Source organism: Paenibacillus sp. 23TSA30-6 (assembly GCF_014858585.1).
Lineage (GTDB): Bacteria > Bacillota > Bacilli > Paenibacillales > Paenibacillaceae > Paenibacillus.
Genome location: NZ_SLTL01000015.1, coordinates 1 through 57,671 on the forward strand (window position 1 = coordinate 1; position 57,671 = coordinate 57,671).

A 57,671-nucleotide genomic window follows, 5' to 3' on the forward strand; every position below is an offset into this window, starting at 1 on the left:
GACTGCATTCCAGACCCAGCATACAGGAGGCGCTTTTTTGTTTCAAACCTCAAATTAATTCATTACAGGAATGGCTCCTTTAGTGAATTTGTATTGGATGAACAGGTACATACTCTGTTGAGTGCTGCGAATACTTTGGTTTCATGCACAGGTTTGATTGTAAGCCCCCGGTATCCGATTGAAAAGTACGCACTATTTCGTAACGTAGTTACCCTGACGATACTATGACTTCTTTTTGACCTCCTTTGGAGGGCCTGATTCACATCTTTGTTATGGATTATTTCTATAGCATGATTCATTTATTCATCGGCTATAAACCATACACGACAATGTTAGGTTGCAAAAGAAACTGCATATCTATGATTGAATTGACTTCAAGTTAGCTTTTGTCTATATTTGTAATATACTGGTATGCTAGAGGAATGACAACGCGGATGCTCCTGATGAGAATACATGGGTAAACGTCATTTTCAGGATAGGGAGGCGGGTTTTAGTGGAAGAGGTCCTGAATCAAAGGGAAGCTATTTATTTGTTGTCGGACAGCCACGAACTCGACAAGGCTTGTGAGTTGTTTAGAATCAGCTACACACATAACGATTGGGATGAAGCGAACAAGGTTGCAGACTATCTGCATGCTTTGGCTGAAAGCCTGTATCACATCCAACTGAGAAATGCTGTGGACGGCAAGCACGAGACATTGAATACCAAACATCCGTTGGTATTTTATTATGCATACAGCTATCTGGCGAAATCTATTTATTATCAGAATAAAGGCAAGTATGATGAAGCCAGAGATTATATTATGAAGTATAGCGAGATGGGCTGGTTTATGGGGCTGGATGAGAGCGGTCTTGAAGAAGTAGAAAGATTTCGCTTTCTCGCCAAAGCCAACCTGTTTACGATAGAATTGCTTTCGGGAAAACGGGAGCTTCTGCCCGAATATATTCAATTTCTTCACGCCAATGATGAGGAACTGCTTCCGGGATTGGTCGGTATTGCCGAAGCTGCTAATTTGAATAATTGGAACATTGACGATCTGTTAAATGATTTTGCCCGCGATATTGAGATATTTGCAGGTTATGAAGATAGAGGAAACCGCGTATATTATTTAAAGCTGGTTAACCAATTAGCCATTTATTATTTCAAACAGGAGCAGTACACCGTTGCGTTAAATTATGTCCTTGTTTCTCTTCAATCCTCTGTTAGTGTAGAAACAGATGCCGATTTCAGGACACTGGTCGCTCTGTTTGAGGCTTATCGAGATTTGGCAACACCGTCACAGCAAGAGCAATATCAAACCATTTTATTAAGGGGGCTTCATAATGAAAAAGGCTTTAATCTCGGTAACTATGGTCTTGGTGTTTCTTAGTATTGTGATTCCGGCGGGAACTGTACTGGGTGAGCTAGACCCCGTGAATCCTGCCAATCATGGGGTGTTTTCTGTTACTGTTTAAACTTGATTGGATTGATAAGTCCCGGCAGGGATTTTGTAAATAAAGGGAGCGTACTTTAACGCATGTGAAATGATGCGATAAGTGGCTCCCTTTTTCATGTCAGGATTATGCAAACTCCTCATGTGTAAACTATGTTATTTTACGATATAGGAAGTCAAGTTCTTCGCCAGATACTGCATCGTTTCACTCGCTTGTTGCATACGCTCCATCACTTCGGTAAAAGAGCTTACGAGAGTCGCTTGCTCCTGAGAGGAGGAAACGATTTGCACAATTTCCTCTTCCATCTGACGAATGGAGTTTTGTACATCCTTGAGAGCTCCTTCGATATCGACCGTCGCCTTTTTGGATTCTACGGATAGCTTACGCACCTCTTGAGCCACGATGCCAAAGCCTGCTCCCGCTTCCCCCACACGTGCGGCTTCAATAGCGGCATTCAGTCCGAGCAGGTTGGTTTGCTCGGAAATTTCCTTGATAAATACAGCAACTTGATTGATTTTGCCTGAGTTTTGTACGGCAATTTGGGTGTTCTTCAAAATCTGCTCACTGGTAGCCTGTAGCTCCTCGGAATGCGCTGCTACATGCTGCACCATGTCAATGAGATGCTCGGTGATGGAAAGGTTCTCAGTGACGATTTGATCCAACTGATTCTTGTTAGTCAAATTATAGGAAGCAGCAAATGCTGCAACGACCTCGCCATTTTCGTCAAACACAGGAATACTGACCATATCGAGAGGATACCCCAGCAGTTCAGCAGGAACGTGGGTCAGGCTGGGCTCGCGCCCATTTTTAAGCATGGAAAAATTTTGGTAGCCCTCGAGCAGCTCTGAGCCAGTTTCAAAGCCGAGCTCCATCCCCTCCGACTCGCTATAAGCCAGAACATGAGTACGGTCTAAGAGGCAAAGGGTTACCTTCTCACGCATAATCCGTTGTATGTAGGGAATGGCTGCAATTAATGCATCTACTGTATTCAAATAGATTACCTACCTTTCTTTACTAGGTATATTTTTTATAGTCACATATATATTTGTCGGTCTACGGAGGGAGAAAAGTTATAAATGTAATGAAAAATTCAACGGGTATGAGAGTTTCAGAAAAAAGGCACACCGCTTCAAGTCAGGAAACGATATGCCTTTTCGTTTATAATGATGCAAAAGCTTCTTGTATTCGGGTCACTCGCCGCGCTGTTCGAATAATTGTACGATTTCGACAATGACCTTGGTTGCAAGCACCATGTTATCTACAGACACATACTCGAACTTGCCGTGATAGTTCTCCCCACCTGTAAAAATATTCGGTGTAGGCAGTCCCATATAGGACAACTGTGAACCATCTGTACCACCACGAATCGGCTTCATAATCGGATCAATGCCCAGCTTTGTCATCGCTTCATGGGCAACATCCACGATGTGCTTGACGGGCTCAATTTTTTCCTTCATGTTGTAATACTGATCTCTCAGCTCCAGAACGATACGGTTTTCCCCATATGCGGCTTGCAGCTCTTTCACCACGTTCGTTAAGTAAGCCTTCCGGTTTTCAAAGCTTTCACGATCAAAATCACGGATGATATAGTAGAGTTTGGCTTGTTCTACCGTACCCTCAAATTCCAGCAAATGATAAAAGCCATCGTATCCGTCCGTGTATTCCGGAGCTTCATTCGCCGGCAATCGTCCGTTTAGTTCCATGGCAATTTTGACGGCGTTAATCATTTTGTTTTTGGCTGTACCTGGATGGACATTAACGCCATGAATAGTAATATGGGCGGCTGCGGCGTTGAAGCTTTCATATTCCAGTTCTCCGAGCGGTCCGCCATCCACTGTATAGGCATATTGGGCACCAAAAGCAACTACATCAAACCGTTCCGGTCCTCTTCCAATCTCCTCGTCCGGTGTAAATGCGACGCGAATCTTGCCGTGCGGGATCTCCGGGTGATCCAGCAGATAATGTATGGCTGTCATAATTTCTGCGATCCCGGCTTTGTTATCTGCACCAAGCAATGTAGTACCGTCCGTCGTGATCAGGGTATGACCTTTATATTGGGACAGTTCGGGGAACTCGCGCGGAGAAAGGTTCACACCCAGCGATGCATTCAGCGTAATATCGCCCCCATCATAATTTTCCGTCAGTTGGGGTTTTACCCCTGCGCCGGTCATTTCGGTAGCGGTATCGAGATGGGCCAAAAAGCCGATAACCGGAACTTCTTTATCCGTATTGGAAGGAAGGGTTGCCATGACATAACCGTTGTCGTCCATCGTTACATCTGTCATACCAATGGCTTTCAGTTCGTTGACCAGCAGTTTGCCCAGTGTGAGCTGTCCGGGTGTGGTCGGGCAAGTGTTGCTGCTTTCATCGGATTGGGTATCCACCTGAACATAAGTGGTCAGGCGTTCAATCAGTTCCTGTTTCATGCGTATATCCTCCTTGTGGTCATTTCTGATATGCTACATATTTTATCATGATTGGACTTGTTATATGAAAAATTTGGCTGTACCTTCTAAAACGACAGCTTGTGTTGCACAGAGACGACGAGTAAGATAACAGTAAAAGAACGTAAAAATGGAGTAAAACCATCAAAGGAGTCTGCAATGCCTACGTTAAAAGATATTGCTCAGGAGGCGGAAGTTTCCATATCGACAGTTTCCCGAGTGTTAAATTATGATGAAACACTGTCCGTTTCGGAGGAAACACGGCGTAAAATTTTCGAGGTTGCCGAGCGTATGAAATATACGACAGCCAAACGTAAAAATGGCGGTATCGGGCGTCAGCCTCGTAAAAAGGCCGAGGGGCCGATTCGGCTCGGTATGGTCCATTGGTTTAGCGCGTATGAAGAACTGGAGGACCCGTATTATTTGTCCATCCGGTTCGGCGTGGAAAAGGAATGCCGCCAAAGCGGAGCGCAATTGGAGCGCATTTTCCGGCGGGAAGACCTGGCCGCACTGAAGACGCTGTTCGAAGGGCTGCATGGGCTGATTGTGCTCGGACACTTTAGCAGCGAGGAAGTGGAGCACATGCTGGAGCTTCCGATCCCTTGTGTTTTTCTGGATCACCCCGTGGAGCGAACGGGTGCGGACTATGTCGTCATTGACCTCGCTCGTGCTGCTGCGGACGCGCTGGATTATTTGATGGACGCGGGCCATCGTCATATCGGTTATGTGGGTATGGGTAAGGATGAGCAGGCCCATGATTTCAACCAGACGGAGCTGGATGCGCGTTATGAGATCTTTTTACAGTATAAAGGGCAGCATGCGCTATGCACATCGAACGACGTTCATGTGTGCGGCGGGACGGCGGCAGACGGCTTTCGTGCGATGGAAGCGGCCATTCTGGCGGGGCCAGAGAACCTGCCTACAGCCTTCTTTGTGGCGAGCGATTCGGTGGCGATTGGTGTATTAAAGGCGCTGGAGCAGCATCAAATCGCTGTCCCTGAACGTATTTCAATCGTCGGCTTCAATGATATTCCGACAGCGGAGTATTTGACACCGTCGCTGACGACGGTCAAGACGCATACTGAATTGATGGGAGAAACGGGCGTTCAGCTTTTGCTGCATACGGTGCGCAACGGTCCGAACGAGGTGGGCCGAAAGGTCACCATTCCGACCGAGCTGATGATTCGTAACAGCAGTGCGTCGCCGTTTACGGCTTCGATATAGAAATGTGCTCCATTGTGTGTTTAATGACCTTTACAGCTCCGGATGCCGGGGCTGTTTTTTTTGTATGGTCAAAAGAAAAAAAACGGAATTGACAAATGTTTTGTAAATGCTTACATTAAAAATATATTTATTTTACTAAGTTTTACTCGTTATTTTTACTTAAATATTTTACTATGGTAAAAGAGTGAAAAATAAAAGGTTGAGGTGACTGTCCATGCGTACCATTTTGCCGATGAATGACCAGTGGTTTTACCGTCCTGAATATGTTGAGAGCGAAATAAGCGCAGGAATTGATGCGAGTCGGTATGAGCCCATTCTGCTGCCACACACCAATGTAGAGCTGCCGTATAACTATTTTGACGACAAGGCGTTCCAGTTTGTTTCCACGTATAAAAGGGAGCTGAACATTCCGGCAGATACCAAGGGGAAACGGGTGTATGTCGATTTTGAAGGGGTCATGACTTACGCGCAGGTGTATCTGAACGGGGTAAAAGCGGGGGAGCATAAGGGAGGCTACACACCGTTCAGTATTGAATTGACCGGACTTGCCGAATACGGAGGCTCCAATGTACTGACGGTCATCGTCGATTCCACGGAGCGGGACGACATTCCTCCTTTTGGGGCAGTCATTGACTATCTGACCTATGGCGGTATTTACCGTGAGGTGCAACTGCGAGTTGTCGAGCCTGTGCATCTCGGCACGGTATTCGTCCAGACACCGGAGCCACTTGCGGCAAGCAAGGCGGTACGCGTGGTCGCGGAGCTGGAGGGCGTTGGCGATCAGGAGGACGACTTAACGGTCGCCTTGCGATTGCTGGACGGAGCGAACGTGAAGGCCGAAATCCGGCCGACAGAAGTGAAGTCAGCGGAAGTCACACTGGAACTGAAAGAACTGAACGGCCTACAGCTTTGGGATATAGATGATCCCAAGCTGTATGAAGCAGAGCTGACATTGCTGCGGAATGGTGAAGAGCTGGATCGGTTGAATGTGCGCTTCGGCTTCCGCGAAGCCGAATTTCAGCCGGACGGGTTTTACCTGAACGGGCGGAAGCTCAAACTGCTGGGCTTGAATCGTCATCAGTCCTACCCGTACGTCGGATATGCGATGCCCAAAAGAGCGCAGCGCCGTGATGCGGATGTACTCAAAGAGGAATTGGGCCTGAATATGGTCCGGACATCACATTACCCGCAGTCCCGCCATTTTCTGGACCGTTGCGATGAGATCGGATTGCTCGTTTTTGAGGAAATTCCGGGCTGGCAGCATATTGGCGGCGAAGCGTGGAAGGAGCAGGTGGTCAGGGATGTGGAGGACATGATTATCCGTGATCGTAATCATCCGTCTATTGTGATCTGGGGCGTGCGGATTAATGAATCGCAGGATGATCATGAGCTGTACGCACGTACCAATGAGCTTGCACGCAAGCTTGATCCGACTCGTGCGACTGGTGGGGTGCGCTATATTGTAGGCAGCGAACTGCTGGAAGATGTGTATACGATGAATGATTTCGTTCATGACGGTGGGCATCAAAAATATTTGGTGAAGGAAATCCGCAATTTCGATACGTATGACGATACAGAAGGTGTAGATGGCGAAACGACAGGTCTGCGCGAGCCGTCCATCGTCACCAAGCTGGATCATCCGGTCCCTTATCTGGTGACGGAATATAACGGGCATATGTACCCGACCAAGCGCTTTGATCAGGAGGAACGGGTGATGGAGCATGCACTGCGCCATACGCGGGTGCAGAATGCTTCTTATGCCGACGAAGGCATTGCTGGTGCGATTGGCTGGTGCGCTTTTGATTATAATACACACGCGGATTTTGGCTCTGGCGATAAAATCTGCTACCACGGTGTCATGGATATGTTCCGCTTGCCCAAATTCGCAGCGAACGTGTATCGCAGTCAGAAGCGGGTCGAGCAGGAAATCATTTTGGAGCCAGTCACTTACTGGTCACGTGGCGAACGGAACATCGGGGGCGTTGTGCCGCTAGTTGTGTTCACCAATTGTGATGAGGTGGAATTCATTTATGGTGAAGAGCGTAAGGGCGTCTATCGTCCGAACCAGAAAAAGTATCCGGCGCTCCCGCATCCTCCCGTCGTTATCGACGAATTGACAGGTCACTGGGGCATGAAGTGGGAAGATGCCGTGTTCATCGGGTACGTGGACGGTCAAGAGGTCATTCGCAGACGCTATTCCCGTAATCCTGTACCCACGGAGCTGCGTGTAGCTGCCGATGATACAGCGCTGGAGGCAGGCGATTGGGACGTGACGAGAGTTGTGGTGGATGCTCTGGACGAATACGGGAATGTCCTGCCTTTCTATGCTGATCCGGTTTCGGTGGAGGTCGAGGGAGCGGGTGATTTGATCGGTCCTTCAACCTTATCCCTGATTGGTGGACGCATTGCGTTCTGGGTTCGTACAAAGGGAGAGGCGGGTAATATCCGTGTGAAGGTTTCCGCGCCATCCCGTTTTGACCCGCGGGAAGTAAGTATTCTCGTGCAGTAGAATTAAAATAGAACATTTAACGTTATATGATGTAGGTTATTTCTTCGTTTATTTAAGAAGGGGATGTCCGATCAGATTCTACAAAGGATCTGAGAAGGCAACCCTTTTTTGGCTTGTGATAGGGACTTTAATCTATGAATCTGTAAACTTTGTGTCTTATGGCTGAGTCAATTGACGTTGCGTTCATAGATTGGAAGCATAGAATACACCATCAAGCGCAAGGGAGGTGAATCCTATGGCGATTCTATTACCTCAGCAATTCTATTCTCTCGCTGCCAATATTGGTAAATCATACTTTGAAAACTTGAACGGTGGCGCGAATGCTACAATTACCGTTAATAATAACGGTCCGGCTCCGATCAATCTTGTCGTCACTCGTGTCAACGCACCTGTGATCACTTATGTTATCCCTCCAACTAACAGTCTCACGTTGGCTGTTGCTTTACTGCTGGTAGCCGCTCTGCAGACTACCGCAGCTGGAGCAGCTACGGGTACGATCCAGATTGCGACAGCTGATTTTTAAGCTGTAACGACCTGATCCTCTAACTCTAGTTTGCCGCAAGGTGAGCTAGAGTTTTTTTGCTTTGAAAATTTTCTGAAACTTTTTTCAGGTTGTGCCGATATATACATATACAGCACAAAGAATCGACAGGCCAAACTTAGAGATTAACACATTTGAAAAGGAGCACCCTGAATGAGCTTAAGCAATCCGGTTTTACGTGATGACATTTTTTTGCGAGAAGATGAAAGAGAAGTTAGCGAACAACGCATGACCATTGGAGGAACGGTAAATAAAACGTTGCTTCTACTTGTTTTGCTTATCGTTTCTGGCAGTATAACCTGGTATATGAATGACCAGGGGATCATAGAGGTCCTATCCTTGATGACTGCAGGTTTGTTCGGTATGGCTGGTATGGCCCTTGCGATATTCTTTTTTCCAAAAACAGCTCCACTTCTTTCGCCAATCTATGCGATTTTCAGTGGCTTTGCTTTGGGCGGTATTTCAGCTTATATGGAGTATGAATACCCCGGCATTGTGGCCAATGCCATTTTGCTGACCGTAGGTATCTTGTTACTGATGCTCTTTATGTACACACAGCGAATCATCAAGGTGACACGGGGCTTTATCTCATTCGTTGTTTTGTGTACGCTGGCTATTGCTCTGGTCACACTGGTGGACTTTATCTTGAATTTTTTCGGTATGAATGTTCCGTATATCCATGAGACAGGCTGGCTTGGCATCGGCATCAGTTTATTTGTTGTGATCATTGCGGCTTTGAATCTGCTGGTGGATTTTAATTTTATTGAGGAGCAGACCGAGCAAGGGGCACCCAAATACATGGAATGGTACGGCGCTTTTGGATTGCTCTTGACCCTGGTATGGCTGTATGTGCGGATTTTGGAGCTGTTGTCCAAGTTCAGCAAGGAGGACTAAGTGTCTGCGATTCATGAATAGTTTCACTTTAATGTGCAGATAGGTGCAGGATAAGGAGAAGAGGACGGCTGAATCCGCCCTCAGGCTGTTCGAGAAAGTCTCGACAGCCTGAGGGCCATCTGCTGATGCAATTGGCCTTGGCTGTTACCCGTTAACACCGTGATTGAAAGGAACAAATATCATCAGCATAAATGCAACTACTAATGTTTTTCTCATGTGAATGCACTCCCTGTAAGATATTTTGATACTTTGTCAGCTGTTCCGTTGTTGCAAACATACGAACGGTTTCGAATATGGAAATAGTTGTAATAAATTCCCTGTATAAATCCATTGTAACTGCTATTTGCAAACAATTCAGAATATAATTTATGGCGACACCATACCGCTGCTGATTTATGTTATAGATAGCTAGTTGATTAAGTAATTTCACATAATACACACGATTTCCAAGGTCTTCAAAGCTGGAAAAAGTCTCTAGCTGATCGGGAATATAATAATACTCGTCTATATTCCATTCATTTATGTTTGCTACCTCAAAAATTGTGATTAATCCGGGCAATGTTTCCTCGTCGTTTTCTTGTATAAACTCATTGTACTCCTTCAATATTTCCTTATTCCCTGATAATAAGTCTACAGCGTATCCATTTGCCACTGCCAATCCTTTAAAACGTTCTATTTCTTGTATATCTTCGTCCGTAGCATTTTCGTACCATCCTAAGTCAGCATATTTAGCTGTATATTCTCTTGCTCGATCAAAAAGACTTCGCTTCTGAAAAACGATTGATTTAGCCAGGTATCCGTATCCAAAATAAAATATAAGTGGGTGTTTTAGCATCTGGTTTAGAGGAACAACTTCCCCCCATTTTCGTCTACTGTTATAACTGCGTTCAGCTATACTTAAAATGTGATCAGCGACACGACCCGCTTCTGCCCAATCATTTTGTCTATAATTTAGCCGAAATAGTTCAAAAGCCTTATCCAAGGGATGCACGTGTTCAGACAACAAATAGATTTCTTCCTCTGTATTCAAATGATTCTCCATCACTAACGCCTCTATATTTGCTTTAAAAGTCGCACGCTATAATAACTTTTTAAGCTGGGAAATACGGCCTTGTGACACGCCAAGCCTTTCGGCATATTCACTCTGCTTGGCTGTCGGATGCTCGTGTTTGAGTCTTCTTAGGCTTTCAACCAGTTCTTGTGTCGACCGATTTACTTTTTTTTCTTTGTACGTAGACCCCTTAACAACAGGGGCAGGAATGGGACGAACACCTACGTTTCCCTTCAGGTCGAGTATACATTGCTTACATAAAAGTAAACTTTTGAAATAGGTTAAATCCTGAAATGAATTGCACAAATTACAGGAAACCCCGCTACTATACTTTCCTATGCCCATAAAACCTTGTTCAACGTCCATATAAAATTCTAAAGGCTCGCCAATCTCAATCCCCATTGAGTTTCGGATTTCCATCGGAATAACAATCCGGCCTAACGTATCTAAGGGACGTGTCATACCTGTTCTCTTCAATTGATATCCTCCTTATCAGGTTATAGAAACCCACTTCATTCTCTGATCTGTCACCTGTGATTTTTGCGTACATAATCCAATGTTCTCAAAAAAAGGGGTAATTATTGTTGTGACAATAGGTGGTATATTGAAAACATACAAATGTTTCATTATATTACGAGTTTTCCAATTCTTCTTTTTATTTAAATTTGCACATTCCAAAGTTAACGCTGAAAGGGTGGTTTATTCATGGAAATAACACCTGCGATTCGGGCAGAAATTGAAAGATATCTGAAACAGAAAGGCTTGAGTATGACCCAGTTTGGCCATATCACTAATTTGAATGTAGGTACAGTAAGCGGCATCATCACAGGCAATCGTTCTTTATCTGTTAATCAACTGGATCGCATTACGATGGGCATGAATTTACCACCGGATTATTTTTATGAGCGATTCGTTGAAGAGTGCGTTGAAGAATCACCACTTAACTGGCGAAGAGTAAAACCTTTCGTATATCGTTGTGTTGAGTTAGGGCGACTGGATTGCTTACAGCGTGCTGTAAGTATGTTTCTGGATAATCCGACCTACAGTCCTGCGCTCTTTGGACTAGCCGAGGATTTGTTCCACAAAGGTTATCGGGACACAGCAGCTTACCTTTATGAAAACGCGGCTGAGAGTGAAAGAAAGCAGCATTCAGAAAGACTTGCTTTATGCCAGTATCGGCTATTTAGCATTCGGATAGGGGAAGATCAGGCTCAAAATCTACAAGCAGCAGCTAAATTTGAACCTTTTGTCGACCGTTTGGATGAAATTGACCAACTGGATGCCTTGAAAGACTTGGCAAACGTGTATAGATCATTGAGCTTGTGGGATAAGGTCTATAAATTTTCATGCCAAATGTATAAGTTAGGACAAATTCAGTACAATTTGGTTCATAACTCCAAGCGAGAAATAAAACCGGTAAAGAAACTTAGCAGACCTCTGTTTGTATACATAGCTTATGCTGAACTGATGTGTGCACACGCTTGTGATGCAAATGGAGATCATGTACAGGCTTTAGAGCATATACGTGGCTATACTGATCTAAGCTGGGTTAAAGAAACAGATTCAGATACACTCCATTGGCTAGGTAAATTTCAGCAATGGGCTAAAATTAATACTTACATAAATAGGCTTATGTCTGGAGATATTAGCGTGCTGACGGATTACGTTGGCCATATATCAGGCGACCAACATTTTTTTGCTGAACTTTTAAACGTCGTAGAAGTAGCTAATCGGTACGACATCGACATTGATCATATTCTTCAGCACTTTGAACCCCAAATTGCAGCTTATCGAAACCAAGCTTATACGAGTACATTAACAGAGCAGCAGGTTATACTCGAAGAAAATGTACGATTCTGGTATAAGTTAGCCAAGTACAACCTGAACAAAGGCAGATACTCAAATGGTTTCAAATGTTTAATAGAAGCTTTGAAAAATGCTGGTATAATTAACCATGCACTACTTGTTTCTAATTGTGCAGGCTTATTTTTCCGTTTCAGTGAATATGCTGCTCCTGAAACGCAGGCACAATTTTATTCTGCTTATGAGGAGGTGTGGAAAAAAAATGATCAAAAAGATGGCTTTAGTTTTGGCGACAACTAGCTTTTTACTGGTATTCGCACTACCAGTTCCAACCGGAATCCCAAGCTCTAACGCAATCCAGGTTCAAGGACATATTGGCACAGCTTAATCAATAAGAATTTTACCTTGGCCAGCCCTTAGGCTGGCTTTTTTTGTTTATTTTGTTGTTTTGGCTAAAAAATGATCATGCTGTATTTGTCCATTATCTTCTAAAATGAAATTTATTAGGAGGTTGAAGACATGAACATAGATGAAACTTTAACGTTAAATCAACAGTTGGAAAACGCCCGTCAACGGTTGCATGATCTGTACAAGCAGCATGGCTTTGGACATGCTTGCGTACTTGAGCAAGCTATGATTTTGGACGAACTAATTAATCAGTACAATCGTATGTATCAGACTAAGAAGTTACATCACCACTATGTTCAGTCAGAAACCTCAGAAACCACATCCTTTGTATGCAAAAATATTCCTCTTCCCAATCCCACATAACGCTCATAATTATTCTATAAAATGAATTATTTGAGAAAAAAATAAAAATACATCCCCATGTAATAAAATATAAAATTTGTTTTTTATTAACTGGAAAGTGTGATATCTGATGGAACAGACTCAGAAAAGACTATGGTTGTCGGTGGATATATCATTGAATGGATAGGAAAGAGTAGACAGAATAATAAATTGACCTTGGAGGAAGTGAATGACCTCGTGGCTGCGTATGAGCTGCTTCTTCTTCAAAACCTATTCAACCTTTCAAAAGGCAATAAAAAAAGCCACTCATCATTGAGCGACTTATCTGCCTATGTATTACGTTTATCAGCATGAAAATACCGATATCCGGCTTTTATATTACGCTTTATATACTTATCAGCACCAAATTGACATAGGCGCTTATTTAAAACCCGAAAAAATAAACAGCGATAGGATCTATTCCCGCAAGCGGGATGCAAAACGCTGCGCTCTTGCATAAAAGCATTTGTACTTAGTTACTAGAGAGGAAGAACAAGACCATTTTACTGATTACTGAAAATGGTCGTCAAAGCGCAGAAACTGGACATTACCGGAAAATGGGCAGTTAAACCATAATAAGCTGGCTTTTGCTCACTTTCTTGATATCACTTGTCCCAAATGATCCTGTCACCCAATTTGTCCTCATCCCCAGATTTCATTACATCCCAACATGTATCACAAAAGGATGAGCCCATCGTTGTATGCTCCGGGTTCGGGTTGGGGTAGTTGCAAAGCATACATATTCCTGGTTTCGGGCTTTTCTTCATGAATATCACCCCCAACAAAAAAAGCGAGCCTCATTGGCTCGCTTTCCCAGCAATTATATTTAAAAATTCGTATTAGTACTAGTCCGAACTCCAAGCTTTCCAGACATGGAACCAGAACCACTACTTAAACTAACATAAAATTTCCCTACAGTCCATGGCTTGCTTGAATTTAATATTTCATCGAATGTTTTACCAGGTTTTACTGTTCCACTGTACTTTTCCGCACCAGATGCACTTCCCTGATTCACAGTAAAAGTTATAGTAGTGTTCCCTGTGTTTCTCAAGTACAATCTTACATATCCATACCCTGCTTTAACGTCAAAATCAGCAGAATCATTAAATCCAGCTACTGGACGATCGACAATTTGTCCATCAGTAGCTTGTGGAGTAATGACATGGTCACCAGTTGTTGGTGTAGTCACATCAATCGATGTGTTTGCAGATTGGGAAACTGCTGCTGAGTCAGTTGTAGCTGGTGCAACATCCGTAGTAGCTGCGGCAGAAGCAGTTAATGGAATTGCAAGAGCTAAAGACAAAACAGATACTACAGAAGCTTTTTTAATGTTTTTCATACTCATAAACCCACTCTCTTTAATTTTTTTTACCTGTGTACTTTATCAATCAAATTGATTATGTAAAAAATCTATTTATGCCTTCCTGATCAATGAAGTTTTTACAGGTAATTATTTATTTTCTTTTACATTATAAGTTTTTTATTGTAATTTTTCAACAAAAAAATGGACAATGATTCCATTATCTTAATAAGGCACGCTACGGAATTGAACCGCGCAAGGGTTCTGACCAGGCTGTTCATGTTTCCGCTGGTTAACTGGTGCCTTGCTGCCTGCGCGTGCCGTAAGGCCCCGGATGGTCTCTGGGGAAAGGAGCTGCTCTCGTCATCGGTCAAAGTTGTTTGTCTTTGTTTTTAACTCTGAGTTGCTGTTCCATTTTTTAAGTATTTCATTCCCGAGGAGTTTGCAAAAATCCAATAAGCGACTTCCAATGAACAATATATAGATCGAATCTGTCTAGTTCGTCATATATTGCAATTCGGAGCGACTGGAATCGAATTTTGCAAAATCCTGTCCCAAAAAACTATCCAAAAAAAGCACACAAATTTGTGTGATCAGGCTATGGAGAAACCTCCTGTTTTTGCGAGTAGTAAAAGAACCTGTTTAAAAACTTTATTTTACGTTAAATACATAGAAGTTAGGTAAAACATAAACATAACGATAAACAGGAAAGGAGTGGGGTCTTCTATGTATCAAGTAGTGCTGGTGAGGCATGGAGAAAGCGTGTATAACCGTCAAAACCTGTTCACAGGCTGGACGGATGTGGACCTGACCGAGCAGGGAACCCATGAAGCCATAGAGGCAGGGCGTATTCTCAAGGAGAACGGGTATACGTTTGATCTGGCGTTCGCTTCGGTGCTGAAACGATCCATTCGTACGCTGTATCACATTTTGGACGAGCTGGATCATTTGTGGATACCCGTACAGAAGTCGTGGAAGCTAAACGAACGCCATTATGGTGCTCTTCAGGGGCTTAGCAAGCTGGATTCCGCCGTCCAATACGGTGAGGAACAGGTTCATATCTGGCGGCGTAGCCTGACGGTGCGGCCTCCTATGTTGGATGAACAGGATGAACGCAGTCCTCGCAGGGAGGAACGATACCGCAACATTAAGCCGGAAGAGCTGCCGCTCGGAGAAAGTTTGGAAGATACGGTGCATCGGGTCGGTGAGTTTTGGAGGCAGCGGATTGTGCCCTTGGTTCAAAAAAAGGAACGGGTCATTATTTCCGCGCATGGCAACACCCTGCGGGCACTGATCAAGTACATGGAGAATCTGGACGAAACCGCACTGCTGGATTTGAATATTCCGACAGGCATTCCGCTGGTATATGAGCTGGACGAGCATATAGATCCCATTCGGCGCTTCTATCTCGGTGATCCGAGTCATGTGGAGGCGAAAAAACAGGCTGTGGCTAACCAAAGCAAGGTGACGGAGTGATTTTCGATAAAAAGAGGACAGGGCGCTTCCTCGCATCCTGTCCTCTTTGTGCTGGGTATAAGTTAATAAGTAATATATTAAGCGTCCACGTCGTCATCTGCTTCCTCCGGGCTGTCATCCTCGGCAGGAAGCGCCCATACGGATACACTGCCGGCACGAACCGGGAATATACCGTAGCCATCCTTTTCAATTTGTACGATATGATCGTGGCGGCCCGTCAGATCGGTCCATTGCTCTCCTGCACGGTGTTCTCCCACGAACATACGCTTCTCTCCGTTGTCGGCGTTGGTGACCACCACGGCGCAGCCGGAGCCTTCCAATTCAGGTACGCCCTGACGAACCCATCCAATCGTATGGGGATCATCAAAATAATCCTTTTGCTCACCATAGGCTTTATGATAGCGGGCATACAGGAGCGGATCCAGCTCGGCCTGTTTGCCTTTCACGGGCGTTTGCCCTTGAATGCCGTAGTAATCGCCGTAGAATACACAGGGGTAACCGTCCTTGCGCAGTAGGATGAGCGCGTAGGCGCTGGGCTTAAACCAGTCCTCTACCCACGATTCCAGGGCTTCGTGCGGCTGGGAATCATGATTATCGACAAAAGTGACGGAGTTCAGGGGATGAGTCTGGACTAGCGTATCCTCGAAAAGGGTGCTTAAATCGAAATCCTTTCCACCCAAGGAAGCGCTATGTAGTTTGTAGTGGAGGGATACGTCAAACAGGTCGATTTTATAATCAATGGTATCCAGAAATTTTTGACATGATTCCAGATCGGGTTTCCAAAACTCACCTACCATATAAAAGTCCTGTCCGCGTTTTTTGATCATTTCCGTAGCGAACTCCCGTACAAATTCATGATTGATATGCTTGATCGCATCCAGACGAAATCCGTTGCATTGCAGGGTATCCACCAGCCATTTGCCCCAGCGGATCATTTCCTTGCGCACTTCCTGATGATTATAGTCAATATTCGCGAACATCAAATAATCATAATTGCCGAATTCATCATCTACATGCTCGCTCCAGCTTTTATTTTTGCCTAAAATACGATAAATTCCTGTTCGGTCCTGACTTGCATCATAATCGGTTCCGTTAAAATGCTCAAAATTCCATTGAAATGTGGAATACTGACTCTGACGGCCGGGGAACGTAAATTTAGTCCAGCCTTCGATATCGAACGGCTCGGAAATGACCTCATTGCGGTTATCCGGGTTGACCTCGACGACCTTGAATATTTCCGTTTCATCCGCGCCAGCTTTATGGTTCATGACCAGATCGACATAGACAGCCACACCGTGGCGAACGCAGGCAGCAATAGCCTCCAGCAGATCTTCCCGGGTTCCGTATTTGGTGCGCACCGCACCTTTTTGATCAAATTCACCCAGATCGTAAAGGTCATAGACGCCGTATCCCGTATCCTGGGGGGATTGGCCCTTAGTGACAGGTGGAATCCATATCGCGTCAATTCCTTTGGCTTTTAGTTCCGGTGCCAGGCGGGCAAGTTTCTTCCAGTGGGAGCCATCAGCCTCGACGTTCCACTCGAAAAACTGCATCATCGTATGGTTCCTTTTCATCATGCGTCCCTCCTTCATATATAACAAGTTACCCACCAAGCAAGGGGGGCTAAACGTCAGGCGGTTAATAAGCTGCCGAACGAAGAACAGGGATCGCTGTATAACGTATGCCAAATGATTAAAATTTGTTATACCTTGAAGGTATATATATTCGATTGGCTAGAAAAGGGGACGTGAAAACGGTAGAATGAATTTAACTTAGCAAAAGTTCGGGTTTCAAGTATTCAGTAAACGTGAGCAACGGGGAAAGGAGGGGCGGACATGACGGAATCGCAGTCAATCAGGAACGAAGCGGGTAAACCGCTGATGAAAAAATGTACGTATTGCCAGGAGCTGAAGCCTTTAACGGAATTTCAGCGCAGAACCGGTCGCCGGTCCGGTCCTTATTCCCGGCGTGGTCCTTGTCGTTCCTGCCGGGGGCTAGCGGCGCAAGAACGTGCGTCTGCGTCCGCTCCTTCCGGCGAGGGAACAAAGCCCCTCACGGCTTCCCTGGCATCGCATGACGCTGGGGATGAGGCAACTGTGCAAGGCATGGAGCCGTCCACACAGCCTGATGTGCAGCCTCAGCCGCCCCGCAGGAAGCCAGTCACGGATAAAGCCCGTGAGCGTCATCGGCAGCGTGTTCGACATTTGCTCAGCAGGCTGAAGCCTGCGGATACCAAGGTTCTGCGGCTCAACCGTAACGGCATGATTCGGTTAAGGGGCAAAACCGATCAGGGGAGACGTTGGCATCAGGAGATTGAATTTGATCTGGCGGTTACCCTGGTTAGAGAGCGCATGGCAGTGGTTGTTAATCCGTACACCATCCGCAGACTCTACAGCAATAAGGAATTCCGTCAATATGTGCTCAAGCGTGATCGCTATACCTGCTTTTTCTGCGGGGGTTATGGTGATACCATTGATCATTTGCTGCCTCGTGCCAAAGGAGGACACACTACGCCCGTCAATTGTGTATGTGCTTGCAACGAATGCAATCAGTTCAAGGCAGCCCGCGATTTGGATGAATTCATCGAATCCGGTGTGCCGTTGCCTTCTCCTGATGATTCCGATGCCCCTGAGGACTCCCTATGAAAGCCGGGCACTCCCGCGAATCAGACCGCAAGCGCCCGCGTCGTGGGAGTCCTGCGCATCAATGATGAACGTATCGGGATTGGCCTCCTATGTTTTGTGGTGATTTTCATGTGATCGCGATATGAGATTCACTCTCTCTATTACCCTTGCATGCTATGATATGACCCTTTTTTTGCGGAAAATTGGACAAAAAACGAGCTTATTCTAATTTTTATCTAAAATAACAATAAAAATTTTGTAGAAATTTGTGCAAATTTAAAATTTCTTCGACGATTGTATTGTAAACAGTGTAATATAGAGGTATAGGGTTCCGTTTCGGCCTGTTGTAGTCACGGAGAAGCGCTTCGTGGGATATTCCGCAGCAGTAACAACAGAATACCGTCTGAGCAATATACAATTGGCATCTGCGATAAATCAGTCTTGCCCTTTAGGGTATAGGCCGGTTTTAGCTGTGCTTCTTGCATGTTTAAGGGCGTGAATTCAATGAACGTTTTATTGCTAGAGTTTATGGATACAGGTTACGAGAAAGGAATGGACTTCTATTTTCACAGTAAAGGAGGACGTTCACGCATGTCTGAAAACCAACAAGAGGTGGCTGTAACACAAGAAGCTACTAAAGAGTCTCGGGATGTATTGGACCAATTGATGAAACCGGAGGTTCAGCAATCGCTGACCGTACTGGTTGAGAATCTGCCCAAGTTGACTGAGATGGTTACTTTGATGACCGACGCTTATGATGTAGCCCGTAGTTTGGCAACCGACCCTGTATTTATCGGCGATATGAAAAGCTCCATGGGAGAGTTTGTGAAGCCTGTTACAGATTCGGCTAAAGGCTTGGCTTCTGCTGCAATTGAAGCAAATGATCGTGTACAAACTACGGACGGCAGTGTAGGTCTGTTTGGCCTGCTCAAAATGCTTAAAGATCCGAATGTACAAAAAACGCTGCGTTTCAGCCAGGCTTTCCTGGAAATTCTGAATGAGCGCCAACGCGAGAGCAAATAATTACCTGATCAAGAACGGAGGATGGACATGTCGAAGCAAATTTTGATCTTGGGTGGCGGATACGGCGGATTGCTGGCCGCTCTGACAGCACGCCAGCACCTGGACGCTAGCCAAGCAACCATTACAGTGGTTAACCGCTTTGCGTCGCACCAAATTATTACGGAGTTGCACCGTTTGGCGGCAGGTACAATTGCCGAAAAAGCTGTTGCGCTTCCTTTGGAGAAACTGCTGCGTAACAAAGATATTATCCTGAAAGTGGATACGGTTTCGGAAATCAAACCGGACGATAAAAAAGTATCCCTGACCAGTGGAGCTACGTTGAGCTATGATGCTCTCGTTATTTCCCTGGGCAGCGAAACGGCTTACTTCGGTATTCCGGGGCTGCAAGAACACAGCTTCACGCTGAAATCAGTGGCAGAAGCAAACCGCATTCGCGCACACGTAGAAGCTCGTCTGGATGCTTACAAGCAATCTGGCAACAAAGCGGACGCTACAATCGTTATCGGTGGTGGCGGTCTGACGGGTGTCGAGCTGGTGGGCGAATATGCTGACAAGCTGCCTGCGGTTTGTCGTGAAAAAGGCATTAACTACGAAGATATTAACCTGTATTGCGTAGAAGCTGGACCATCTATTTTGGCAGGCTTCCCTCAAGCACTGGTTGATCGTGCAGTAACAAGCCTTGAAAAACGTGGCGTTCAAATCGTAGCCGGTGTTCCGATTACAGAAATGAAAGCCGACGAAGTTCTGCTCAAAGACGGACGTTCGATCCAAACGAACACCCTGATCTGGACAGGCGGCGTACAAGGCAACGCACTGGTTGGCGCTTCCGGTATCGAAGTGAACCGTGGCCGCGCAACCGTGAACGGTGCACTGCAATCGACTTCTCATGAAGATATCTTCCTCGCTGGCGACAGCGCAGTAGTGTTCCCTGGTGAAGGCGAGCGTCCATACCCTCCAACTGCACAGTTGGCTTGGCAAATGGGCGAAACTGTTGGTTATAACATTTTTGCTTACTTCAACGGAGCGAAAATGGAAAACTTTAACCCAGTGTTCTCCGGTACATTGGGCAGCTTGGGCAGAACAGACGCGATCGGTACGGTAGGCGCGAACGGCACCCAACTGAAAGGCGCTGTAGCCACTTTGATGAAGGAAGGCAGTAACATCCGTTACCTGTCCCACATCAAAGGACTTTTTGCATTGGCCTATTAATATTCCTTACTTTTTATATGCTTTATTCGAAGAGAGCGCTTCTGCGCTCTCTTTTTGTTATGTAATAGAACCTTCTATATGTCATGATGTGTAAAAAGATATGTTCTTTATTTATACATATATTTCAAATTATGGTTGACGTGATATGTTTGTAGGAGTAGACTACTTACGAAAAAAATAACTAGGAGGGCATTATGAAAATCAGGTTATTAATCAGTATTATGATTGTACTAAGTTTTGCTACTGCACACTCGAATTCGACATCAGCTCAAGCTCAAACCCCCATACATCTGAAGGTCAATGATCATTACGTTCTATATACTTACCCTGCATCACCTTTCTTGGATAAAAAGGACAGACTACTCATACCGCTGAAAGCGGCTGAGGATATACTGGGTGGTAAAGTAACTTACAATGCAGCGAGTAAAACCGCTTCTGTTGATCTGTTGGGCCGTAATGTAACGGCAACGATCGGATCACCCGAAATATCGGTTAACGGCGAGCCGGTCACAATGGATACAGTCCCCATCATGAAAAGTAATGCGATGTTTTTGCCGGTATCCATTTTGTTGAAAGATACAGATGCGAAGATGGAGTGGGATCCCAAGCGTGGCTTATTGAAACTAAGGCATGATAGCTTTACGGAAAGTCCAGTTCTTATGAAATTTAAGGGACAAGACTTGGCCCAAGTCATTGACGCGAATGCGTTTGATCTTACTTCCTTTGATTGGGATCGCAAGAAAGGCATATTGGATATTTATGCTATGTACGAGAGCGGCTTATCACCTGCTTCCAGCCAAATCGACTTTAATCCTATGATTGTTTATAGCAAAGGGACCTATAGTGTAAATCCTTATTCTAAATTCAATATGAATTATAAAGTTAACATAACCAGCCACGGTAATTTAATTTATACCCAAAATATCGATACAACCGATGCGGATAAAGATTATATAAAATATATTACTTCCGTAGGCAGATTGATTCAATAATGGAATTCGTGATGCTTGTATATCATAAATAAAAAAGCGACAAGGGCTTTGAAGCCTTTGTCGCTTAGTTTTTTTAATTTAACCTTAGAAGTTAGTAATTAGGTTGCGGTTGTCCTCGTTGCGGATAGTTCCACTGACTCTATCAATGGACTCTTCGTCTTTAAGAAAATTAGTAACGCCATCTGTCAGGTTGCTTTTTTGTGAATTTGACATTTTATTCCAATCATCCAGATCCACAAACACATCCACGTCGGCTTTACTGCTGTCGCCTCTTACGCTGAAATCAAAGCCGTATCCGGCGTAGTTGCTGTATCTGTTGAATAAATCACGTTGGATACTGTTTGCATCGAAGGATGAAGATACTTTTTTAATCGTAACATCGCCTCTACTGTTGGTTGTAAAGCTTGCTAATTTATCGTTATTGCTGGAATTCTTAACCGTGCCATCAACCTCGGCATCCTTATACTCTTTCAAAATATCTTCAACGATGTCTTCCAGATAGGTTCTTTGTTTGCTGCTGGATAAACCTTCCCATCTGGATTTTGTCATTTCGATGGTCACCGTAATATCGTTTTTGTTGCCACTGAGCTCAATATCCGAATTCGTATCGTAGTCATCCCTGTGATCATCGTTCAAATCACGCTCAAGATCTTTCATGGGGCTAGAGCTGTTTTTGCTTGCGTCATCTTTTAGTGTCTGATTGTCTTTTTGCAATTGGGCAATGGTAGCGTCTTTGGTTGTGTTCGCTGCTTTGGCTGTATTCAGCTCCTGAGTCAGTGTTGTGATCTGGTTGTTCAGTGCTGTAACCGTAGATTGATCAATGGGAACGCCTTTGTCAGCGATGACTACGCGTTTGTTGGTACCGTCCCAATCTACTTTTTTATCCAAAGCTGTACCTGCCAGCTTAAGGGGGAGGTACGTCACGCCATTCAGCAAGAATGGTTCTGTTTTGGCATCATAGGGAACTTCAGTTCCGTTGTAGATGATTTTAATATTGTTATATACTGCTTGGATCGGCTTAGTCACTTGTGCGGCAAATGTGGATTGGCTGAAAAGAGCTCCGGATATGGCCAAGGCGGATACTGCAGTGATAATGACAGGCTTCTTCATGGATTTCAATGATTTCATTCGTTGGTCTACCCCTTTATTAAGAATTATAGCTTGGTTCATAGACTAGAGTAACATTAATGCTTACAAAATCCAACACGTTGGAAGAGTCATTGTGGGTTATGCTTATATTGTATAGACGCAACAATAACCATAAAAGTTGCCCTATTACATAAATGTTTTTTCAAAAACAACGATCAAAACAAAACAAGCCCGCTGTACAAGACAGCGAGACTTGTTGGTGGAATAATGCGTCAGGTTATTAAAAATCAGAATTATTTGCCGTCCTTCAGCTTGCCTGCTGTTTCCTGAAGATGGCCTTTGGCCTTATCCAGTTTACCTTCGGCTTGAAGGGATTTATTATCCGTGGCATTCCCGATTTGATCCTTGATTTCACCTTTGGCTTTGTTAACATTACCTTTGATTTTATCGCTGATTCCGTTATCCTTCATGTTATATCCCTCCTTATGTGATCGAAATTTCATTCAGCATGCTGTAGTTAGTCTTTACCCGAGCGAGGGTGATGCGAAACGGAAAGCTGTGCGACATACAAGGGTATAATGATGGATACAGGCCAAATCAGAACGTGAAATGGGGAGTGGGCGTATGCTTAAAATTTTGTTATTTATTTTCGTTATTCAAATTATTTACGTGTCTGCGTATACACTGCGTATGATTTTGACGCTGAAAGGACAGAAGTACGTTGCTGCGCTCATAAGCACTGTAGAAGTTACGATCTATGTGCTGGGCCTGAACATGGTGCTTAAGTATTTGGACCAGGTGGCAAGTCTCGCGGTTTATGCCATCGGCTATGCACTTGGTATTCTCATTGGAGCATGGATTGAGGAAAAAATAGCGCTCGGCTACGTAACCGTCAAGGTGATCAGCAATGAGGTCAACGGAGGTATCGCTAATGCGCTGCGTGACAAAGGGTACGGTGTTACAGCATGGCTGGGCAGTGGGCGGGATGGAGATCGGCTGGTGATGGAAATTTTGGCTAAGCGGAAAAATCAGAACAAGCTGTACCAATCCATTCTGGATATTGATCCCAAGGCCTTTGTCATTACAGTGGAGCCGAAGCAGTTTCATGGCGGTTTCTGGACCAAGGCGATCCGCAAGTAAACATTTTGGAAAAATACGCATATTTTTCAGAGGATGGAGCATATTAATACCCGCACAGGAGGGATTTAACAATATGCCAACAGGAACAGTGAAATGGTTCAATGCAGATAAAGGCTTCGGCTTTATCGAGACAGAGGGCCAGGATATTTTTGTCCACTACAGTGCTATCGACGGTGAAGGCTTCAAGACGCTGGACGAAGGCCAGCATGTGGAATTTAATGTGGTGGAAAGCCAGCGCGGGCCGCAGGCGGAGCATGTCACCAAGACCAGCTAAAACGGGTCAGGACGAGCTGATCAGAGGAGCCTCTTTGCCGCTTCGTTGGGCGGGGCTCCCTTCTAATGTAGGGGATTACCCCATAAAACCGAGGGGGGAATGTAGATGTACAGGCGCCAGGCTCCGGAGATTATCCCAGAGGAAGATACGGCGATTTGGTCGTGTACCAGCGAGGGTTGCAACGGCTGGATGCGGACGGATTTCACCTTTTTGAGCGAACCGGTTTGTCCGTTCTGCCAAGCCTCCATGGGACAGGAAACGCGGATGCTCCCGATTCTCAATCGAACGGGCAATTCTTTTGTGGCTCAACGCTCCTGAGTAAAGGCGCGTACGTTGACCACGTGTGTAGAATCTATGAACATCAAAAGCCGCTCCAGCGACATGCTGAGCGGCTTTTGGTTGTGAAGCTTTGAGAATAGAGGCCAATTGTCCAAAGCACACATCGATCACGGCCTCTCCATACGCTGCACGGAATCACGATACACGATGTGACCTTGTACAAGGACCCGGCCAAAACGACTGCCGGGATGGCTTATTTTTTTCATCATGGATTCAATGGCAGTACGGGCCATCTGTTCAATGTCCACTCCGACGGTGGTCAACTGCGGAACAATAAGGGTGGCATATACATCGTTGTCGAAGCCAACAACAGAGCAATCTTCAGGCACGCGGTATCCCAGAGCAATGAGCTTTTGCACCAGGTTGTACGCGACCTGGTCACAGTTGCATACGAAGGCGGTCGGCAGTGGCTGAGGCAGCTCCATATCAACGTATACACCCTCGTCGTCCCGGTCGCTGAGTACCCACTCGTTACGCAGAGGCAGCCTGTGCTCCAGCAAGGATTTATAGTAGCCGAGGAAACGGTCCTGAATGCTACTGGTGGAGTAGAGATTACCCACATATGCAATGTCCCGGTGTCCCTGGGCGATCAAATAGTTGGTCAGCTCGTAGGCTCCGTAAAAATTATCGGTTACTACGGAGTCGATATCGGCATGCTCATCATAAAAATCAAGAAACATTTTGGGCAGGTCCATGGACTGCACTAGCTCAATATATGGCTTGCTCACTTGTCCCAGAAGAATGAAGCCATCCACCTTGCGATCGTAATAGATACGTGGCAGATTAAGCTGTTCTTCGTCCTCGCGATGGAGGATGTGAAGAATGCCGTAGTAGCCGTATTGCTCGAGTTCCCGCGAAATTTGCTGATAGATGTGCAGATAAAACGATTGGCCGGGACCGGTAAAACGCTCGGGAATGACAACACCAATGTTATAGGTGAGGCCCTCCTTCATGGACTTGGCAGCGGTATTGAAACGGTAGCCCATTTCGCCCGCAAGCGTCTTGATGCGCTCCTTTAGCTCATCGCTAACTCCATCCTTGTCATTGAGCGCCTTCGACACGGTCACGCTGCTAACCCCCAGCTTTTCTGCAATATCCCGCATCGTTACGTTGCTCTTCATTTCCTGTTCCGCCTTCCAATTTAAAAAAGATCAACATCAGCGTAGCCGCCCTGTCGAGAAAAATCAGCAGCATAGCTGTCCTTTAAAGAAAAGAGTAGCAGCGCAGCTGCCCTGTAAAGCTAAAGAGTAGCAGCATAGCTGCCCAGAGAACAGCCATTAGCCTGCGGATAACAGTTGTTCTCTGGATAGTATACATGGTTCCGCATGCAGGATAAAGCTTGCGACTTAATGAGGGCGTGCTTGCAACAGCGCCTCATTGCGCTGAATCAGCTCACGGCGGATAGCGGCGCTGCCGAGTGAACGCAGTGGGTCAGGCGGTGTGTTGAACGTGTAGTCCTCCAAGCGGGCGACGGTCGTTGTTGCCACGTGGATACGGGTATCACTGGAGGCGTAGTAAATAAAGACTTTATTTTGCTCGTTAACCACTGCTCCATTGCAAAAAATAACGTTCGAGACATCCCCGACGCGCTCTTCATCATAGGGGGCTATAAAATGCCCGCCGGGCTTGGCGATGACGCGCGAAGGGTCCTCCAGGCTGGTGGCAAAGGTGTAGAGCACATATCGCAAACCAGCGGCGGTATTGCGTACGCCATGAGCGATATGAATCCAGCCGCGGCTGGTCTTGATCGGAGCGGGCCCTTGCCCGTTCTTGGCTTCGTACACCGTATGATAGCAGCGTTCGTCAATCACTGTTTCGCTTTCAATCACAGGCTGTGTAATATCCTCGCACAGACCGAAGGCAATGCCGCCGCCCGAGCCAGTGGAAATAAATCCATCCTGCGGACGAGTGTAAAAGGCGTATTGGCCGTTCACGAATTCGGGGTGCAGGACAACGTTACGCTGTTGCGGTGATCGGGTGGAGATATTCGGTAGACGGGTCCATGTGCGAAGATCGCGGGTGCGGACCAGTCCTGCCTGAGCGACAGCGCTGGAGGTGTCGTGTGCTGGTGCGTCAGGGTCCTTTTTCTCCGAACAATAAATACCGTAGATCCAGCCGTCCTCATGCTTCACCAACCGCATATCGTACATGTTCGTTTCGTCCGGGTCGATATCGTCCCATATCAATGGGGCATCGATGAACCGGAACTGGTCAATACCGTTATCACTCTCGGCCAGAGCAAAAAACGATTTCCGATCCAGCCCCTCGGTGCGGGAAACCAGTATATATTTGCCCTCATGATAGATCGCGCCCGGGTTTAACGCTGCATTCACGCCCAGACGCTCCATGAAAAACGGGTTCGTCTGCTCGTTCAAATCAAACCGCCAGTGCAGCGGGACGTGATGACGTGTGAGTACAGGGTGACGGTAGCGTTCGTAGATGCCATTGTAAAAGGTGGTGTTGACCTCATTCGGGCGTGTAATCAGTTCCTCTTGCTGCGCAAGCAGCTTATTGTATTGAGTATGAATCATTTCGTTCCCATCCTTTCCAGCATTTCAATGCAAAATCGACTATTGTGATAAGGGCATTTCCAAGGTCCTGCAACTTCTTTTGGATCAGGCTTGCCATCCGCTTGAACGGACCAGAACCATTCACCTCCAGGTCGTGGATCTACGATATACTGCCGAGTGTAGGCCCACAAATCCTGTACAATCTGTAAGAAACGTTCGTCCTGTGTTCGTTGATACGCATTGTAAAAGCCGACGATTCCTTCTGCCTGTACCCACCATATACGCGAGGTGTCTACCCGATCGCCTTCCCGTTCGTTGATCAGTGAACCATCTGGCTGAACAGCACGTTCGGCTACCGCATGGGCGATATCCACCACCATGTCTACATATTCCAGGGGATGGTGCCCCAGTACGTTCATAGCTTCCTCAATCAGCCAACTGGCTTCAATGTCGTGACCGTACGAGGTCAGGTCGAGCAGAGGGCGCCAGTCACTGTCGAAAAATACCCCCAACCGCCGGGTGGAAGCATCGTAAACACGACTGTATAAAATGTCCAGTACATTCACCAGTGCATCTCGCACGCTTTCATCCGGCCATACGCGCAGTAATTGGGTATACGCTTCCAGAACATGAATATGTGTATTCATGGTGATATGCGCAGTAACCCCGTTTTCGCTGAGCAGCTCATTAGGCTGTGTGTTCCACATACGGTCAAATTGTTCACCATATGCTTGGCGGGTGCGATCATATCCTTTTTGCTCCAGCAGGTGAAACAGCTCCTTAGCTAGTGGCAGTGCATCGGGGTCGCCCGTTGCCCGCGCATATTCGGACAGGGCATAAATGGCGAATGCCTGAGCATAGACGTGCTTGCATGTGTCGGCAGGACGGCCCGTATGATCTGCCATCCAGTACATTCCTCCATATACCGGGTCTATCAGGTGCTCTTGCAGGAACAGGAAAGCGTGTCGTGCGGCATCCTTATAGATGCGTTCCCCGGCCACACGGGCTGCCGCCGAGAATGACCAGAGTAATCGGGCAGTAGCAATTCCACCCTTGTTCGCCTTTGTATGGATGTGCAGATCGACATCCACCTCACCATAAAATCCACCGTGCGCTTCATCCTTCAACCTTAGCCAGAACGGGAGTATATGATCCTTCCATTCCTGTCTGATCTCATGTAGCAACGTGTCCAAGAGGCAAAATCCTCCTTTGTAAATTATATTAGGTTATCGTTAACTTTATTTAAAATCATAATCACGTATTTCAAACCTGTCAACTCTCCTGATTCATAACCGTTACCCCAAGGCTAATGGTTATGTTTCAGATCAGCTATGCTGCTATCGTTATTACTCTGGGTGGGAAGCACTGTCCAAATTATATTGCATTATGAAGCTTTTATAGCTCTGCTTATATATTCACAAAATAATAAAATTGACATAGTAAGCGTTATCATAATAAAATGATTTTGTTAGTTTAACGATAACCTTATTTAAAAAGTCGGGAGGGGTCGTTTTATGAAGTTGTCCAAGGTTTTGGTGCCGTTACTATCGGTGCTATTGTTAGCGGGGTTGTTTGCAGGGTGTGCCCCAAAAGGATCAGATACGCCAGCAGCCAGCTCTGATCCGAAGGATATGGAAGGTGAAATCACGGTCATTACACAACGGACAGACATTGTGGATACGGTGTTTCAGGATTACGCCAAGGAATTTAACAAGCTTTATCCGAAGGTGAAGGTCAATTTTCAGGCATTAGCCGATTATGAGAGCCAAATTAAAATTCGGATGGGCACCAGGGATTACGGAGATGTTTTGCTTATTCCTACCAGCATTCCCATTGCAGAACTACCCGAATTTTTCGAACCGCTAGGCACTTATGAGGAGATGAAGAGCAAGTATACCGGCATTGAAGAACGTATGGTGGATAATAATGTCTACGGTATTCCGGTAGCAATGACGTATTCCGGTGTGATTTATAACAAAAATGTGTTCAAGGATGCGGGGATCACGCAACTTCCTAAAACCCCGGATCAATTTTTGAAAGCGCTACAGCAGATTAAGGACAAAACCAAGGCAGTGCCGCTGTTTACGAACTATGCCTCCGGGTGGGCACTGACCCAGTGGGAAGCTGATTTGCCTACAGTGGCGGGTACGAAGGAATATGTGAATGTCACACAGCCGAGTACAGACGACAATTTTACGAAGGGTCAGCCTCACTATGAGTTGTATAAGATCATGTACGATGCGGCTAAAAATGGTCTGATCGAAAAAGACCCAACCACCACGGATTGGGAGACCTCCAAGGCGGATCTGGCTCAAGGGAAAATCGGTACGATGGTACTTGGCTCTTGGGCCATTGACCAGATCAAAAGCACAGCCACCAACAAGGATGATATCGGCTTTATGCCGTTTCCGACAAATGCCTCCAAGGTGCTTGTTCCGCTGGCAGGTGATTACAACCTCGGCATTAACGTAAACAGTGAAAATAAAGCAGCTGCCCGTGCCTGGGTGGACTGGTTTACTGACAAGTCCAACTATGCTGTAGAGCAGGCGGGGAGCATCAGTCCGCTACAGGGTGCAAAATTACCTGAAATTTTGAAGCAATACGGAGATCAGGGAGTTGTCTTTGAAACGCTCACTCCTTCGCCAAAAGGGCAGGAAGGGATTGTCAATAAAATCGACACAAAGGGAGAAATCGGTTTGTGGCAGCCGGACTTCAAGAAACGCATTATTGAGGCAGCGCTTGGTAACCGCCCGGAATCATATGACACCATTATGAAGGATCTGAACGACGCATGGGTGAAGGCGCGTGCCGAAGTGGCTGCGAAGGAAGCCAAATAGTCATCTGAACTGACGATTAGAAAGGATCGAAGTAGCAGTCGATGGACGGATAGCCAGGAGGTGCAGCATGTTTAAATTTTCGAATCTCAGCTACTCCAAACAAAGATTGGCGATTATTGCAGCCTTTTCATTTATTCCGCTGGCGCTGCTGATCACTTTTGCGTACTTGCCAGTGATCAATATGTTCAAATACAGCTTTTCGGACTGGAACGGCTATAGTAAGCGTCTGGAATATGTGGGCTTTGAAAACTATATCAAAATCTTTACCGACCCTGAGTATTTCTCGGTGTTTAAGGTCAGTCTGTATTACTTTGTCGCTACGTTTGTACAGATGGGGCTGGCCCTTTATTTTGCAACCATTCTCAGCTTTCAAACCTGGTTTAAAAATGTGTTTAAGGGCATTTTATTTTTCCCTTCCCTGATGAACGGGGTGGCCATTGGTTTTATTTTTCTATTCTTCTTCAAGCCGGACGGAACCCTGGATACACTACTTCAGGCACTGGGGCTGGGCTCGTATATCAAGCTGTGGCTGGGCAACCCGGAGATTATTAATATTTCACTGGCTGGCACGTCGATCTGGAGATACATGGGCTTTAACTTTATTGTGTTTCTCGGTGCGATTTCCTCCATATCAAGTGATCTGTATGAAGCGTCTGATATGGACGGGGCCAACCGCTGGCATCAGTTTCGGTACATTATTTTGCCGAGTATCAAGCGGATTTTGCAGCTGAATCTCATCTTGGCGATTAGCGGTGCGATCAGTGCATTCGATATTCCGTATATTATGACTGGCGGCTCCAATGGCAGTAAAACGTTCGTCATTCAGACGATTGACGTGGCGTTCAAGTACAGCAAGGTCGGTCTGGCCTCGGCGATGGCGGTTATTTTGCTGCTGATTGTGATCGTGGTTACGCTGCTGCAACGTTTGCTGATTCGGGGAGAGGAGGATTAACCGTGTATATGTTAAAAAGAATGCTGGCGAACAGCATCAAGTATGCCGCGCTTTTGCTGGGTGCGTTTTTGCTCGCAACCCTCATTCCGGGGGTAACGACACAGGTATCGACATTCCAGATTATCAACAAGTTGGAACTGTTTAACACGCCTTGGGCAGCTATTTTGCTGTATTTGGGAACCGATATTATTGCGGTGTATATTTTTCTGCAATTTCTGGATTCCATTGCGGTGGCACTGGACGAATCGGCCATGTTGGATGGTGCCTCCTATCTGACCATCTACTGGCGCATTATTTTGCCCCTGCTCAAGCCCGCCATTGTGACGGTCATTATTATCAAAGGGGTTAATATTTACAACGATTTTTACACCCCGTTTCTGTATATGCCGAAAACAAGCCTTCAGGTCATTTCGACGGCGTTGTTCAAGTTTAAAGGGCCGTATGGCTCGCAATGGGAAGTGATCAGCGCGGGTATAATCATTGCTATTATTCCGACGTTAATTGCATTTTTGGCATTACAAAAATATATCTATAACGGGTTTGCACAGGGTTCAGTGAAATAGAAAAATTGATAAAATCAAGTGTCTCGGTGAGAGGAGAGCATATGTATGAGTAAATTGAATGTGGATTTGGATGTAGGTAACGTACGAATTGTGGGAGACAGTCTGCCGGAAATGCCGTGGCAAGATAAGCCTGAAGGCAGTGAGGCTCCGGTATGGAGACATACTGAGAATCCGGTCATTGGACGGAATCCGGTGCCGGGCATTGCCCGTATTTTCAACAGTGCAGTAGCTCCGTATGAGGGGCGGTTTGTGGGGGTGTTTCGGGCGGAAACGATTAATGGACGCCCGCATTTGCATCTGGGCTGGAGTGACGACGGGTTGGCTTGGGACATTGAAACGGAACGTTTGCATTTGGTCGATGAGGAAGGGAACGATTACCAGCCCAATTATGCTTACGATCCGCGTCTGGTCCGAGTGGAGGACACGTATTATATCATCTGGTGTACAGATTTTTACGGTGCTGCGTTAGGGATAGCGCAAACGAAGGATTTTAAAAGCTTTGTACGATTGGAAAATCCGTTCCTGCCGTTTAATCGAAACGGTGTGCTATTCCCCCGCAAACTAAACGGAAACTACGTGTTGCTATCCCGTCCGAGCGATAGCGGTCATACGCCGTTTGGTGATATTTTTCTCAGTGAAAGTCCGGATCTGGTGTACTGGGGCAAGCACCGTCATGTGATGAGCAAGGGCGGACAGGGCTGGTGGCAATCGGTGAAGATTGGCGGCGGGCCGGCTCCGATTGAGACGACCGATGGTTGGCTGATGTTCTACCACGGGGTGACGGGCACGTGTAATGGGCTGGTATACAGCATGGGAGTAGTCGTTCTTGACCGGGATGAGCCGTCTAAAGTTAAATATCGTTCCTCCAATTTCGTGCTGACCCCGGAAGAGTGGTATGAGGAACGTGGCTTTGTGCCAAACGTAGTGTTCCCATGTGCTACGTTGCATGATGCGGACACCGGACGGATTGCAATTTATTATGGAGCCGCCGATACGTATGTAGGTGTCGCATACACGACAGTATCCGACATGATGAAGTATGTCATCGCAACGGATGAAGTGGTCGCAGACGACCATGAGTCGGGCCGGATGTAGGAGGGGACTTGAATGCCGGAGGATATGTCTTTACAGCAATTGCAGTCGTATACGGGCAGTAGTCCGAAGCCGCCGGATTTTGATGCGTACTGGGAACGGGCGCTACAGGAGCTGGAGCGGCAGCCGCTGGATTATACGCTGGAGCCAGCTGATTTTGTCTCTCCGCTGGTGGAGTGCTTTCATCTGTATTTTACAGGAGTAGGCGGAGCGAAGGTTCATGGAAAGCTCGTCCGACCCAAGCATTTTACAGAAAAAGGTCCGGCTTTGGCGATGTTTCACGGATATTCCTGTGACAGTGGCGACTGGTTCGATAAAGTGAGCTATGCGGCACATGGATTTACCGTGCTGGCTCTGGACTGTCGGGGGCAAGGCGGTTTGTCTGAGGACAACTTGCAGGTTCAGGGAACGACGATTCGCGGGCATATCATCCGGGGAATCGACGACCCGGACCCGGATCGGCTCTATTACCGCAATGTATTTCTGGATACGGTGCAGACGGTGCGCATTCTGATGTCAATGGAGCAGGTAGACCCTGATCGAATCGGCGCGTTCGGATGCTCCCAAGGGGGAGCATTGACAGTTGCCTGTGCTGCATTGGAGCCACGTGTGCGTGTAGCGGTTCCGGTATATCCGTTCCTGTCGGACTATAAAAGAGCCTGGGCGCTGGATGCCACCACATCCGCATATGAGGAGCTGGTGTATTATTTTCGCTGGTTCGATCCGAACCATGTGCGCGAGGAAGAGTTATTTCACCGACTAGGCTACATCGACATTCAACATTTGGCAGATCGTATTTGTGGTCGGGTGCTATTTGTGACGGGGCTGTCGGATACGGTTTGCCCGCCTTCCACGCAGTATGCGGTGTACAATAAAATCGTATCGGACAAGGAAATGCTCCTGTATCACGAATACGGCCATGAATACTTACCGTATCTATCGGATCGTGCTATGAGTGAATTTTTACAGCTTTAAGGGGTTGAACTTCGGGTTAGGCTCCTTTATAGTAATGTCTATAACCTTCGTGATGCGTGATCAATGAATGTCCCATTTGTATAACCTCAATAATATGGTTTGAGGGTCTCTACCAGGAACCGATAAATCCTGATTACAAAAAATGTGCGTCTTGTACATTTCTTGTGGTCAGGATTTTTTTGCGTATATCGAGGGATTTACATGATAGCAAAGGAGCTTATGTAATGAACTTTAAAGTAGTTATCTTAACGATTGCGACCTTTACGGTCGGGCTGGTGGAGTTAATTATCGGTGGTGTTCTGCCCCAGATTGCGCAGGATTTGAATGTCTCCGTAAGCACGGCGGGACAGCTTATTATGATCTACGCGCTCGTATACGCCATCGCCGGGCCGACTTTATTGGCGCTGACTGCCAAAATTGAACGAAAACGACTGTATTTATGGTCGATGTTTATTTTTATTCTGGGAAGCCTGTTGGCCTTCTGGAGTCCGAATTATGCAGTCTTATTTATATCCCGTATCGTTACCGCCGCAAGTGGATCGCTGATTGTGACGCTATCGCTGACGATTGCCGTCAAAGTGGTGTCCAAGGCTTATCAGGCCCGGGTTCTCGGTGTGATCTCCATGGGGGTCAGCTCGTCCATCGTGCTTGGTATTCCAGCCGGGGTGCTGATTGGAAATGCGTTTGGCTGGCGGGTGCTGTTCCTGATTATCGCCGTGTTGACGGTAGTTGCTATGATCGTCATGAACTTGTTTATGGAGCGGATTCCGACGGAACATGTCGTGCCGATGCGCGAGCAACTGAAATCCTTGAAAAATGTGAAGGTGATTAGTGCGCATCTGGTGACTACGCTAACATTGGCGGTCATTACACACTGTATGCGTATTTCACTCCATTTATGGAGAATATGATGGGCTTGAACGCATCGTGGATTAGTGTAGCCTATTTTGTATTTGGACTTTCGGCTGTTGGGGGTGGTTTTATTGGCGGCTCTTTGGCGGATCGTTTTGGCACAGCGAAAAGTATTTTGATCATTGTGGGCGTATTTATCGCCGTGATGTTCTTGCTGCCATTCTCGGTTCACTCGATGTATGTATTTGCGCCGTTGCTGATCATCTGGGGTATATTAAGTTGGGCCTTGTCTCCGCCGATGCAGAGCTATCTCATCGAAAATGCCCCCGAATCAGGTAGTATTCAGCAAAGCTTCAATTTCTCCGCTCTCCAGATCGGGATTGCCCTCGGCTCAGCTTTGGGCGGTGCGGTGATTGAGAACAGTGAATCGGTTGCCACGAATGCCTGGGTGGGCGGTGCCTTTGTTATTGTCGCTTTTGTATGCGGCGTATTTTCGATTACGAGAAGCGGAGCATCGCAAGCGCTTAGGAATTAGAGCGCTTTGGATTAGATGTTATTTTTCTATGAGTCCCAGGCTCCTCCCAAGGAGCATAGGACTTTATTTTTTTTCTGAATTTAGACATATGAGGTCGTAAATGGAAAGTGAAATTATTGAATACTACTCCTTTTTATTGGTTAGGGTGTTCAAGATATCGAAAATGATATGAAAGTTAGTATATCTCCCCAATGAATGATGACCATCCTGTATAAAATCCCAAGTTTCTTTTAAGGTACCAGTTACCACAAAACTGTTATCCTTAAAAAAATTCAAAAAATCATCAGGCTTATTCTTGAATTTGCCACTGAATGTCCTGGCTTTTGAGGTTTTATATTCTTCTTCTAGATTTCTTTCATCATGAATAATATGATCCAGATTGCAAGAGAAATATAATAAGTAGTAAGGAATATCTTTTTTGATCGTTGTTGCGGAATACATTGTTTTTAAACTATGAGCTTTATTTTTGTTCCTTCTTCTGATTTCTAAGGCTTTATGTGGCTCAGATACTTTTATAGAATCACTTAGATACAGTAATTTCCTATCCAAAGTGTGATCTACGATGACTGAATCATCTTTAATGAAAGTTCCATCTGTATCTGTAATTTGGATGACAGCCAAGATATCCTTTTTAGTGTATTTTGTTTCATTCATCACTTTCTGAATTTCGTCCCCAACGACGGCCTTTGCACCTTTATTGGATGCTCTGGTGAAAATATCTCCGTTTGAAAAATGAATATGTACATCAAATAGTTCTTTGGCATATTTGGTGATTGTAGAAAGCGCTCGTTCATCCGAAACGCCTTCGACGATTATGATTACTGCCCTTTTCCTAGCCATGATTCCATTCACCTGCTTCTTCAAAGGCATCCATTATGGAGTATCTATCTGTAACTTCATAAACTGACTCATCATCATTTCCGAGTTGAATTGCTCTAAAATAAACATCCCTGATGTTATTGGTATCTTTAATGCCTTTCAAATGGATGAAACGATTTTCTGGGTTTGTGGACGTGAAGACTAAGTTATCTTTGTTTAAAACCTCTAATAAACGTAAATTGTGAGAAGTAAATAACAATTGTCCTTTTCCGCTGTCGTTTAGTATTTTAACGATCTCTCCTAAAAGATATTCAAATATCCCTGCGTCCAGTTCGTCAATAATAATACAAGCATTTGGGTCATTGTACATGACAATTAATGAACTAAGAATTGAAATTAATTTTTTGATTCCATCAGATTCACAGGCAATGGGCAATACTTTGTTTTCTCTAACGGAGACAAGTTCAGCCCTCATACCACGAACCCCATCTTTTAATGTTTCCTCACCCAAAGGTCTTAGTTCTACAGTTAATCCTGGTATAATTTCTTTCAAGACCTTACTAATTGATGAAAACATACTATGCATCATATTAAAAAGTTTAATCGCCATTTTTCTAGGTTCATTACTCGGGAATATCATAATACTGTAACTAGTTTCTCCGGTGTTCACATCTTGCCGCTTATAATGTACAGGTATTAAAATATTAGCAAGAGTAAGACTAGATTGTTGGTTATTCAGGACAAATAGATTATTTGCGAAATTCTCTTTCAAAATACGGAATAGTTCAAAGGCTTCCTGATCAAGTATTGTTTTGACTAGTTCCATTCCTTCTTTTCTAAAAAAGAAGGACGTATACTCTTTAAAAGCTAGTTGGGAATTGACTTTATAAAGAACAAAAGAATCGCTCTTGTTTAACTTGATTTTCTTATAGATGGTCTGGGGGCCTACCGAATAATCCTCATCGTTGCTTCTGGAGAACTGGATAGCAGTTTTAGGTCTAGATCCTTTTTTAATTTCTTTATACTTAATCTCTTCTTTGGATACATGTATTGAGATTTCTGAAGAGATGTTTTCCAAATCAGGATTTTCAAAATTCTCATTAGTAAATTTAGTAAGCTCTAAATTGTAGAGAACTTCGAATAATTTATCATTTAACTTAATCATAAAAGTAAAATTTAAACTTGCAGAGTCACTGTCCTGATAAATCAAACGGGCATACTCTTTTTTTAATCTGTCGCCATTTAATAAAGCACGGAGAATTTCAAATATTTCGACAATAGCCGTTTTACCAGAACCATTTTGCCCATATATACCTAAAACGTCTGCATTACTGAACGATTGAGTTTTTGAACTAGGGAAGGATATTTTACCATCAATTATATTTTTGAAGTTTTTGGCTTCTAAATCGGATATCCTTACTCTAATATTCATTATTTTGTCTCCTAAACCTCATTTTTTTTGATTATTATTTTTATATATAGAATATTATATGCCAAAATGAACGATAAATAAACTGAAAACATATATTTTTCTTATGAAAATACTTGAGGCATTCCCCTCTTTTATAAGGCGAGAAAATATGCTATACTACACACAATTATGAAGAAGGAGGTGAGGTAGGTGAATCACGAGATGCTGAACAACCGTATTAGCCAGCTGCCGATTGCTATGGCTGGCATTGTGCATGCTTTTCCATCCAACGGGAGAAGTCTGTCCAATTTTAATCATACGGTTGTAAACATCGCGAGAAGACGCCTACCTTAACTCGAACGGATTGCTGTATCATCCAAAGAGTCGCGGGCTACTAGCTCCTGCGGCTCTTTTTGTGTTGCGCGGGTAAGGGTCTTCCTAAATAAAGGAGAGCCTAGACATGTATATTGTGAACGGTCAACAATTGAAAAAATACCACGGTGCCAATCTGATTCTGGACGGTGCATCGTTTGATATTCATACGGGGGAAAAGGTGGGGCTCATCGGCCGCAACGGAAGCGGCAAAACCACCCTGCTACGCCTTATTGCGCGTTTATCCCGACCGGATGAAGGGCAGCTCGTCATCGCCAAGGATACGAAAATCGGCTATTTGCCGCAAATCCCGGCGGAGTTTGAACACTTGAGCGTGTACGAAACGCTGGCTTACGCCTATCGTGAGCTGAAGGATTGCCGTAATCAGATGAGCGAGCTGGAGCGTGAAATGTCCGATCCGGTAGTAGCTGCGGATGCAGATCGTTTGGAGAAGCTGCTGCAATCGTATGCCGCCTTGCAGGAACGGTTTGAGCGAAGCGGCGGCTATGAAATGGATGCGAATATCGATCAGGTAGCCGACGGGCTGCGTATCCCCAAAGCCATGTATACGCGCAGCTTTGGTTCGTTGTCCGGCGGAGAGAAAACGAAAATTTCACTCGCGTCCCAGTTGATTGGACGACCGGATCTGTTGCTGCTGGATGAGCCGACCAACCATTTGGATTTAAAAGGTCTGGAATGGCTGGAGCAATTTTTGCAAGGCTATATGGGCGCGTGTGTGGTTGTATCCCATGATCGTTATTTTCTGGATCGCGTTGCCGTCAAGATGATTGAGCTGGAGGATGGCGAGGCGTTTACGTACTATACGAATTACAGTGGCTACGTCAAGGAGAAGGAAGAACGGCTGCTGCTGCAATTCGAGGACTACAAGGAACAGCAAAAGCGGATCAAGAAGATGAAAGAGGCCATTCGGCGTTTTGAAGAGTGGGGACGCAATGGGGATAACGAAAAGTTTTTTAAAAAAGCGAACTCGATCCGTAAGGCATTAGAGCGCATGGAACTGGTGAAGCGGCCTGTACTGGACCCGCAAGGGGCTGAGTTTAATTTGAGGCTGGAGGACCGTTCGGGCCGGCGGGTGCTGCATTTCGAAGAAATGGCCAAAGCCTACGGGGAGCGCCAGATATTAAACGGTGCTACAGGAAGTCTGGAATTCGGCGAAAAGGTCGCTCTGCTGGGAGATAACGGTTCGGGAAAAACGACACTGCTCAAGCTGCTGCTCGGTCAGGAGAGTGCCGATGCAGGCATGGTGCAATGGGGCGCACGCGTGGAGTATGGATATTTGGCGCAGCAGGAAAGAGAGCGGGACAGCCGTGCGACCGTGCTTGTGTACTTCAAGGAAGAAGCGGGTGTCGAGGAAGGCGAGGCGCGCGGGCTGCTGGCGAAGTATTTGTTCTACAGAGCAGATGTGTTTAAGCCTGTTAGCATGCTGTCCGGTGGTGAGTGGTCTCGCTTGCGGCTGGCGTTGCTGGTCATGAAAAAGCCGAACTTGCTGGTGCTGGATGAGCCGACCAACCATTTGGACATCGACTCACGTGAGGCGCTGGAGGAAGCGCTGGACAGTTACACAGGAACCGTGCTGGCGATTTCGCACGACCGTTATTTTGTGAATAAGCTGGCCAGGCGTGTCTGGGAGCTGGAGGACGGAAAGCTGGCCTCTTATCTGGGCGGCTTCGATGAATACCGGGCGAAGAAGCGGGAGCTGGAACACGCCCGCTTCCTGAGCACAGGAGATGCCGGGGGGCTCACGGCATCCGGAAGCAGAGCCACATCAGGTGGCGGCTCAGGCTTGGGCGGGGCTGCATCTGCCAGTGCAGCCAGCAACAGAACGGCTTCGGCTGCGCGGACAGGAGCGCCTGCCGAGGCCGATGCGAGCCGCACGCGTTCGGGTGCGGCAGGCCGTTTGGACTCGCCCGCCGCAGGTGGCGGGTCGTCCGCTGGCACGGGGGCACGCGGAGCGAAGGCCGCGAAGCCGTCCCGCACGTCCGCCGTATCCAGCGAGCGGCTGGAGCGGGCGATTGCCGCCAAGGAAGCGGAATTGGCGGCGGCGGATGCCGAGCTGGAGCAGCTCGGCGCGAGCGACGACACGTCGCATATGGCGGAGCTGTGGGATGCGCGTGAGCGGCTGCAAGCGGAGCTGGACACGCTGCTCGGCGAGTGGATTGAACTGGCGTAGGTGGCGGGATGGTCACTGGATGAGCATTGCTAGAGCAACAAAGGTATAATTTTATACAAAGCATAGCCCTGAGGTAGAACGTTCGCCGCGGGGCTATTTGGGTACGGTTTATAGAAACACCGAATGATAATTAATAGCCATATATTAATATAAATGAATATTTATAAATTATATTCATGCATTTGGTATATACCTTTTTCATTTTGCAACATGTGATATTCTTGTGTCTATAGAGATATTATACAACCTTGTTAAAAGAAGTTTTGGTTGCCAACAAAGAACATACATATAAATTGTCCACGTAGTATATGGCAATATTTCGAGTGGGTGACGATCTGGTCGGGGTGTTGTTCATATAAATCCTTCTTTACGTTGTAAAGAAGGAAAATCATTCGACGGGCGAATTTTTGGCAGCTCGTTGAAAATGAAGGGTACGACTAAAAACGAAAGGGGGAGAATGCAATGGCTGACAATTTATTTGATCTGGATGTTCAAGTAAACAAATCTCAAGGTTCTGTGGAACCTCAAGTATTGAGCATTGTGGCATGTTCTAGCGGATGCGGTAGCGGCAAAACAGCTGCCAGTTGTGTTGCAACCTGCGGAAACAAATGCTTTACCAACGTCGGTTCACTTTGTTAATCCAAGTGTTGCCTTTATAAAAATAATGAATGGCTATTGTATATTAATAATCAAGCAAAAGAAGAAGGGACCTAGAAATCCCTTCTTCTTCCTTGAAAAAAACATGGATTTTTCAGCTGTGAAACGGTTGGAAACATCCTTTATATCGGTTTGGTAATGGAGGAAAACGTATGTCTGATGCCTTATTGGAAGTCCAGCAGGTAACCAAAAAAATGGGGAAACGAGATTTGTTAAATAACATTTCCTTCGAGCTTGAAAGAGGGAAGATATATGGTTTCATCGGACCGAATGGAGCCGGGAAAACGACGATGATGCGGATTATGACAGGACTCATGCAGCCAACTAGCGGCTTTGTAAGGATTGCCTCTTACGATGTGCAGACGGACCGGGAAAAGGCGTTGTCTAAAGTAGGCGCTATCATTGAATCCCCGGTCTTTTTTGATTATATGACAGGCAGACAGGTATTGCGTAATTTGTCTCGGCTGCACATGGAAATTAAATCTTCGGATCGGGAGAATCATATTGAGGAGCTACTAAAAAGGGTGGGACTGGAATCGCGGGGAGATGACAAGGTCAAAGCTTATTCTCTGGGGATGAAGCAGCGGCTCGGTATTGCCCAATCTATGCTGGGTAGCCCGGAGCTCCTTCTGCTTGATGAGCCATCCAATGGTCTTGATCCTATGGGAATGCGAGAGCTGAGAGATATTATTCTTCGTTTGCGCGATTCAGCGAATTATGCTTTTTTTATCTCCAGTCATCTGCTGGATGAATTGCAGCAAATGTGTGACGAGCTGATTGTCATCAAAGAGGGAACGCTAGTTTGGAAGGGGCCTGCTGATCAACTGGTTGAGGAAGGTCAACGGCTGGAGGATGCCTTTATAGGGCTTATGGGACTATGAAGCTACTCATTTACAGCGAGTTTGAAAGATTGTGGAAAAGGAAATGGTTCTGGCTCCTGATTTTATGTACACCTGTGTTGGCTTATTCTACAGGGGGATATTTTCTACGCATTATGAAGGTTCCTATGGAGGTATTATCTAAAAGCTTTATGGTTACAGGCTTGCGTGAAAATTTGTATTTAGTATGCAATATTGCCGTAGCTGCCTTGGTTGCTGCTGTGTATACAGAAGAATTTCGGAGTGGGCAGATGCGTTTGCTATTTATGCGTCGATTTACCCGTGGCCAGATATTTTGGAGCAAGCTATTCGTGGTTAACATCTCTATTTTGCTTCTTCTAGTGGTTTTTGCGGTATCCTCGCAGGTGATCGTTGAAGTATGGAGATCCTCATACGATCTAGGTGAAACTAGTTTTCTAGGGAATAAATGGATCTATGTATTCGAATATTACGGTTGGGCGTTTGCTTCGCTACTCGCTATAAGCTCCCTCTATTCCTTTATTGCTATGTGCAGCAAAAGTGTAACGTATGCGATTGGTGCCTGTATGACTTACAATCTGGGTGCCTTGCTGTTTGATGGATTATACCTAAAATTAGCTTCCCTTGCCCCTCATACTTCATATTTACACGATGTCATTGCTTTTTTGCTTATTCCTTATATGCAATATACAGGGCTGGATGGATCGCTGGAGGGAAATGGGTCTGTGAATGGGGCGATTACCACAGTTGTCGCTTTTTATTTAATCTTTTTTACGTGGGCCGCATACCGTCGTTTTGCTGCCGGTGATTATTTGTATTAGGAGGATCTTTGTATGCTGGGAATTTGGCGAAGTGAAATGGAACGGATATGGAATCGAAAATCCACAATTTTATTATATATAGCTTTTGTACTTATCGTTATTGCAAACATTTGGAGCCTGAAAATAACAGATACAATGAGGTTCCGGTTCGGGGAAGGGATTGTTGCTGTTAACAATTTGAATTTGCCGTGGCTCATGATGAGTGAAGTTTCCTTATTTCTGATCACGGCGATGTTACCCATTTTGTATGTGGATCAGTTAAGCGGGGATATTCATTCTGGTGCGTATCGCTTATACGTATTGCGGCCGTACCGGCGTTTTCAATTCTGGTTGGGTAAGCTGCTCGCATTATCAGTTACGACGATATTTTTTACAGGAACGACCCTGCTTATAGGTGTGTTTGCCGGGTGGATGTTGTTCCCGAACGCCGCTACCTTTTTTAAATACGGTTCGACATTACCCTCCACCTCAACGGAAGCTGTCTCATACACCCTTGCGTTTTATCTGTTGCTCACGCTTGTTTGTCTGGCAAAGCTCATGCTGAGTAGTGTCGTGTGCTTGTTCATCTCCAGACCTTTGTTTGCCTTTATTGCCATTTTGGCTTTATCCATGTTTCTCTACCCCATTTTCAAGCCGCTTGTGGTATTAATGGACCCTTTTCAGCAAATTCTGCTTGCGTTAAGAGTGGATGGTTCCTTCAAATTCTGGATGTGTTTAGGTATGACTGTACTACTGTGCTCCATCGTTAGCTTCACTCGTTGGCAAAAAAAGGTTATCTAGAAGCTTGGTTTAGAACGGAGGTTTCACATGAAGACGAAAGAAAACCTTTATAAAACCTTAGATTTCTTTATGCTCCGTACCCCGGTGCTGCCTATAGAAGAGTTTGCAAAATGCTTTCCAACCTGTGTCGGAGAAGATGAGAATGTCAGAGAGGTCACATTGCATCATCTATCCGAATGGTCCAGCAACCCATTCATACGTGAAGCACTGGCAGCTTCCAGCCCTACGTTGCTTGAATCTTTATTACATATTAGCAACCCGGACAATCCGCGCAAACAGGGACAGGTCATCAAAGCCTTCATGCGCTATATCATCAGAATGATGACACGACCCACACCGTTCGGCTTGTTATCGGGGGTCACATACGGGCAATTCACGGAACAATCACAGCTTTGTTTACGAGGGACGGATACTTATCAAAAGCGTGCAAGACCCGACATGGAGTGGCTGCTGAAAGTGATGGAGCTGATCGAAGGCCGTCAAGAGGTGGTACGTCAGTTAAGGATTCAGCGTAACACCTTAATTTACCGTCAGGGCAACCGTGCTAAAATTCCCTATACGACAAGGCATGGAAGTATGGTTGACGGTGAAGATCAGAGTGTGTCCGTTCGTACGACCCAAGTGTTTGATTGTGTGATGGACGTAAGCTCGGTCCCCATTCCTTATCTGGAACTGGTCGATCATGTCCAAAAGGAATTTGTGGGTGCTAGTCCTGAAACGATTGACCGTTATGTGTGGCAGCTATTTGAGCAAGAATTTCTGATTTCTGAGCTTATTCCTCCTACGACGACTCCTGACCCGCTAAATCATATACTATCCACCTTGAAACACGTAACGGGTATGGATGAATTCAAACAAAAGCTTATTTACATTGCAGATGCTATTCATGAATATAATGGTTTACCTATCGGTCAGGGAGAAGAATTTCTGGCTGAATTAAGACGCTACATGGACGATATGTTCAGTGTGAAATCCAGTTTGCAAATCGACCTGTCTATGGAGGATCGAGGGATGTCCCTTCCGCACGCCATTCGTAAAGATGTTGAGCGTGTTGCTGACTTGTTGACCAAGCTTTCGACGCGTGAAAACAGACCCTTGGACGAATTTTGTGTGGAATTTCTGGAGAAGTACGGGCCGTACCGAGAGGTTCCCTTGCTGGAGCTGCTGGATGAGGATACGGGCTTGGGGGCTCCCGCAGGCTACAAGCATCCCCTGAGCCGCCGAGTGCGACTAGAGAATATGTCTCCATCCAAGTCGAGAACGCATTATGAAAAGCTTTTATTTCAATGGTTCGTGTCCTGCATTCATGAAGGAAAGAATGAAGTCGTGCTGACAGATGCCATGATAGACGAAATTGTAAAGGGGCAGGAGCAGGGGGAATGGCTCGCAGCACCTTCTATGGAATTGATCTTTCAGCTTTCTGCCTCGGACCAACTGGCTGTGGATCGCGGCGAATATACCTTGCTGTTAGGACCTAACCAGGGGTCTGATGGGGCGGGGAAGACATTCGGGAGATTTTTGGACCTGTTTGGGCAGCCTTTTGCGGACCTATTCTCTCAAATTCAGCTAGAAGAGCAAAGATTACAGCCTGAAAAGCTGCTGGCTGAGATATCCTACTTGCCTAGCTCGGGAAGAACGGCGAATGTGGTGTTAACGCAGCACACCCGGCCTTATGAAATTGCAATAGGAACCAATCACATCATGTCAGAGGAACGGCAAATTCATGTTTCGGACCTAGCCGTAGGAGTACGGAACGACCATTTCTATTTGAAGTCGATGAGCCGCAATTGTGAGATCATTGCCAGAGCCGGACATATGCTCAATGCGGAATTGACCCCTAACATATACCGCTTTCTCTTGGAGGTCAGCGACGACGGTTACCGACATTGGTCGCCTATGGAGTGGGGGTTCGTCGCGCACGCTCCTTTTACTCCGCGGCTAAGATATGAGCATATTATTCTTCACCCGGCGACATGGAGAATGATATGTGATTCAACACTGAATGCATCCAAGGACGCGGGGCTTTTTGAGAAGTGGGTGCGTCAGTTCCAAAAAAAATGGAGTCTGCCGCGTTATGTGTACATGATTGAATTAGATAATCGCATTCTGCTGGATATGGAACACCCGCTGCATATGGAGCAGATTTGCAAGGAGCTTCAATCCAAAGGCAAAGTCACTCTGATTGAGCATATAGGTGCAGTCGAAGATATGCCCGTTTCTCGCAGCGGTAGCCGTGTAGCGGCCGAATTTGTGTTTCCGCTCGTGCGTCGCAACCAGGTTGTTGATGCGCATCGTTTTGGAGAAGAAGTGGCTGCTTCTCTATATATAGATCAGGAGGAAGCCAATCACCACCCCACAGAAGCGGTCTTTGCTTATTTGCCGGGTAGCCGCTGGTTCTACGCGAAGCTATATGGTATGAACAGTCGGCAGGATGAGTTTATTGGTGGGTACTGGGAGGAATTTGTGCGCCAGCAACAAGATAGTAGTGTGATCCTTCAGGGCTACTTTATCCGCTATGCTGATCCAGATAAGCATATTCGCGTTCGGTTCGAACAGTCGGAGAATCGGGAGGGCAATGCGTTCCTTTCCCTGTTCCATCAATGGACAGAGACGCTTTTGCATGAAGGATTGATATCCAGAGTGGTCATTGATACCTATGAACCTGAAATAGAGCGTTACGGCGGGAAGGAGCCTATGGCGTGCGCGGAGCGAATGTTTTCCTGCGACAGTGAGGTAGCGGCTAGGCTTGTACATCTGATCCGGTTCAACCAGACCTCCTTGCAGCAGGATGTGATCGCAATCCTAAGCGTCATTAACCTCCTGTCTCAGTTTGGGTACAGCGAGGAAGATACCTTCAACCTCCTGAATCAGCATTTTGACGTCAAAGAGTATTTGGATGATTTCCGCAAGGAAAGAAAGTTCTTTTTACAATGGATGGCATCGGATCAGGAAAATCTAAATTCGATTCAATCCAGCCGTGACTCCATAGAGAGTATTTTTAACATGAGAAAAGAAGCGGTAGCGCGGTATAACCGTGTGATCCATGAACAGGAAGCGAAGGGGGGAGCCACCAATACAAGAGATGATATCGTATATAGTGTGATCCATATGCATCTAAACCGATTACTAGGGATAGACAGGGATCGGGAACGTAAGGTGATGATTATGGCCAGACATGCGATGCACAGCTTGATTCAGTATCGGTGGAATTGCCAATGAGCAGCGTGCAGGAAAGTACAAAGCTTGAGGTTGAGTCCATCTGGAGGTCCATACGACAAGGTTTAAAGCTTTTTAGACTGGTATTTGGCATGAATAAGCCGTATATGGTTTCCAGTATTTTTTTGCACATCGTCCAAGGCTTGATGCCTGTTCTTACATTGATTATTATGCAAAATCTGCTCAATAGCATTGTTTCTTCCAGCCCGCAGGGCATCTCCTTGATTATGCTTCAATTTGGTCTGTTTATAGCCATTCATGTATTAAAAAGTGTGGTGACGATGAGTCAAAGTTATGTAGAGGGCACGCTTGAAGCTGTACTGTCCAAGTCCCTGAATATTATGATCGGAGAAAAGTCAGGTTCCTTGGGACTGGCGGATTATGAAAATTCGGAGATCAACGATCAGCTAAAGCGGGCTTCTCAAGAGGCTTCTTATCGTCCGTATCAGTTATACACACAAATGGCAGGCATTATATCGAGCTTGGTTACCATGCTGTCTTCTGCAACGCTGCTTTTCCTATGGAAATGGTGGGTTGTCGTCATTCTTTTTATAATCTCTTTGGTATCTGTGTATTCCATTTTCAAATTAAATAAAGAACAGTTTGAAATTTACATGAATCGTACCCCGTTATATCGGGAGTCCTGGTATATGACCTATTTGCTGACCAATGATCGTGCGGTCAAGGAAGTGAAAATGTTTAATCTGGGACCTTATTTGCTGAAAAGATACGGGGCTTTATTACAACGATTTTTTGTAGAGGACAGACGAATATTGGGCAAAAGGGTTAGGATTACGTTTCTGTATAGCCTACTGGAGCTGACGGTTTTGCTATGGGTCGTATGGCTGGCGATTCGGGAAACCTTTGAGCAAAAATTATTAATAGGCAGTTTATACGGCTACATTCAAGCTATTATGCTGACCCAAAGCCAGATGCAGGCCTTGATTCAGGGGATTGTCCAATTTTCGCAAAATAATCTGTATATGGAGCAGTTATTTCTATTTTTACAGTTACCCACATCGGATCCGGTTCGTCGTCAACAGGAACAGGCGCTTCCGATCCGCCCGGAATGCAGTACCGGCTTTGGTATTGAGCAAATTTCAATAGAAGGCGTTTCTTTTACCTATCCCGGTCAAACCGAGCCTTCCATTCGGGATATTCATTTAACAATGGATAAAGGCCAGACCATAGCCATTGTAGGGAAAAATGGTTCAGGGAAATCAACGCTCATGAAGGTGCTGATGCAGCTCTATTCGGATTACAGCGGTGTGCTCAAATTGAATGGGCGTCCTGTTCAAGATTACGATCTGGAACAGATTCAGGAGAAAATAGGCGTGGTATTTCAGGATTTTATGCATTATGAAATGTCTGCTCGTCACAATATCGGCTTTGGTTCGCTGGAGCATATGGGACAGGATGAGGAGCTAATGCATGCTGCCGAATACGCAGCTATAGACCGCATTATAACTCAATTGCCACAGGGCTTGGACACACAGCTTGGAAAATGGTTCGAGGATGGCTACCAGCTCTCGGGAGGCCAGTGGCAGCGGGTGGCTATCGCAAGGGCCTTTTTACGGAAAGCAGATGTGTATATTTTGGATGAACCTAGTTCTTTTTTGGACCCGGTGGCAGAGAGGGACTTGCTCGTCTTGTTTCTGGATTTAATGAAAGACAGCATCGGAATTTTTATTACTCATCGCATTTCCTCAGCACGTCTGGCTCAGAAAATTGTGGTGATGGATAATGGTTTAATTGTGGAGCAGGGGACCCATAGGGAATTGATCTTTCTGGATGGGTTGTATGCAGAGATGTATAGGATTCAGGCCAGTTCGTTCAGTGAAGAGGATTCCTTAATCGAAGCCGGAGGGAGAGTTTCAGGATGACGACGATTTCATATACATGCGACAGTTGGATACCCGTCGAGGGGGAAATGAAAGATAGGATATCTGCGGTCTTGCTGGAGATTGCCGAGCGTTATAGAGACCCGGAGCAGGTTCGTTTATGGATGAAAAAAGTACCTCCGATCGAATCTGACGGAATGAAGATTGAGCGTTGGTCAGATGAAAGCTTGGGAAGCGGGTTTACGGGCATATGTTTGCTGATGGGTCAGTTGGATCGACTCTATCCCGAGGATGGCTGGGATAGGGTAGGACATCAATATCTGGAGCGGATTCGTTTGGTCATGGAACAGCAAGGTATCCATGATCTGTCGCTGTATAGTGGGTTAGCAGGTATTTTGCTGGCCATTCGCTCCTTATCGAGAAAGGGTACGCGCTATCAAGGGATGCTGGACACTCTCGCCTCCTGGTTCGAAGAATCCGCGCTGCATAGTGTGGCTTTATGCCAAGAGCAATGGGAAAAAGGACAGCTACAAATGAGTCAGTATGACGCCATATCAGGTTTTACGGGGATAGGACGCATCGCCATGTTATTTTCTGACCGCCCCAATATGCGTACGGTATGGAACCAGGCGATTGAGTTGTTTCAAGTGATGTGCAGCGACCGAATTAGGAATGGGCATTCTGTACCTGGCTGGCACATTTCCTCAGAACATCAGTTTCAGGAGGATGAAAAGCTACAATATCCTCAGGGGAATTTCAATTTAGGACTTTCACATGGCGTTGCAGGCCCGTTAGCTTTCCTGAGCTTGTCTGCTCTACACGGAGCGGACTCCCTTCTTTTAGTGAACGATATACATAAACTGGCCAAGTTTATACATCATTGGCGCGTTCAGGATAAAGAAGGCATAATTTGGCCTGGTCGGGTTTCTTTTGAGGAGTGGCTGGATGACCAACCTTTGCCGGACAGCGCTCAAAATCATCGTGATTCCTGGTGCTACGGTGTACCAGGCATTGCACGTTCGATCTGGCTGGCAGGACAAGCAGTTCAAAATGAAGAATGGATTGAAACGGGACTCAGTGCATATTTGGATATGGAAAAACGGTTTTACCGCAAAGGTGGATTATCTTCTGCTACATTGTGTCATGGTATTGGGGGATGGTTGCATCTGGTTCAACGGATGTACTCAGATACTGCCCATGAGCAGTTAGGTATGATGCGGGACAGACTACTGGAAGATGTATTAGATATGTTTGATACTAATTCGTTGTTTGGCTTCTATGATCATAGCCTACTGGATGGAAGGCTTGCAGAAGTGGATGAGGCTGGTTTTCTGAATGGCAGTGCGGGTGTTGCTTTGGTGTTGGCTTCATTGATTGGGGGAGAAAATCCGGAGTGGGACGCTGCTTTTTTAATTCGCTAAAACGGAGATATAAGCTTTAATCGATAAAAAGGAAGATCCAATCGACCATTAGCGGGTCGCTGGATCTTCCTTTTTGAATACCAATACCTCGTGAGCCTCAGTCAGACCTTAGTACACCGAAGCTGTCTTTGAAGTGTTCTTGATGCCGTTGGCATCGTTCAATACGGTATTGCCCCATGCCGTCGGCGTTTTCCAGTCGCTGCTGTTCACAAGGTCAAGCCATGCGTTCTCGCTGTTGTTGCCCGTCCAGGACCAGGCCAGATAGCCGATGCCTTTGGCTTGGGATTGCTTCATGACCTCATAGGGATTCACGGTGGTACCCAGATTGTTGTTGCCGTTGTTATAGTTGTAACCAAACTCGCCCACGATTACAGCCAGCCCTTTATCCTTAATGGCTTGCAGCTCAGAGCCGATCTTGCTGGAATCATTGTAATTAGCGTACATATGGACGGAGAACAGCAAATTATGATTTGGATCATGCTGTAGCAGCTCAACGCCATGGGCCTTAATGGGGGAGGCATATTGTCCCCAGCCGGAGCCGTCGATCACAATCGTATTCGGCAAGCCTGCGTTGCGCAGGGTGGTGATCGCCGTTTTGTAAGCGTCTCGCCACGCGGCATCGGTGAGGTTGTGGTCACCCCACTCATTCGCGATATTCACGAGGACATACTTTTGGTTATCGGCAAGTACCTTTTTCACCGCTGGATCAGCGAAATAACGGGCCATATCGTTCAAACGGTTGGCGTCATTGCTACCCGTAACATCGTGCAGTTCAACGACGGAAATGAGCTTGAGCTGTTTGGCTCGGTTGATGATTTCCTCCAGCCTTTGTGCTGATCCATTCGTTTGCCACACAATGCGAACGGTGTTGGACTTCGTGGCCGCAATGGTATCCAATGCCTGATACGCCTGTGTATCGAACCAGATATGAGGGTTATTCACTCCACGCATGACAAAGGTATTCCCGTTCGCATCCTTCAGACTGGTTCCGCTTACATAAAACCCTGAGGCTGCAAACGATGTACCTCCATTCAACAAACCAATGCCGGAAAAAAGCAGAAACACTACAGCGAATACCAGTACCTTTTTGCCATATAACCGCCAATCTCTCACAAACAAACGCCTCCTCCTCTATAGTCAAGTTAATCCTATGTTGAAAATGAATACATATTACACCTATTGTGATGTTGGAATGACATATCGTTTCTTTTACATAGACTTCGGGTATTAATTGTCTAGTCACGCAATAGATTGACATAGGGGAAAAGGAGGTATGAGTATGTGGAAATGGGCCAAGAGGCTGTCATTACTAGCTTCGATACTTCTAATGGCGATTATTGTAAGCGCATGCAATAAAGATGACGCGTCAGGCAAGGTGAAGATTGAATTTTTCCAGAACAAGCCGGAGGCCAAAGGTTCCTTCGATAAGCTGATCTCCCGATTCAATCAGGAGCACCCCGGCATTGAAGTGACACAGGTCAATCCGCCGGAGGCAGAGACGGTGTTGCTGACCCGGGTTGTCAAAAATGATGTACCTGACATTGTGGGGCTTGGGGCCACCGATACTTATTCCATTTTGGCGCAGAGCGGTATTTTTACGGATTTGGCGAATACGGATCTGCCGCATACCGTGGACCCGATCTACCTCAAAATGCTCAAGGATGTGACCGGGGCCGATCCGGTGTACGGAATCCCTTATGCCGCCAATGCAAATGGTGTGATGTACAACAAAACACTTTTTAAGGAAATGGGATTACAGGTGCCCAAAACGTGGGACGAACTGATCGCAACGGCACAAAAGATCAAGGCCGCAGGCAAAATCCCATTCTATTTTACATATAAAGATGATTGGCAGACGAATCTTCCCTTCAATGCACTTGGCCCGAATCTGGTGGGCATTGATTTTTTCCTGCAACGACGTGCAAATCAGGTCACCTTTCAGGACAAGTACCGCGAGGTTGCGGAAAAGCAGCTGGAGCTGCTGAAATATGGACATGGCGATAATTTTGGCAAAAACTATGCGGACGGGAACCGTACCTTTGCTAATGGACAGGGGTTTATGTACATCCAGGGCTCATGGGCGATATCTGAAATCCGCAAGGCGAACCCGAAGGTGGAGCTTGGATTCTTCCCGTTACCGACAGGGAACGATGAAAAGGCGGTCAAGCTGGTGTCCGGTATAGATACACTGTTAGCTGTTTCGGAGAGCACTCCGCATAAAAAAGAGGCCGAGGAGTTCATTGCCTTCCTGCTCAAGCCGGAGAACAGCAAGCAGTACATCACGGAGCAAACGTTGTTTTCAGCAGTGAAGGGAGTCACGCAGGATGATCCGAGTGTAGCGGAGCTGCTGCCGTATTTTAAAGCCGGGCGTGTGATTGATTTTGCCGATCATTATATTCCGAAAGCCGTACAGTTAAATTCCATTGTGCAGGCCTTCCTGCAAAACGGAGACATCGACGCTTATTTGGCGAAGCTGGACAGTGAATGGAATAAGGTAGCTAACCGCCGATAGGGGAGGAGGATAAGGCATGAATAAGCGACTAACGGCTTTCTATTGGATGACCGTGCCGGCTGTCCTGTTGTTTTTTATATTTTTGACATTGCCTGCTTTGCAGGGCTTTTATTATTCGCTCACGAACTGGAACGGCTTTGGTCATCAATATCACTTTGTTGGGTTCAAAAACTATGTCAATCTGTTTCAGGACGATAATGTGGGGAACGCATACTGGTTTACCTTCAAGTTTGCCATTGTGGTTACGATTGCGATTAATGTCCTCAGTTTACTAATTGCGCTGGGGCTGAATGCTAAAATACGGTTCCGTAACTTTTTTCGGGGCATTTATTTTCTGCCTAATATTTTGAGCGTGCTGATTGTCGGGTACATATTCAATTACCTGTTTTCGAACGTGTTTACGATTTGGGGGCAAAATTTAGGTATTACCTCATTGTCGACGAACATTTTGGGCAGCGAACAGTTGGCTTGGGTGGGGGTTGTGATTGTAGCCGTATGGCAGGGGATTGCCTTCAATACGATTCTGTATCTGGCCGGGCTGCAAACCATTCCAACAAGTCTGTATGAGGCATCCAATCTGGACGGTGCAGGCAAATGGCGTGAATTCTGGAGTATTACGTTTCCGCTGATTGCCCCGTTTTTTACGATCAACATGGTATTGGCGATGAAAAACTCCCTCATGGTGTTCGACCAAATCGTGGCTTTGACGAACGGTGGACCGGGACGGGCGACACAGTCGATATCACACTTGATCTATACAGGGGGCTTTAGAGGCGGGGAATTTGCTTATCAGTCGGCTAACTCTGTCATTTATTTTATTGTGATTGCGATGATTTCCATCTTGCAGCTGCGATTCCTCCAGAGAAGGGAGTTGGATAACTGATGAGAACGAACAGACGTACCAACTGGCCTGTACTGCTTTTGGTGGCGTTGGGGACGATATTTATCCTGTTTCCCCTCTATATGACGGTGACGATTGCGCTTAAAAATCCCGAGCAGATGGCGCATTCTACCTTTGCCTTTCCGACCGAGCTGCATTGGGAGAATTTTAGCCGTGCGGTGAAAATGACCAACTTTTTCAGTGCTTTTCAGAATAGTGTGATGGTCACGACATCGACGGTGGTGTTGACGCTGCTGACCAATTCCATGGTCGCTTATGCGATTGCGCGTAATATGCAGCGGCGCTTTTTTAAAGGATTATATTTTTATTTTGTAAGCGCCATGTTCATTCCGTTCCCGATCATCATGCTGCCGATTGTTAAACTGGCCTCGGGACTTCATATGACCAATCTGTTTGGCCTGATTATGCTGCATACGGTGTACGGGCTGGCGTTTAACGTGTTCGTCTATGTCGGCTATATCCGCTCCATTCCGGTGGCGCTGGAAGAGGCGGCTACGGTAGACGGAGCGACGACATGGGGCACGTTCTGGCGAATTATTTTTCCGTTGATGGCACCGATCAGTGCTACCGTGGGGATTCTCACCTGCCTGTCCACCTATAACGACTTTCTGCTGCCGCTTATTATTATCAGCGACCCGGAGCAGTACACGCTGCCGCTCGTTCAGTATGTGTTCCAGGGACAGTTCAATACAGACTTTAATCTGGCCTTTGCCTCGTACCTGATGGCCTTGCTGCCGATGATTATCGTCTATCTGATTGCACAAAAATGGATCATCAACGGCGTTACGCAAGGCTCCGTGAAGTAAGCGGAAATAGAATAACTCCAAGAAACACTGAAGCTCACTGGGGAAACATAAAGATGTCCCATATACCGCAGCTCACACAGGTATATGGGACATCCTTTTTATAGCATTACTATTTAGATGCTTTGCTTTGGGTCGTCAAAGGCTGTAAAGGTACAGTTATCTCTGCTTCGGGGGCATCTGTTGTATAGAAGAACATATAGATAGAAGCCTCGCTTCCCTTGAAATTCTTATAGACATCCACCGCTTTGTTATTGCCGTCCCCTGTAAAATTAGCCGAGATCGGTTTACCCAAAATCCGTTCTTTACCCAAGCCAATATGGGTCTGGTTGATCCCGCCAAAACGAGCGTCCTCGCTTTCAGTTTCTACGAACAAGTCCGCCCCTTGCTTGTAGTAGGTCCACTTCACAGGATAGCCGCCGATTTGTGTAGTTAGCGTCTGTTTTTGTTCAGAAATATCAGTTAGACGCTGTGGCGTTTTGTCATCCGAATGGATCGTAACCTTATATTTCCCTGTAAACGTAATCGGTGTATCCTTGGTAATCACAAGATCGGAGGGTCGTTCAAAACGGATGGTGGTCAGATCAGGAGTGCTACTGGGTGATGACCATTTGTTACCCTCCAACGTTTTACTGTTTACGGAAAGGAAGTATTTTTGATAAGGTATATCGGCGAATTTCTTCTTGCCTCTGATCGTGAGACGGATTTGCGTAGGTGTGACAACCATCTGTTCCATTGTGAAATTCGGATTTCCTTTCTCCAAAGGAACATTCAGGACGGTTTTAATGGTTCCGCTCTCCATTTGTTTTTTGCTAAGGTGGAGATCAAATACAATGGGGCCGTCTATGCTTTTCTCCAACTTTGAATAGTGCAATTTGTAGGTGGTTTGTTTTTGCGGTATATCCTCTCGCTTAAAATACTGTTGTGACGTATATTCCCCGTTCTCTCCTGGTGTGCCGGAAGAACCTCCGGGCTGCCACATCACAGGTTCCCCGCCTTTGTAGGCGGTAATTTGCGGATACTCCCATTTCTTTGGCATGGAGGAATCAAATGCAATCGCCGAGGAAAGTATCAGCTTATCCTTTCCTTGTTCAAATACTTGCACCTTCATATCCTGCAAACCGTCACGATCCAGTGTGAAAGTTTGCGGCTCTGACGATTGGATATCGATTGGCAAATCCAGTTCTTGTCCGCTTACGAGCTGTATACGATTTACGGTCAGCCGTATGTTCTCTGTCTCCTGCTGCGGTGTCCAGTCACTTTCAAAGTACCCATTGTACCGTTGGTTTTTCGGGTCCCATTGCTGAAAGTTATACTCCCCTTCACCGCTTTTCCCCGTAGCATTTTTAAGCGAAATGCCTTGGACACTCCAAAACTCATTGTCTGTACTTTTTGCCACATTCAAGCTGTACAGGATCACGGTCCGGTTCTCATCCACAATAGCCGTATGCAGCGTCAGTTTCACTCCATCTCTGGTGATGGACTGCTCTAGTGGCTGCCCAAGGTCTTGATTTAGTGCCGTCTGAATGCCGCTTCTTCCGTGTAGCAAATTGTCCCAATTATAATGGATGGCGGCATAGACAGGAACAGCAATGAGAAGTGCGCTCAGAGAAGCAGCGATAGCTATTTTGCGCCAATTTCTGTTTCGGCGTGGAGTAACTGATTCGACTGATTCGTAAGCATTTGTTAAAGTGGAGGCAGTCTGCCCTGCCTGTTCCATCCGATCCCACATCTTCTCGAAGTCAGGATAGGCAACTCCCGAATCATCATTTAATTTGCGCTTCAATACCTGTTCTACTTTTTTCATAGTTCTCTCCTTCCAGCTCGGGAATCTGTGCGCCTGTATCCCTCAGTATTCGCTCCATTAGCCGAAGCCCTTTGTGTGTCCTTGATTTGACGGTTCCCAGCGGGATTGTCAGCAACTCGGATATTTCCGCCAGCGTGAAATCATGCATATATCGGAGTGTTAGCACAGCGCGGATTTTGGCCGGAAGACGATTCATATAAACAGCCCATTCCTCTGCGGATTCGCGCTCCTCCACCAGCCTGTCTACGGGCTTGCTTTCGGTCCCGGTGAATAAATAGGGATTAGCCGACACCTTCATATGCAAGCTGTTTCGGCGTTTAAGGTAATTTAGACAATGGTTTACTGTAATTTTCATAATCCAGGCTTTTAGGTGTTCGATATGTTCGCGATTGCTGCGAAACAAAGTGATAAACACTTCCTGAGTTAAATCTTCTGCATCCGATGCATTATGTACCATATAGTAGCAGGTCCGGTATACATCCCGTTGATACAGATCAAACAAATCTCGATTGCTCTCCAATATGTGCCCTCCTTTCCTGTGCAGGTTACCTATATAACAACTGCTGCTCCAAAAAGGTTCATTTGTTGTGAAAATTAAACGTCTGCGTCGGTGTATTTCGCTTTTCTTCAAATGTACCATGTTTTTCTGTACCATTATTTTCAGGTTGCTTGCTCATCCATTAATGATGAAATGGTAAAACGCAAAAGAAGCCTGTAAATCTCAAAAACTGCAGATTTACAGGCTTCTTACATTTTCCGAAGTTAGACACGAAGGAATGAACAGTCCTTTACGCGGAAGTACACTGACGGGCAACGTGCGGATATACTTCCGCTTAGTCAGCCACCCGCACGAGCGTTCTGCCCTGCGAGCGGGCCGCCAGGATGTCCTCCAGCGCGTTTGGCAGGTCAGCCAGTCTGATTTCGCGCTCGACAAGCTGCTCCAGCCGTTCCGGCTTCCAGTCGCTGCCAAGCCGCTTCCAAATCGCTACGCGGGTTTCATAAGGGCAGAAGACGGAGTCTATGCCCAGCAGGCTTACGCCGCGCAAAATAAACGGCAGCACCGTGGTAGGCAGCTTGGTGCCTGCCGTCAGACCGCTCACGGCAACGGAGCCGTTGTAGGCGACTTGGCTGAGCAGCGAAGCGAGCGGCTTCCCGCCTACGGGATCAATGGCCGCTTGCCAGAGCTGCTTGCCGAGCGGCCGGATGTTCTCCGCGCCGTCGTAGACCTCATCGCGAGAGATCACCTCAGCCGCTCCGAGCGCCTTGAGGTAGTCGTGCGCCTCGGCTTTGCCGCTGCTGGCTACAACATGGTAGCCCCTCTTGCCCAGCAGGGCAATCGCGGCTCCGCCTACGCCACCCGTTGCTCCGGTGACGAGCACCTTACCTTGATCCGGCGTAACGCCGTTTTGCTCCAGCCGATGTAACGACAGGGCCGCGGTAAAGCCGGCTGTCCCGTAAATCATGGCCTCTCTTGGTGTGAGTCCGTCCGGAAGAGGAACCACCCAGTCCGCAGGCACGCGCGCATATTCGCTGAATCCCCCGAATTGAGACACGCCGAACCCGTAACCGGTAACGAGAACAGCTTGTCCTTCGCTGAAACGGTTATCCTCTGAAGAGACGACGGTTCCCGAGCAATCTATACCTGGCACAAACGGATAGGCTTTGACAATATTCCCATCCTTGCGGGCGGCAAGCCCGTCTTTATAATTGATGCTGGAATAAGCGACACGAATCAAAACTTCTCCAGCAGGTAAACTGCCAGTTTCCAGAGAGCGTACCTCTGCTTGAACTTCACCGTCCTGCGTCTGATCGACGACAAGGGCTTGAAATGATTGAGTCATTTATAAAAGCCTCCTTTATTGCAATATAAGCCTTTGATGGCGGAACATTTTAGTATACTTCACAAATCATGCGTAAACAGTATACAACCATCCGCGTAGCCTGTCAGCGGCAATGCTCACAGGTCCATATTCTATTATACCCTTCTGCGTTTCAATAAAGTTCGATAATCAATTGAAAGAAAGTGATAAATGAATTCTTACGTGTTTTGCAAATCATTTTACACAAACGGGATGTATTTTCAGAAAGACTGTGCTAACATACCTTTTGATCGTTAAATAAATCTATGAAGAAAGGTGAATGAATGACAACCAGAGCACTAAAAAATGGTTCGGTATTGTCCGAAGCCAAGGAACTGAATTTGTTCCATTTGACATGGCCCATTTTCCTCGAATTGTTCCTGTTTATGCTGATGGGCAGCGTCGATACGTTCATGATCAGTTCTGTATCTGATAATGCCGTGTCGGGTGTAGGTGCGTCCAACCAAATTATTTCAATTGCTATCCTTGTACTGGAGGTTATCGGCAACGGCGCTGCTATCGTCGTAGCTCAATATATCGGTTCTAAAAAGCTTGTCGAAGCGGCCCAGGTTACGGGTACGGCCATTACGTTGAATCTAATGGTGGGTCTTTTGCTTAGCGTGATTTTTCTCGTGTTTGGTACTCATATGCTGCAATGGCTGAATGTCCAGGGAGATATTCTGGTTTATGCGGAATCGTATATGAGCATCGTCGGGGGTGCCATTTTCCTTCAGGCATTGATTAACGCGCTGGCGGCGACGATTCGTACACATGGTTTTACCAAGGAAACGATGTATGTGTCTGTGCTGATGAACGTGATTCACGTCATCGGTAACTATGTTTTGATTTTCGGACATTGGGGAATGCCTGCGCTCGGCGTAGAGGGGGCAGCTATTTCTACGGTGGGAAGCCGTTTTGTGTGTCTCCTGATTT

49 protein-coding genes, 2 pseudogenes and 1 riboswitch (1 of these 52 running past the window's edge) are annotated in these 57,671 nt (G+C 46.2%); of the genes and pseudogenes, 34 read left to right on the forward strand and 17 right to left on the reverse strand.

The window, feature by feature from the left end:
* The first annotated feature begins 493 nt into the window (after nucleotides 1–493).
* Nucleotides 494–1,369 carry a DNA-binding protein gene (locus tag E0698_RS14890; RefSeq protein ID WP_192512064.1) on the forward strand — a complete coding sequence of 292 codons (876 nt, stop codon included), beginning with the start codon at nucleotides 494–496 and terminating at the stop codon, nucleotides 1,367–1,369.
* 219 nt (nucleotides 1,370–1,588) lie between these two features.
* Here the strand turns inward: E0698_RS14890 and E0698_RS14895 are convergent, their stop codons facing one another.
* Together E0698_RS14895 and pepT are read right to left on the reverse strand one after the other, a co-directional pair.
* Nucleotides 1,589–2,425 carry a methyl-accepting chemotaxis protein gene (locus E0698_RS14895; protein WP_192512065.1) on the reverse strand — a complete coding sequence of 279 codons (837 nt, stop codon included), beginning with the start codon at nucleotides 2,423–2,425 and terminating at the stop codon, nucleotides 1,589–1,591.
* A gap of 198 nt (nucleotides 2,426–2,623) precedes the next feature.
* On the reverse strand, nucleotides 2,624–3,859 hold the full coding sequence (pepT, locus tag E0698_RS14900; RefSeq protein WP_149094277.1) for a peptidase T: 1,236 nt from the start codon (nucleotides 3,857–3,859) through the stop codon (nucleotides 2,624–2,626).
* Nucleotides 3,860–4,036: 177 nt separating this feature from the next.
* On the opposite strand from pepT, the gene E0698_RS14905 reads away from it, so the two are divergent.
* From E0698_RS14905 to E0698_RS14920, 4 genes are all read left to right on the forward strand, one after another.
* Nucleotides 4,037–5,101 (forward strand): LacI family DNA-binding transcriptional regulator, encoded by a 1,065-nt coding sequence (locus E0698_RS14905; protein ID WP_192512066.1) that lies wholly within the window; start codon nucleotides 4,037–4,039, stop codon nucleotides 5,099–5,101.
* 214 nt (nucleotides 5,102–5,315) lie between these two features.
* Nucleotides 5,316–7,610, forward strand: a complete 2,295-nt coding sequence (locus E0698_RS14910; RefSeq protein WP_192512067.1) for a glycoside hydrolase family 2 protein — start codon at nucleotides 5,316–5,318, stop codon at nucleotides 7,608–7,610.
* Nucleotides 7,611–7,845: 235 nt separating this feature from the next.
* On the forward strand, nucleotides 7,846–8,133 hold the full coding sequence (locus E0698_RS14915; protein ID WP_044644281.1) for a hypothetical protein: 288 nt from the start codon (nucleotides 7,846–7,848) through the stop codon (nucleotides 8,131–8,133).
* A gap of 171 nt (nucleotides 8,134–8,304) precedes the next feature.
* Complete coding sequence (locus tag E0698_RS14920; RefSeq protein WP_134911998.1) at nucleotides 8,305–9,045, forward strand: Bax inhibitor-1/YccA family protein; 741 nt, start codon at nucleotides 8,305–8,307, stop codon at nucleotides 9,043–9,045.
* 151 nt (nucleotides 9,046–9,196) lie between these two features.
* On the opposite strand, the gene E0698_RS14925 is transcribed toward E0698_RS14920, so the two are convergent.
* On the reverse strand, nucleotides 9,197–10,087 hold the full coding sequence (locus E0698_RS14925) for a DNA-binding protein (RefSeq protein WP_192512068.1): 891 nt from the start codon (nucleotides 10,085–10,087) through the stop codon (nucleotides 9,197–9,199).
* A 36-nt stretch (nucleotides 10,088–10,123) separates the two neighbouring features.
* Nucleotides 10,124–10,573: an AbrB/MazE/SpoVT family DNA-binding domain-containing protein gene (locus E0698_RS14930; RefSeq protein ID WP_192512069.1), complete on the reverse strand. Its 450-nt coding sequence runs from the start codon at nucleotides 10,571–10,573 to the stop codon at nucleotides 10,124–10,126.
* 228 nt (nucleotides 10,574–10,801) lie between these two features.
* Between E0698_RS14930 and E0698_RS14935 the strand changes: the two genes are divergently transcribed.
* Together E0698_RS14935 and E0698_RS14940 are read left to right on the forward strand one after the other, a co-directional pair.
* Entirely contained in the window at nucleotides 10,802–12,199 is a 1,398-nt protein-coding gene (locus E0698_RS14935) for a helix-turn-helix domain-containing protein (RefSeq protein WP_192512070.1), read from the forward strand.
* Between the two features lie 219 nt (nucleotides 12,200–12,418).
* Nucleotides 12,419–12,670, forward strand: a complete 252-nt coding sequence (locus E0698_RS14940) for an aspartyl-phosphate phosphatase Spo0E family protein (RefSeq protein ID WP_192512071.1) — start codon at nucleotides 12,419–12,421, stop codon at nucleotides 12,668–12,670.
* An 844-nt stretch (nucleotides 12,671–13,514) separates the two neighbouring features.
* On the opposite strand, the gene E0698_RS14945 is transcribed toward E0698_RS14940, so the two are convergent.
* On the reverse strand, nucleotides 13,515–14,033 hold the full coding sequence (locus tag E0698_RS14945; protein ID WP_192512072.1) for a hypothetical protein: 519 nt from the start codon (nucleotides 14,031–14,033) through the stop codon (nucleotides 13,515–13,517).
* Between the two features lie 681 nt (nucleotides 14,034–14,714).
* On the opposite strand from E0698_RS14945, the gene gpmA reads away from it, so the two are divergent.
* Entirely contained in the window at nucleotides 14,715–15,464 is a 750-nt protein-coding gene (gene gpmA, locus E0698_RS14950) for a 2,3-diphosphoglycerate-dependent phosphoglycerate mutase (protein WP_134911999.1), read from the forward strand.
* Nucleotides 15,465–15,541: 77 nt separating this feature from the next.
* Here the strand turns inward: gpmA and E0698_RS14955 are convergent, their stop codons facing one another.
* Nucleotides 15,542–17,038, reverse strand: a complete 1,497-nt coding sequence (locus E0698_RS14955) for an alpha-amylase (RefSeq protein WP_192512073.1) — start codon at nucleotides 17,036–17,038, stop codon at nucleotides 15,542–15,544.
* Between the two features lie 261 nt (nucleotides 17,039–17,299).
* Between E0698_RS14955 and E0698_RS14960 the strand changes: the two genes are divergently transcribed.
* The 4 genes from E0698_RS14960 (at nucleotide 17,300) to E0698_RS14975 (ending at nucleotide 21,312) form a co-directional block, all read left to right on the forward strand.
* The gene (locus tag E0698_RS14960; RefSeq protein WP_149094273.1) at nucleotides 17,300–18,109 is read left to right on the forward strand and encodes an HNH endonuclease; all 810 of its coding nucleotides are present in this window, start codon (nucleotides 17,300–17,302) and stop codon (nucleotides 18,107–18,109) included.
* Nucleotides 18,110–18,679: 570 nt separating this feature from the next.
* Entirely contained in the window at nucleotides 18,680–19,111 is a 432-nt protein-coding gene (locus E0698_RS14965) for a DUF1641 domain-containing protein (protein ID WP_192512074.1), read from the forward strand.
* Nucleotides 19,112–19,138: 27 nt separating this feature from the next.
* Complete coding sequence (locus E0698_RS14970) at nucleotides 19,139–20,320, forward strand: NAD(P)/FAD-dependent oxidoreductase (RefSeq protein WP_192512075.1); 1,182 nt, start codon at nucleotides 19,139–19,141, stop codon at nucleotides 20,318–20,320.
* Between the two features lie 194 nt (nucleotides 20,321–20,514).
* Nucleotides 20,515–21,312 carry a copper amine oxidase N-terminal domain-containing protein gene (locus E0698_RS14975; RefSeq protein WP_192512076.1) on the forward strand — a complete coding sequence of 266 codons (798 nt, stop codon included), beginning with the start codon at nucleotides 20,515–20,517 and terminating at the stop codon, nucleotides 21,310–21,312.
* A gap of 84 nt (nucleotides 21,313–21,396) precedes the next feature.
* On the opposite strand, the gene E0698_RS14980 is transcribed toward E0698_RS14975, so the two are convergent.
* On the reverse strand, nucleotides 21,397–22,440 hold the full coding sequence (locus tag E0698_RS14980) for a stalk domain-containing protein (RefSeq protein WP_192512077.1): 1,044 nt from the start codon (nucleotides 22,438–22,440) through the stop codon (nucleotides 21,397–21,399).
* 254 nt (nucleotides 22,441–22,694) lie between these two features.
* Entirely contained in the window at nucleotides 22,695–22,871 is a 177-nt protein-coding gene (locus tag E0698_RS14985; RefSeq protein ID WP_068939077.1) for a CsbD family protein, read from the reverse strand.
* 154 nt (nucleotides 22,872–23,025) lie between these two features.
* Between E0698_RS14985 and E0698_RS14990 the strand changes: the two genes are divergently transcribed.
* From E0698_RS14990 to E0698_RS15000, 3 genes are all read left to right on the forward strand, one after another.
* Nucleotides 23,026–23,541, forward strand: a complete 516-nt coding sequence (locus E0698_RS14990; RefSeq protein WP_025683910.1) for a DUF2179 domain-containing protein — start codon at nucleotides 23,026–23,028, stop codon at nucleotides 23,539–23,541.
* A gap of 73 nt (nucleotides 23,542–23,614) precedes the next feature.
* Complete coding sequence (locus E0698_RS14995; RefSeq protein ID WP_044644292.1) at nucleotides 23,615–23,815, forward strand: cold-shock protein; 201 nt, start codon at nucleotides 23,615–23,617, stop codon at nucleotides 23,813–23,815.
* Between the two features lie 105 nt (nucleotides 23,816–23,920).
* On the forward strand, nucleotides 23,921–24,133 hold the full coding sequence (locus E0698_RS15000) for a cold-shock protein (RefSeq protein ID WP_044644293.1): 213 nt from the start codon (nucleotides 23,921–23,923) through the stop codon (nucleotides 24,131–24,133).
* Nucleotides 24,134–24,261: 128 nt separating this feature from the next.
* On the opposite strand, the gene E0698_RS15005 is transcribed toward E0698_RS15000, so the two are convergent.
* The 3 genes from E0698_RS15005 to E0698_RS15015 form a co-directional block, all read right to left on the reverse strand.
* Complete coding sequence (locus tag E0698_RS15005; protein WP_134912006.1) at nucleotides 24,262–25,275, reverse strand: substrate-binding domain-containing protein; 1,014 nt, start codon at nucleotides 25,273–25,275, stop codon at nucleotides 24,262–24,264.
* 225 nt (nucleotides 25,276–25,500) lie between these two features.
* A complete protein-coding gene (locus E0698_RS15010) occupies nucleotides 25,501–26,685 on the reverse strand; it encodes a glycoside hydrolase family 130 protein (RefSeq protein WP_192512078.1) in 1,185 nt (394 codons plus the stop codon).
* Complete coding sequence (locus tag E0698_RS15015) at nucleotides 26,682–27,857, reverse strand: AGE family epimerase/isomerase (protein WP_192512079.1); 1,176 nt, start codon at nucleotides 27,855–27,857, stop codon at nucleotides 26,682–26,684. The genes E0698_RS15010 and E0698_RS15015 overlap by 4 nt, the downstream gene beginning before the upstream one ends.
* A gap of 321 nt (nucleotides 27,858–28,178) precedes the next feature.
* Between E0698_RS15015 and E0698_RS15020 the strand changes: the two genes are divergently transcribed.
* The 6 genes and pseudogenes from E0698_RS15020 to E0698_RS15045 all read left to right on the forward strand — a co-directional run bounded on the left by E0698_RS15020 (nucleotide 28,179) and on the right by E0698_RS15045 (nucleotide 34,470).
* A complete protein-coding gene (locus tag E0698_RS15020) occupies nucleotides 28,179–29,501 on the forward strand; it encodes an ABC transporter substrate-binding protein (RefSeq protein WP_192512080.1) in 1,323 nt (440 codons plus the stop codon).
* Nucleotides 29,502–29,568: 67 nt separating this feature from the next.
* On the forward strand, nucleotides 29,569–30,453 hold the full coding sequence (locus E0698_RS15025) for a carbohydrate ABC transporter permease (RefSeq protein WP_149094265.1): 885 nt from the start codon (nucleotides 29,569–29,571) through the stop codon (nucleotides 30,451–30,453).
* Between the two features lie 47 nt (nucleotides 30,454–30,500).
* A pseudogene (locus E0698_RS15030) lies at nucleotides 30,501–31,016 on the forward strand (carbohydrate ABC transporter permease); the annotation flags it as partial.
* Nucleotides 31,017–31,061: 45 nt separating this feature from the next.
* The gene (locus E0698_RS15035; protein WP_134912011.1) at nucleotides 31,062–32,111 is read left to right on the forward strand and encodes a glycoside hydrolase family 130 protein; all 1,050 of its coding nucleotides are present in this window, start codon (nucleotides 31,062–31,064) and stop codon (nucleotides 32,109–32,111) included.
* A gap of 12 nt (nucleotides 32,112–32,123) precedes the next feature.
* Nucleotides 32,124–33,083 (forward strand): acetylxylan esterase, encoded by a 960-nt coding sequence (locus tag E0698_RS15040; RefSeq protein ID WP_192512081.1) that lies wholly within the window; start codon nucleotides 32,124–32,126, stop codon nucleotides 33,081–33,083.
* A gap of 56 nt (nucleotides 33,084–33,139) precedes the next feature.
* A riboswitch (purine riboswitch) is annotated at nucleotides 33,140–33,239 on the forward strand.
* Between the two features lie 68 nt (nucleotides 33,240–33,307).
* A pseudogene (locus tag E0698_RS15045) lies at nucleotides 33,308–34,470 on the forward strand (MFS transporter).
* Nucleotides 34,471–34,593: 123 nt separating this feature from the next.
* On the opposite strand, the gene E0698_RS15050 reads toward E0698_RS15045, so the two are convergent.
* Both E0698_RS15050 and E0698_RS15055 read right to left on the reverse strand, forming a co-directional pair.
* A complete protein-coding gene (locus tag E0698_RS15050) occupies nucleotides 34,594–35,310 on the reverse strand; it encodes a hypothetical protein (RefSeq protein WP_192512082.1) in 717 nt (238 codons plus the stop codon).
* Nucleotides 35,303–36,721 carry an AAA family ATPase gene (locus E0698_RS15055; protein ID WP_192512083.1) on the reverse strand — a complete coding sequence of 473 codons (1,419 nt, stop codon included), beginning with the start codon at nucleotides 36,719–36,721 and terminating at the stop codon, nucleotides 35,303–35,305. The genes E0698_RS15050 and E0698_RS15055 overlap by 8 nt, the downstream gene beginning before the upstream one ends.
* 189 nt (nucleotides 36,722–36,910) lie before the next feature.
* Here E0698_RS15055 and E0698_RS15060 point away from each other — a divergent pair, with 189 nt between their 5' ends.
* The 9 genes from E0698_RS15060 to E0698_RS15100 all read left to right on the forward strand — a co-directional run bounded on the left by E0698_RS15060 (nucleotide 36,911) and on the right by E0698_RS15100 (nucleotide 48,856).
* Nucleotides 36,911–37,054 (forward strand): RAxF-45 family protein, encoded by a 144-nt coding sequence (locus tag E0698_RS15060; RefSeq protein WP_179085895.1) that lies wholly within the window; start codon nucleotides 36,911–36,913, stop codon nucleotides 37,052–37,054.
* A gap of 106 nt (nucleotides 37,055–37,160) precedes the next feature.
* The gene (gene abc-f / locus E0698_RS15065) at nucleotides 37,161–39,263 is read left to right on the forward strand and encodes a ribosomal protection-like ABC-F family protein (protein ID WP_192512084.1); all 2,103 of its coding nucleotides are present in this window, start codon (nucleotides 37,161–37,163) and stop codon (nucleotides 39,261–39,263) included.
* Between the two features lie 462 nt (nucleotides 39,264–39,725).
* Nucleotides 39,726–39,902, forward strand: coding sequence for a gallidermin/nisin family lantibiotic (locus E0698_RS15070; RefSeq protein ID WP_134912015.1), 177 nt, complete (start codon nucleotides 39,726–39,728; stop codon nucleotides 39,900–39,902).
* A 170-nt stretch (nucleotides 39,903–40,072) separates the two neighbouring features.
* Nucleotides 40,073–40,801: an ABC transporter ATP-binding protein gene (locus tag E0698_RS15075; RefSeq protein ID WP_044644303.1), complete on the forward strand. Its 729-nt coding sequence runs from the start codon at nucleotides 40,073–40,075 to the stop codon at nucleotides 40,799–40,801.
* Nucleotides 40,798–41,598: an ABC transporter permease gene (locus tag E0698_RS15080; RefSeq protein ID WP_192512085.1), complete on the forward strand. Its 801-nt coding sequence runs from the start codon at nucleotides 40,798–40,800 to the stop codon at nucleotides 41,596–41,598. Before E0698_RS15075 ends, E0698_RS15080 begins: the two co-directional genes overlap by 4 nt.
* Nucleotides 41,599–41,610: 12 nt before the next feature.
* The gene (locus E0698_RS15085) at nucleotides 41,611–42,378 is read left to right on the forward strand and encodes an ABC transporter permease (protein ID WP_044644305.1); all 768 of its coding nucleotides are present in this window, start codon (nucleotides 41,611–41,613) and stop codon (nucleotides 42,376–42,378) included.
* A 27-nt stretch (nucleotides 42,379–42,405) separates the two neighbouring features.
* Nucleotides 42,406–45,597 (forward strand): lantibiotic dehydratase, encoded by a 3,192-nt coding sequence (locus E0698_RS15090; protein ID WP_192512086.1) that lies wholly within the window; start codon nucleotides 42,406–42,408, stop codon nucleotides 45,595–45,597.
* Nucleotides 45,594–47,477, forward strand: coding sequence for an ABC transporter ATP-binding protein (locus E0698_RS15095; RefSeq protein ID WP_192512087.1), 1,884 nt, complete (start codon nucleotides 45,594–45,596; stop codon nucleotides 47,475–47,477). Before E0698_RS15090 ends, E0698_RS15095 begins: the two co-directional genes overlap by 4 nt.
* Nucleotides 47,474–48,856, forward strand: coding sequence for a lanthionine synthetase C family protein (locus tag E0698_RS15100; protein ID WP_192512088.1), 1,383 nt, complete (start codon nucleotides 47,474–47,476; stop codon nucleotides 48,854–48,856). The genes E0698_RS15095 and E0698_RS15100 overlap by 4 nt, the downstream gene beginning before the upstream one ends.
* A 108-nt stretch (nucleotides 48,857–48,964) precedes the next feature.
* Here the strand turns inward: E0698_RS15100 and E0698_RS15105 are convergent, their stop codons facing one another.
* Nucleotides 48,965–49,969 (reverse strand): cellulase family glycosylhydrolase, encoded by a 1,005-nt coding sequence (locus E0698_RS15105; protein WP_134912022.1) that lies wholly within the window; start codon nucleotides 49,967–49,969, stop codon nucleotides 48,965–48,967.
* A 166-nt stretch (nucleotides 49,970–50,135) separates the two neighbouring features.
* Between E0698_RS15105 and E0698_RS15110 the strand changes: the two genes are divergently transcribed.
* The 3 genes from E0698_RS15110 to E0698_RS15120 are packed head-to-tail and all read left to right on the forward strand — an operon-like array spanning nucleotide 50,136 to nucleotide 53,075.
* The gene (locus tag E0698_RS15110; RefSeq protein WP_192512134.1) at nucleotides 50,136–51,368 is read left to right on the forward strand and encodes an ABC transporter substrate-binding protein; all 1,233 of its coding nucleotides are present in this window, start codon (nucleotides 50,136–50,138) and stop codon (nucleotides 51,366–51,368) included.
* 16 nt (nucleotides 51,369–51,384) lie between these two features.
* Entirely contained in the window at nucleotides 51,385–52,251 is an 867-nt protein-coding gene (locus E0698_RS15115; RefSeq protein ID WP_192512089.1) for a carbohydrate ABC transporter permease, read from the forward strand.
* Entirely contained in the window at nucleotides 52,251–53,075 is an 825-nt protein-coding gene (locus tag E0698_RS15120; RefSeq protein ID WP_192512090.1) for a carbohydrate ABC transporter permease, read from the forward strand. Before E0698_RS15115 ends, E0698_RS15120 begins: the two co-directional genes overlap by 1 nt.
* A gap of 109 nt (nucleotides 53,076–53,184) precedes the next feature.
* Here E0698_RS15120 and E0698_RS15125 read toward each other — a convergent pair whose 3' ends face one another.
* The 3 genes from E0698_RS15125 to E0698_RS15135 all read right to left on the reverse strand — a co-directional run bounded on the left by E0698_RS15125 (nucleotide 53,185) and on the right by E0698_RS15135 (nucleotide 56,720).
* A complete protein-coding gene (locus tag E0698_RS15125; protein WP_192512091.1) occupies nucleotides 53,185–54,879 on the reverse strand; it encodes a DUF4179 domain-containing protein in 1,695 nt (564 codons plus the stop codon).
* Nucleotides 54,839–55,399, reverse strand: coding sequence for an RNA polymerase sigma factor (locus E0698_RS15130; protein WP_149094254.1), 561 nt, complete (start codon nucleotides 55,397–55,399; stop codon nucleotides 54,839–54,841). The genes E0698_RS15125 and E0698_RS15130 overlap by 41 nt, the downstream gene beginning before the upstream one ends.
* A 313-nt stretch (nucleotides 55,400–55,712) precedes the next feature.
* A complete protein-coding gene (locus tag E0698_RS15135; RefSeq protein ID WP_192512092.1) occupies nucleotides 55,713–56,720 on the reverse strand; it encodes an acrylyl-CoA reductase family protein in 1,008 nt (335 codons plus the stop codon).
* A 302-nt stretch (nucleotides 56,721–57,022) separates the two neighbouring features.
* Here E0698_RS15135 and E0698_RS15140 point away from each other — a divergent pair, with 302 nt between their 5' ends.
* Nucleotides 57,023–57,671 carry the start of an MATE family efflux transporter gene (locus tag E0698_RS15140; RefSeq protein ID WP_192512093.1) on the forward strand. The gene runs 761 nt beyond the window's last position, so 649 of the gene's 1,410 nt are visible here — the first part of the coding sequence; its start codon is at nucleotides 57,023–57,025; the stop codon falls past the right edge of the window.

Excerpts from the sequence above, each read along its gene's own strand:
- E0698_RS14980 (WP_192512077.1), bottom strand. The coding sequence starts at position 22,440 with ATGAAATCATTGAAATCCATGAAGAAGCCTGTCATTATCACTGCAGTA.
- E0698_RS14915 (WP_044644281.1), top strand. The coding sequence starts at position 7,846 with ATGGCGATTCTATTACCTCAGCAATTCTATTCTCTCGCTGCCAATATT.
- E0698_RS14940 (WP_192512071.1), top strand. The coding sequence starts at position 12,419 with ATGAACATAGATGAAACTTTAACGTTAAATCAACAGTTGGAAAACGCC.
- E0698_RS14960 (WP_149094273.1), top strand. The coding sequence starts at position 17,300 with ATGACGGAATCGCAGTCAATCAGGAACGAAGCGGGTAAACCGCTGATG.
- E0698_RS15075 (WP_044644303.1), top strand. The coding sequence starts at position 40,073 with ATGTCTGATGCCTTATTGGAAGTCCAGCAGGTAACCAAAAAAATGGGG.
- E0698_RS15095 (WP_192512087.1), top strand. The coding sequence starts at position 45,594 with ATGAGCAGCGTGCAGGAAAGTACAAAGCTTGAGGTTGAGTCCATCTGG.
- E0698_RS15055 (WP_192512083.1), bottom strand. The coding sequence starts at position 36,721 with ATGAATATTAGAGTAAGGATATCCGATTTAGAAGCCAAAAACTTCAAA.
- E0698_RS14990 (WP_025683910.1), top strand. The coding sequence starts at position 23,026 with ATGCTTAAAATTTTGTTATTTATTTTCGTTATTCAAATTATTTACGTG.
- E0698_RS15040 (WP_192512081.1), top strand. The coding sequence starts at position 32,124 with ATGCCGGAGGATATGTCTTTACAGCAATTGCAGTCGTATACGGGCAGT.
- abc-f (WP_192512084.1), top strand. The coding sequence starts at position 37,161 with ATGTATATTGTGAACGGTCAACAATTGAAAAAATACCACGGTGCCAAT.
- E0698_RS14970 (WP_192512075.1), top strand. The coding sequence starts at position 19,139 with ATGTCGAAGCAAATTTTGATCTTGGGTGGCGGATACGGCGGATTGCTG.
- E0698_RS15050 (WP_192512082.1), bottom strand. The coding sequence starts at position 35,310 with ATGGCTAGGAAAAGGGCAGTAATCATAATCGTCGAAGGCGTTTCGGAT.
- E0698_RS15090 (WP_192512086.1), top strand. The coding sequence starts at position 42,406 with ATGAAGACGAAAGAAAACCTTTATAAAACCTTAGATTTCTTTATGCTC.
- E0698_RS15115 (WP_192512089.1), top strand. The coding sequence starts at position 51,385 with ATGAATAAGCGACTAACGGCTTTCTATTGGATGACCGTGCCGGCTGTC.
- E0698_RS15085 (WP_044644305.1), top strand. The coding sequence starts at position 41,611 with ATGCTGGGAATTTGGCGAAGTGAAATGGAACGGATATGGAATCGAAAA.
- E0698_RS15120 (WP_192512090.1), top strand. The coding sequence starts at position 52,251 with ATGAGAACGAACAGACGTACCAACTGGCCTGTACTGCTTTTGGTGGCG.
- E0698_RS15080 (WP_192512085.1), top strand. The coding sequence starts at position 40,798 with ATGAAGCTACTCATTTACAGCGAGTTTGAAAGATTGTGGAAAAGGAAA.
- E0698_RS14905 (WP_192512066.1), top strand. The coding sequence starts at position 4,037 with ATGCCTACGTTAAAAGATATTGCTCAGGAGGCGGAAGTTTCCATATCG.
- E0698_RS14945 (WP_192512072.1), bottom strand. The coding sequence starts at position 14,033 with ATGAGTATGAAAAACATTAAAAAAGCTTCTGTAGTATCTGTTTTGTCT.
- pepT (WP_149094277.1), bottom strand. The coding sequence starts at position 3,859 with ATGAAACAGGAACTGATTGAACGCCTGACCACTTATGTTCAGGTGGAT.
- E0698_RS14910 (WP_192512067.1), top strand. The coding sequence starts at position 5,316 with ATGCGTACCATTTTGCCGATGAATGACCAGTGGTTTTACCGTCCTGAA.
- E0698_RS14955 (WP_192512073.1), bottom strand. The coding sequence starts at position 17,038 with ATGAAAAGGAACCATACGATGATGCAGTTTTTCGAGTGGAACGTCGAG.
- gpmA (WP_134911999.1), top strand. The coding sequence starts at position 14,715 with ATGTATCAAGTAGTGCTGGTGAGGCATGGAGAAAGCGTGTATAACCGT.
- E0698_RS14975 (WP_192512076.1), top strand. The coding sequence starts at position 20,515 with ATGAAAATCAGGTTATTAATCAGTATTATGATTGTACTAAGTTTTGCT.
- E0698_RS15005 (WP_134912006.1), bottom strand. The coding sequence starts at position 25,275 with ATGAAGAGCAACGTAACGATGCGGGATATTGCAGAAAAGCTGGGGGTT.
- E0698_RS15100 (WP_192512088.1), top strand. The coding sequence starts at position 47,474 with ATGACGACGATTTCATATACATGCGACAGTTGGATACCCGTCGAGGGG.
- E0698_RS15000 (WP_044644293.1), top strand. The coding sequence starts at position 23,921 with ATGTACAGGCGCCAGGCTCCGGAGATTATCCCAGAGGAAGATACGGCG.
- E0698_RS15135 (WP_192512092.1), bottom strand. The coding sequence starts at position 56,720 with ATGACTCAATCATTTCAAGCCCTTGTCGTCGATCAGACGCAGGACGGT.
- E0698_RS14920 (WP_134911998.1), top strand. The coding sequence starts at position 8,305 with ATGAGCTTAAGCAATCCGGTTTTACGTGATGACATTTTTTTGCGAGAA.
- E0698_RS15010 (WP_192512078.1), bottom strand. The coding sequence starts at position 26,685 with ATGATTCATACTCAATACAATAAGCTGCTTGCGCAGCAAGAGGAACTG.
- E0698_RS15035 (WP_134912011.1), top strand. The coding sequence starts at position 31,062 with ATGAGTAAATTGAATGTGGATTTGGATGTAGGTAACGTACGAATTGTG.
- E0698_RS14995 (WP_044644292.1), top strand. The coding sequence starts at position 23,615 with ATGCCAACAGGAACAGTGAAATGGTTCAATGCAGATAAAGGCTTCGGC.
- E0698_RS15070 (WP_134912015.1), top strand. The coding sequence starts at position 39,726 with ATGGCTGACAATTTATTTGATCTGGATGTTCAAGTAAACAAATCTCAA.
- E0698_RS14985 (WP_068939077.1), bottom strand. The coding sequence starts at position 22,871 with ATGAAGGATAACGGAATCAGCGATAAAATCAAAGGTAATGTTAACAAA.
- E0698_RS15025 (WP_149094265.1), top strand. The coding sequence starts at position 29,569 with ATGTTTAAATTTTCGAATCTCAGCTACTCCAAACAAAGATTGGCGATT.
- E0698_RS15125 (WP_192512091.1), bottom strand. The coding sequence starts at position 54,879 with ATGAAAAAAGTAGAACAGGTATTGAAGCGCAAATTAAATGATGATTCG.
- E0698_RS15020 (WP_192512080.1), top strand. The coding sequence starts at position 28,179 with ATGAAGTTGTCCAAGGTTTTGGTGCCGTTACTATCGGTGCTATTGTTA.
- E0698_RS14965 (WP_192512074.1), top strand. The coding sequence starts at position 18,680 with ATGTCTGAAAACCAACAAGAGGTGGCTGTAACACAAGAAGCTACTAAA.
- E0698_RS14935 (WP_192512070.1), top strand. The coding sequence starts at position 10,802 with ATGGAAATAACACCTGCGATTCGGGCAGAAATTGAAAGATATCTGAAA.
- E0698_RS14925 (WP_192512068.1), bottom strand. The coding sequence starts at position 10,087 with ATGGAGAATCATTTGAATACAGAGGAAGAAATCTATTTGTTGTCTGAA.
- E0698_RS15110 (WP_192512134.1), top strand. The coding sequence starts at position 50,136 with ATGTGGAAATGGGCCAAGAGGCTGTCATTACTAGCTTCGATACTTCTA.